This is a genomic window from Halonotius sp. F2-221B (genome assembly GCF_046719765.1).
Taxonomy (GTDB): Archaea; Halobacteriota; Halobacteria; order Halobacteriales; family Haloferacaceae; genus Halonotius.
The window spans coordinates 57,672-105,180 of the sequence record NZ_JABEBY010000013.1 but is presented as its reverse complement, the minus strand read 5'-3'; the positions used below and the strand labels follow the sequence as shown (position 1 = coordinate 105,180).

Below are 47,509 nucleotides of genomic sequence, written 5' to 3'. Positions count from 1 at the left end.
GACTACAAGGCCCGCGAACGCGGGATCGAAGTCGAACAGCGAGACGAGCGTGGTACGTCCTCGTCGTGTAGTGTGTGAGCATGAAGACGGTGACAGTCGCGTTGAGCGTGGCCTGTGGAAGTGCGACCGATGCGGCGTGGTCGCTCATGGCGATGTGAACGGAGCCGATAATATCAGACAACAATCGCTAACCGTAACTCCGCCACTCGGTCAGGCGGATAGCGGTACCGGCTGTTTGGCCCAGCCTCGCGTCATCCACTTCAGTCGGACTCGCGGATTCCAACCGCGAGCAACCGCCGGGTGACGTGCAAAGCTTAATATCCCAACGCTCGGGATTCCTGCGTCTTCAGGCGCAGGAGGAGGTCAACGGAATATGGCTTTTACCAACAGTTATTCCGCTCCCACTTGTCTTTCACTCGATGAATAACTATGGTGAACTACCCGTCTGTGTCTCCACGCTGGGGGTCGACTAAGAGATGGGACAGCCAGATACAGACGCACATATCGAGGAGGCAGTCGAGGTTCTTCAACAACTCGGGTTGAAAGAGTACGAGGCCAAATGCTTCGTCGGGTTGACGCGGCTCAACATGAGTACGGCAAAGAAACTCAGCAGCCTTACGGATGTCCCCCGTACCAGAGTGTACGACGCGATACGCATTCTTGAGGCACAGGGGTTAGTTGAGATCCAACACACGAGCCCACAACGCTTTCGCGCAGTTTCCTTAGAGGAGGCAACTGCCACACTTCGTGATCAGTATGAGGGTCGTGTTGATCGGCTTCACAACGCGCTCAACACAGTCGAGACCGTCGAGGATGATGACACTTCATTCGTCCAAGAAGTCTGGACGATGAGCGGGCGAGACCCAATCGAAAATCGGACAGAGCAACTGATCAAAACAGCGACTGAAGAGATTGTTCTAGTCATCGGGGATGAAACGCTGTTGACCGCAGACCTGGTCGAGACGCTAACTGAGGTTGAAAATGACATCGAATTGACTGTGGGCGCACTAACGCCGTCACTGCAAGCAGAGATCCAAACAGCCGTGCCGGCCGCCACGACATTTGTTTCGGAGCTCGGGTGGTTACACGGGGAGAATACAACGGCGGATGATACTGCGATTGGTCGCCTGCTGATGGTTGACCGTGCCTCGATTCTGGTAAGCTCGATCATCCCAGATTCAAAAGCCGAACAAGCCGTTTTCGGTGAGGGGTTCGGAAACGGGCTTGTAGTGGTTGCTCGCCGGCTGATGTCTCAGGGGCTTGTCACCGAGAACACGTCGGGAGCGTAGCTGTTGGGACGCCGACGGCACTGCTATTCGGTAAGTTCCTGTGGTGGCTCCACCTCAGGAGGCGTCGTTGCGGCTCCGATCAGCGTCCGTCGATCACGGAGATAATGCAGGCTGCTGGTGACAACGAAGACGCCACTGGCCAGCAGTGCGTACCCGAATCCGCCAACGGAGGAAAACGGTGTCACTCCTTGGACGGCGATGACTATCAACACAGAGATAACCGCACTCAGCAGCAAATAAAATTGGCTCCACGGGAGGTCGTCAGGTGGAACAATATCGAGGTAGAGATCAAACTCCTGAATATGATCGGTGATACTGATGGTTTTGCGATCTTTCGCATACACGATCACATCTAGTCGATCCATCGTCGGAAGATGCGTTTGGTGGAGAGCGGTATACACCCGCTTTCGTTGCTTCGGTGTCACTGCGTGTAGTTCAACACCATTTTCCCATGCGGCGATCTGCGTAGAGAGTTCTCGGATGGTGACCGACTCACCGACCTGTGACAGATAATAAAGTGTGAACCGACGCCGGCGACTGCTGAGTGTTTCGAAGACAGCCTCGGTTGACAGCTGTTGCTCGTCGGCTGGGAGTGGTTTGGTAACTGTCTGTTGTTTGGTCATATGTATCGCCAAGCACTCTCGAATACATTAACACCACACAATTTCCATTTTCGTTGGTTATTTATTAATCGGGTGACAGGCGGGGCGATTCCGCCCCCACTATCTTTTTGCCGGGGATCCCAGCGGCCGACCGAACCAACCCCGCAGCTACAGACGCCGACAGCCGCTTTTTGGGTCGAACGATCTTCTTCAAGCGGGTTAGGTCACCCATACCTAACTGGTCTCCCGACCATCGTTTAGCGGAACCATATGACACAACGATCGACTCCTAACCTTTTGCGGGCGATCCGCCGCCCTGAGTATACCGGTGAGAATCGGTGTCGCCCCTGTACCGTCATCAACCTCGTGTTTGCGGCGGCGATAACTGCCGGGGCCGCGGCTGTCTGGCAGCCAGCCGGCATTCCGGTCGCGCTGGGTTCGCTTGCGGGTATCTATCTTCGGGGGTATCTGGTACCCGGCACGCCCGCGTTGACCAAACGGTATCTCCCTGACCGGGTACTCGATCTGTTTGGAAAGTCAGCGGCCGACACCCCGATGCCACCGGCGGAACCGACGGATACGTTCGACATCGTCTCCTTTCTCACCCGAACATCGGTCGTGGTCGACGACGGTGACGATATTGGGCTCGCCCCGGAGTTTGAGGTGGGGCTCAAGGTGGCCGCACTTGAGCTTGATTCCGATGCGGCACTGCTCGCCGGCTCGGCTGATCTGCTAGCTGTTGCCCCCGAGCAGCTATCCTTTGCCGATGGCGGCCTGTCGTGGCGTGTCTCTGTTGACGACTCGATCCGTGGCCGCTGGGAGTCACGGGCGGCGTTTATCACCGATCTCGCGGCTCACCGGACACTTGCCGACTGGACCGATGACTGGGATGCGGTTCCGGGTGCGGCTCGGGGCCGAACCCTCTCAGCGATCCGCGCCTGCTGTGACACCTGCCCCGTCTGTTGGGGCGAGATCAGGCTTGGAACCGAATCAGTGAGCTCCTGCTGTCGGGAGTATGAGGTGGTCGCTGCCGTCTGCCACGACTGTGATGCTCGCCTCTTCGAGACCGATGCCGCTGCTGTTGGTGACGCTTGAACGACACCACATTGCGGGCTGTTATTTTATCCGCGATATCAAAAGAAGCGTGCGAGGAGCCGTGTCACCTGGCCGCCGGTACCCAGCCGCCCAGCGTATAGCTGGTAGATGGTGGAACCGGCAAACAACAAGAGAGAGGCTGTTGCGGGGATGAGCGGATCGACTGCAGCGAGTAGCGGAACTGCTGCTAACGAGCCGACTGTCACAACCAGTCCGACAACGCCGAGTGCGCGATAATACTCCCCCCATGTGACGCCGATACGTGTTGTCACATCCATATAGCGATTCAGCTGCCCCGCCTGCGAGCAGACACGCACCGTCTTCCGGTTTGGATCATACACCACCAGTCCGAGGCTGTCCAATTTCGGAAGGTGTGTCTGATGGAGCGCGTTGTAGACGCTTTCGCGGAGCGCGCGTGGCGCGGGGCGTTCTCCGGACTCTGTGGCTGCGATTCGTTCCGAAAGGTCGCGCAACGACATACTCTCCGGCTGTTTCCACAGCTCTGTGAGCACCTCGCGCCGGCGCGCGTTACTGAGCACGCTGTACACTTCTACCTCGGGCAGCATGGCCTGATTGAACATTGCTCGTCGTAACGCGCGTGAGTGATATAGATATGAATTCACTGCTGTTTGGGTACAGATAGCAGGGTGCGGGTACCAAACCGGTATGTCAACTGGATACTGCCGGTACGGGAGCTGTACAAATCGGTATGACCAGTCAACCCGGTCGGTATGGTGACTGGAGACGACCGGTATGTCCGCCCAACGAGGCGGTATGCGTTCCGTGCAAACTGGTACGGTCAGTCTGTCTGAACCCGAAATGGCGTAATCATCCGTTCAAAACGCCCGCGAGAGGGCCTCAAACCGTTGAATTGGCACATAGGTAATACCCCCCGTGATGTGGGGATAGTTGTCCCGAGCCGACCGAACGATCCTGTGATTGTTCAACGCGGTCTCCCCGGGAAACAGACCCATGACAGAAGACAACAACCCCCAACTGTACAGCCTCTCACGCCGCAAAATGGTAGCCGGTCTCGGTGTTGTCGGCCTCGCATCTGCGGGTGCCGGTGTCGGTACCTCGGCGTTTTTCAGCGATGAAGAGAGCTTCGAAGACAACACGCTCACCGCTGGGACGCTCGATATGAGCGTCACCGCCAACGTCGTCGCGGCCGACGACTACTGGACCGGGCAAGGTGCCCTTGCCCTGAGCGAAACAGCTGACGGCGACGTGGTTTCCGGCATTCAGGTCGACGATGTCAAGCCCGGCGACTGGGCGATTATCTGCTTCGATATCGAGGTCGGCGACAACCCCGGCTACGTGCAGGTGCGCACAGACGACTTCGTCGAGGACGGCGGCGTCGCTCCCACCGAGCCCGAGCAGGACGCCGAGGGTGACGACGACAACGATGCCGACCTCGGTGAATTCCTGCTGACGACCGTGTGGCAAGAGTACGACGAGGCCAGTGGCGACAAGACTGGACTCTCCACACTCGATCCCGTATTCAACAATGCCTCTGATGCGCCTGGTATCGATTACGAACCACCAGTAGATGTCGATGGTGTCGTCAACGATGACGCTCACTACACAACCGCCCGCGAGGCAAACGCGGTGCTTGAGAACGGCTACCTAATCAAAGACGACAACGGCGACCTGCTGCCGATCAACGACGGGGCCGAGGGCGAGTACTCGTTTTGTCTCCTCCTTGAGATCCCGTACCAGGTCGGCAACGTGATTCAGGGCGACTCGATCTCGTTTGATCTCGTCTTCGAGACCGAACAGGTTCGACACAACGGGGATCCGTTCAACAACACAGTCCCGGCGAACAACACAGTCCCGGTGAACAACTCAACCGGTAGCCAATAAGATCGCAGTACAATCACCGAATGGCGGAACTCCCCGGAGCCTTCCCCGCTGACGCTGACTGGCTCCCCCGCTGTTCAGGCTCTGTTGTCCGGTGGAAACTGTCCCGGACAGCCGATCGACTCCCATCCCGCGTTGGTATACCACGACGGTTCGATTCCGCCGGCGGGATTTCCCCCCACGGGGATGACATATAATGAATGAAAAACTCAGACTCTCCCGCCGCAAGGTGCTCGCGGGGATCGGTGTCGTTGGACTCGCGTCTGCGGGTGCTGGTGCCGGCACGAGCGCGTTCTTCAGCGATGAAGAGGAGTTCGTCGACAACTCTCTCGTCGCAGGTGAGCTCGACCTGCTGGTCGACTGGCAACAGACCTATGATTTCGGCGACGGCCAAACCTTCGTCAGTGCCCACCCCGATCACGACAACGACGGCGAACAGTCAATCATTGACCCAGAAACTCAGACCGTTCAAAACTACAGTGATTTCCCGGACGACGACGATGCTGACAGCAATGGTGCGAACATCCCCGGGTTGACCTGTGAGAACATTCCGCCGCTATCGGAGGCTGACTTCGGCGTTGACCCTGTTACCGATGAAAACATGGAGACGCTGGTGCAGTTCTCCGATGTAAAGCCCGGCGACAGCGGCGAAATTACGTTTTCGCTTCACCTGTGTGACAACCCCGGCTACCTTTGGATGCAGGCTGACAATGTCTCCGAAGACGGCGGTATCCTTACTGAGCCTGAGACGGCAGTTGATCCCGACAACCTCGGTACGCTTGGGGATGAGATACAAGCGACGCTGTGGTACGATGAGGACTGCGACAATGTCTACGATATCGACGAACCGGTCGATATTATGCTGACATTGGACTTCTCTGGCTCGATGCTGTACGATCAATACGGCGGGATGGTCAGTACTGACGACATTCAGCTCAATGGGACTACATTGTCAGAAACGACAAAGATTGATCTCGTTGAATTGGGGACTCGTCAGTTCGTTGACTACCTTCAATCCCAGAACGCGGATGTGCAAGTTGGGGTCGCCTACTTTGACGGCGAAGGAACCGACGATAATGTTCCTCGAACTGGGATCCTCCAGCCACTGACGACTGACCTCTCGGTTGTCGACGGGGCACTCTCAGGGCTTCGCCAGAAACTTGCAAATGTTGTGACCGGTAGTGCTCTATCAACGCCGTTCGATGGTGACGGTAATCCGAGTCCATTCTTTACGAATGGGATTGCGACGGGCACCTACATCGGCGAAGGCGTCGACGATGCGCAAGCTGAAATCGATGCTAATGGCCGCAACGGGGTGGATTACACGAACATCATTCTCTCGGATGGCGAATCGTTCAACGGAACCGGAAGCACGCAGTTTTCCGATCCAGTCACCGCAGCCGACAACGCCCGTGCTGGATCACTGTCGCCGCCTACAGACGTGTTCACCATTTCGGTTGGGAGCGCAAACGATAGTATCCTTCAGTCGATGGCTGGTTCGGCCGGTGGAACCGGCGGAGATCCATCCTTCTTCAGCGACGTTGACAACCCATTAAATATCCCGAGCGTGTTCGGAAATCTCGCGTCTCAAACGGTCGCTGAGAGAGTTATCATGCAAGATAGTCTTGCCACCGTACTCACCGAATTGGCCGATGGTAACGGGATCCCGCTTGACGGCAATCGAGCCACGATCTACGACGAGTTGACCGATCCTGCTGACGACCCTGATCGAGAGGCGTTCCGCGGCGATGGCGTGATGCACTGTGTTGCGCTCTCGTGGGAACTCCCGTTCACAGTTGGAAATCAGGTGCAAGGTGACACCCTCGGCTTCGACTTAGGGTTCTACACAGAACAGGAACGGCACAACGACGGTGCCGGGCCACAAGTCGCTTGATCGGTTCTTGCGACAGCCCACGACGGCGAACGGGGGTTCGACTCCTCCAGTGGGTTTTCTCCCGTCGTCGAGGCAGGGAGCACGAAACAGACACCGGCAACGGTCACACACGACCGCAGACAACGACCAAATACCGAAATAAACAACAAATGACAGAACATAACGACCCCAAACTGAACAGCCTCTCCCGACGCAGCATCCTCGGGGGTATCGGCGCAGTCGGTATCGCGTCCGCTGGTGCTGGGCTTGGCACAAGCGCGTTTTTCTCCGACGAGGAGAGCTTCGAGGACAACACACTGACCGCCGGGACGCTTGACCTCTCCGTGCAGGCGAACATCTACGAGTATCAGGGTGCCGCAAACGAGGGTGGACAAGCCTTCGGCGGCGTCCAGAACGGTCAGGCACCGACGGTCAGCCAGCAACTCGACGATGTCAAGCCCGGCGACTACAGCTGTGGGTCGTTTTGCTTCTCGATCATCGACAACCCCGGCTACATCTGGGCCGGCGGCGAACTGACCGACAACGACGAGAACGGACAGCTCGAGCCCGAGCAGGCGGTCGATTCGACTACCGGTGCCGGCAACGGCGAACTCGCGGACGCGATCGAGGTGACGCTGTTCTACGCCGACCCGAGCTTCGACCCGAGCGAGAAGGATCGTCCGAGCGAATCGCAGTTCGACAACGTCCTCTTCGAGGGGACGCTCCGGGAGACGCTCGCGTACCTCGGCACCGGTGTTCCGCTTGACGCCGACCCCGACGCGGCCGGTCGGCAGGCTTTCACCGGCACGCCGGCCGAGAGCTTCGACGAGGATGTCTGTCTCGCATTCGCGTGGGAGGTGCCCACCTCGGTCGGCAACGAGATCCAGAGCGACTCCGTCGCGTTCGATCTCACCTTCCTGGCACAACAGGAACGCCACAACGATGGCAGCCAGGTTCCGTTCGCTGACACGGTTCTCACCAGTGACCCGACCGGCGGCGTCCGCGAGACCGGCAGCTGGCTCACCGCGTACGTGAACGCCGGCCCGACGACCGCAGTCACCGTCAACCTCGACGGCGAGGTGTACGGCAACGGTGCCACGGAGTGGCCCAGCAACCCGAACTCCTACACGATGGAGGTCAACATCGATGTCGACAACGACGGCATCGACGAGGCTGCCAACGACGACGACTTCCGGCTCAACTTCGGGCCGGCCACGGCGGGATCCCGTAGCGGCGCGATCGCGAACAGCACCAGCGGCGCGAGCGGTCCCGGCGGCGCGATCCGCCGAAACGTCGGCGGGTCGACCGCCGGCGACGCGGCCAACCGCGTGGATGTCGCCGAGGAGGATGTTCCCGGCGTCTCCGTCTACGAGAGCCCAGACCAACTGACCTACGTGTTCATCATCGACTGGTCGCAGGTCGTCGCCGACAGCGACGCGCCGACGGCACAACTCGGAAGCGTCCCCGGCGCGATCCAGGTCAACGAGGTGTTCGGCGGCGACGGCGGCGAGGGCGTCGGCGCGAACCCGAACAGCTCCAACGACGGCCGCGGCGGCGTCGACACCACCACCGGCTCCTCGGGGACTCTCACGCTGTAGCACCGGCAATACGACCAACCCACCCACAACCCCAATCACAATAATATGACGTTCGTCGACAACGAGATTCAGGGCGACACCCTCGGCTTCGACCTGGGGTTCTCCACCGAACAGGAGCGGCACAACGACGGTGCCGGGCCGTCGGTGCCGGCCTGATCGGCCGGCGGCTGAGACACCGCGACCCGACCCACACTGGTCTCACGGGGGTTCGACTCCCCCGGTGGGTCTTTTCCCTCCACCGAGGCAGGGAGCACGAAACAGGCACCGGCAGCGGTCACACACGACCGCAGACAACGACGAAATACCGAAATAAACAGCAAATGACAGAACATAACGACCCCAAACTGAACAGCCTCTCCCGACGCAGCATCCTCGGGGGTATCGGCGCAGTCGGTATCGCTTCCGCTGGTGCCGGGCTTGGCACGAGCGCGTTTTTCTCCGATGAGGAGGAATTCATGAACAATAGTCTCCAAGCTGGCACCCTTGACCTGAAGCTTGACTACAAAGCAACGTACCTCGGCGGCCAAGGCCGACTTGCTTCTGTTGAGGCTATGGGCTACCCGAACGTCGAAGAGATCACCGACGACGGCGAGCCGACCGGCCGGTACCTCCTTGCACAAGCACCATCGCCAGCGGATATGCAGGAATGGGAAGATCTTGTCCAGGGCGAAGCATTCGATTTCTGCAGCCCTGCAGCCGACGAGTTCCTCGTCAACGGCGACGGGATCCCGATGTTCACACTTGATGACGTTAAGCCAGGTGACTCCGGCGAGGTGACTGTGAGCATCCATATCTGCGATAATCCTGGCTACCTTCGGATGATGGGCGACATCACCGGCAACGCCGAGAACGGCCAGACCGAACCCGAGATCAACGCCGAAGGTGAGGACACCGACGGCATCGGCGAACTCGCCGACGCGATCGAGGTCTGCGTCTGGTACGACGAGGACTGTGACAACGTCTTCGAGCCGACCGGCACCGGACAACAACAAGAACTAGAAGTCGCTCTCGTCTCCGACGTTTCCGGATCGATGAGTGGCTCTGCACTCACATCGCTACAATCCGCTGCGACCAGCTTTGTTGACAACCTCGCCTCGCCTGACGAGGCCGCGGCGATCTCGTTCAGTACGAGTGCCACCACCGATCAAGAGCTGACGACAGTCTACCAAGATGTCAAAGATGCGATCAACGGCTACACCGCGGGCGGCGGCACCTCGATCGCCTCCGGTATCGATGAAGGAGCTGACGAACTTCTTAATGGTACCAACGCCACAGTGGGCGCATCAAAAGTGATGCTTTTACTGAGTGATGGTAATTCCAGTGCCTCGGCGGCAACGACCGCTGCCAACGCCGCGAAGAACGCCGGCATTCGGCTGTTCACTATCGCCCTCGGTAGTGCCAACACAGCACTGCTGGAATCACTTGCGAGTTCACCAGACGACGCGTTCGTCGCCCCAGATCCAGCTGATCTTGACACCGTTTACGCGGAGATCGCTCAAATCGTTCTTGGTGGCGAACAGAAGATCGCGGAGGGGACGATGGCCGAAGTGTTTGCCCAACTCTCGGAGGGCGTGATCCTCGATGGGGATCGGCAGGAAGAAGGCCTTCAGCCATACCCTGGCGCAACTACCCAGTGTATCGGCCTCGAATGGACGTTACCGTTCGATGTTGGTAATGAAGTCCAGACTGATTCAGTCGGCTTCGACTTTGGGTTCGAGGTTGAGCAGTCACGGCACAACGAGACGCCGTTCGCCGCTAACAACACGGCCCCGAACGGCACAACGTCCGGAAACTAACAGCACAGCACATCGCCCCGATGAGGTAGCATGATTCGGTGAGCGTGGTAGTGGCCGCCTGCCGTCCGGTACGAACGCCGTACCTGGGTGACATCGGCTCATACCTATCTCCGCTATTGACCTACACTCATCCGACCAACGGATCGGTACGTCCGATCCACCAACGACCCGGCGTATCCGGGACAACTGACAATGACATTAACACGCCGGAAACTGTTGACGGGTATCGGTGGCGGGACGCTCACAGTCGGTGGGATCGTCGCCGTCGGGAAAACGCCCTGGAACCCGCCGCAGTTCTCACAGTACACGTACGCCGCACCCGATGATGACACCGACGACCAACGCCTCAGCATCGCGTGGTATGAGCGATACAACGGCACGTTTGTCGAAAACCATGCCGACACCGACGACGACCTCGAAACAACCTTAGATCCCGATGGGGGCCCTGGGTACACAGAAGAAGCGACGTTCGTGACCGACGCCTCCGGCCCGGTCATTGCCGTGCAAAACGTCCTTCCGGGTGACACCGGGGTTGTGGTTGTCGGTCTCGAAGTGGTTGCAGATCCTGCCGAGCCGCTTGACGTGTGGCTCCGTGCACAGGTGACAGACGATTCTGAGAATGGCATCAACGGCCCCGAACAGGTCGACGGTGATACGACACCGAACGACGGTGAACTTGACGAGCTTGCGACCGTTGAGATATGGCGCGACGGCTCCCCGTTTGGCAGCTGTAACGGTCAAAAGGAGTTCGATGAGAGTCTTGAATCACCGCTTGTCGCGCCCGCCCCCGTCGCTGACGCCTTCTCGCCGACGACTGACGTTGGTGCTGATGCAGGGCTTCTTGCATTCGATTGTCTTGATCCGGGAAGCTTGCGGTGTGTCGCGCTTCGCTGGGCGGTACCGGCCACCACCGGCAACGAAGCCCAAGGGGACTCACTGGGATTCGATTTCTCCTTCGGTGGCGGTCCGTGTGGGGAAGACAGCCCGTTCACCGCTGGAGGGTCACAATGACCGTGACTCGACGCCGGATCCTGGCGGCGGTAGCCGCCACGGGTGGGGCCGGCGCGCTGATGGGAACCGGTACCGCTGCAATGCTCCGCGATACAGAGCGGTATGACGCCTTGATCACGGCCGGCACAGTCGACCTGCGGGCGGAGTATGAACTGCTGACCGGCCCGGGTGCTGGCGAGCCTGACGGACAGGGGGTAATCGATGGCCCACGTGTGCGGCTGCCAATCGGGTCGCTCAGCCCAACTGCTGCCTCCGGGAGCATGCGTCTCACGTTCGCGTTGCCGCAACGCGGCGATGCGGTCAACAACCCGGCGGCGTTGTGGCTTGCGACAGACTGCCCGGTTCCAGCATCGACTGCAGTAGCGGAGTCGATTCACGTTGTGGTGTCGTACGCTGACTGTCACTCCGGAAGCCGCCTCCAGCGAGTCACTGCTGGATCACTGCGTGAGGTTGCTGAGGATCTCCGCGAGGGATTCCGGGTCGACGGTGATCCGTCGACGGCAGGCGACGACTGCTTGGTCGACACTGTCTGTCTCCTCATCGAGTACGAACTCGACGGCTATATCGGAACTGAGACGGTTGCGTTACCGCTGTGGTTTGCAGCCCTCCAGTGCCGAAACGCATCCCCGCAGAATCCCTTCGCTGAGGTGGACGCAGATCCATGTCCTGCCGCTGACCCATGTCCATGCTGCAACACGCTTGGGAAACTTGAGTTTGAAAACGATACGCAGTCGGGACTACGCGAGAGTTTCGCCACCCCCGGCGTATACGCTTTCAATAACGGCGATCCAGACTACGGGGTGGAGATCTACGACACCGTAGACAAGGATGGCGGTAGCGAAACGGTCGGGATTGCGTTCCGGCTTGTGAGCTTTACCGGTGGAAACCCCCCGCCGATTTGCACGGTCAAAGTCAAAGGTAGGCCCGGATACGCGCAGTACGACCGCACCGATGGGCTCTCGACGGACACACTGTCTCTCCCCGGCAGCGACACCAACGGTATCGTGTACGCACCAGAGGGAGCCGGGATTAGCCACGTCAGAGTCTGTGTCTGTACGGCCGATTCGAAGACAGACTGCGAGGGGTGTACTGATCCCTCAGATTCGACTACTGGCGACAGCGGTTGGAACGGGAACGGGAACGGTAATGGTGCGCCCGGAGTCGCCCGAGGTGACCGATGATCCCGCTCTCGCGGTCATCGCTGCCGAAAGCGCGGAGTCTTGTGGTGACGCTCGTGCTGATCGCGGCGATCTCGCCGTTTGTCGTGTTTGCCCTCCCCGAGGTGGTCGGGGCCGATGAGAGCTACGTCGTCCTGTCAGGGAGTATGGAGCCAACACTTTCGCCCGGTGATGTGGTGATCGTCGATGCAACTGCCACCGTGGGTGTCGGTGACATCATCACGTATGATACCGGCGACCAAGTGCCGACAACACACCGTGTGATCGACGAACGGGACGGTGGCTACCAGACCAAAGGTGATGCCAACGAGAACGTTGATTCGGGGCTCGTCGCCTTTGAATCCGTTATCGGACGCACCATCATCACGATCCCGTTTGTCGGATATGTGATCCTGTGGGCGAATTCGCCTGTCGGCTACGTCTTGCTTGTGGTGGTTCCGCTGGTGCTACTCGGCGTGAGTGAACTCCGCAAGTGGGCTCGCCAGGATCCCACCACCCAATCAGACGCAGCCAACCAGTCAGTATCGGCCGGCAATCCAACAGAGACCGCTGGCGACGAGAGCGATGGGGATCGTGAGTGGCAGACCACAGATGACGTGGAGAATGGGGTTGATACCGATCCTGAACCTCAGTCTACTCCGACCAGTAGCCAAGCCACCGCAGGCACGGCCTTCAGCAACCCGCCTTCGTCCAACACCGGGCAACTCGCAATCGTGGATCTGAAACTGACACTGCTTGCGATGGCCGTCCTGCTTGTATATGCGGGCTGGAACGTCTACCGTGAGTTCACTACCGCCGCCGCACCGACACCAGTTTCAGTCGGCGTTTTCACTGCGGGGCTTCTTGGGCTCCTGTTTACCGGCGCGATGACCATCTCGGCATGGCAAGCGAACAAATCCGACGAGCCACGTTTGCCACCGGCCCTCCCGCTGTCTGACGGCGGCGAGGCTGAGATGTCGGAGGGAAGCGATGAGTAAACTACCCGTCGTGCTCAGTGTCCTCTTTGTCTTCGTCGCGGCGACGACCGGCAGCGGATCAGCCGCATTCCTGTCGGATACAGAATCGGTTGCCATCGGGTTTACCGCCGACGTACCGGCCATTGAGAATGTCTCACAGGATCACACCCTGTCTCCCACAGTGACAACTGTTACCACCAACAAGACAGCGCAAAACGCGACCAGCAACGAGACAGCACAAAACGCGACCACCAACGAGACAGCACGAAACGCGACCACCAACGAGACAGCACAAAACGCTACCACCAACGAGACAGCACAAAACGCTACCAGCAACGAGACAGCACGTGGGAAGGTTCCACCGTCCAAAGAATCAGGGGGCTCGGCATCCGATCGGTCTGCAAACTCGGGTAGCGGGGAACGGCCGGTGTCGCAACCCGACAACGCCTCTCTGGAAGAGGATACGTCTAACCCATCTTCAAATGGGGAATCCAACACCGGATCCGACGACGAGACTTCACACTCCGACGCATCAGATCGCTCACCACCGGCCGAAGCAGAAGAGTCGTCGCCTGCTGACGACTCAAAATCGAACTCACCCTCTCCGGGAGACGACACGGCTGATCCGGCGTTAGATGAGCAACCTGCTTCCGATGGGAAGCCACCGGGGTCTGACGGATCAGCGGAGTCGCCGACAGCGGACGAGTCAGGATCGCAATCAGATCAGTCACCCGCCGAAGACGACACGTCTGGATCTGATTCGACTGCGGACTCACACTTGCCCTCGGAGAGTACGACTCCACAGTCCGAAGAGCCGAACGACTCGGACGCTGGTAGTCAAAAGGGATCGCCCACTGAGAGCGATTCAGACTCCCAACCAAACGAATCACCCGGGGAAGATGACACATCCGAGTCGCCCTCGGAGACGAATCCAACCTCCGACGGTGGCGCGCCACACGCTGGAACGCCGGCGGAATCAGCACCTTCCAAACCGGATGACACATCGACGGGCGGAGATTCCAAATCCGCCACAACAGAGACCACAGCGCAGGCGACGACACCAGGTACGTCCCCACCCGCCTCCGCCGGCTCTGATCCACAACAGCATGCGAGCTCACCAAGTGATACACCAGATTCACACACCCCAACCGCCGGACAGCCAACGGCTTCCGACGGTGGATCAAACGGCGACGCCACCGGACATAGTGGAAAATCCGCCGGCTCGTCTTCAGGGGCAGACTCTGGTGGCAGTAACCCTGATTCGACGCCGACCGCAGATACCCGATCACCTCGGGGCGGTGAAGCTGGCGACCCGTCTAAGGAATCCCCCGGGAAGAAATAATGGCTCCCCCAATATGGCCATCACATCTCTTACTTCCTGGCATGAGACCCCACGCGATTCGTCGGAACGTGCTTGTGATGCTCGTTTACGCCGTTTTGGTTCTATTTCTCAGTGGTTTGATCGTTCGGATCATCGAGATGGGTTGATACGGAGCACGAACATACTCGCCGTGCTCGCGTTGTTGTCACTATTATGAAAAAGCATTCAGTTATATCAATGGCACAACAATTATGACACAATGGGCCAAACGAACCACAATCACCTAGATCTACCAACTCCGATCATCGCTACAGGGGAGCGCACCGATGCGTAGCTCATCTACTGGAACTACCACCCTCACAGACAAGCAACAGCGTATTCTCTCGTACTTTCACCGGAAGGTGGATACGCAAATGTATTTCAAATCTCGCATCATCGGCCAGGATATCGGGCTGTCAGCGAACGAAGTTGGTACAAATATCGGAGCGATCCGTGACGGCGAGTTCGGACTGGCTGTCGAACGGTGGGGAAAATCTGGTGGCATTACGTGGAAAGTCACCGAGGAGCCCGTCTCCGTCGCTGATTGATTCCGCACGGCTTTCGACCAAGCCGTTGACGACCACGATTAGCTCCAGAAAGTGCTCGCGGGTGTGTTTCGCTTCTCACCACTCGCCAGCGGTCACGGTGAAGCCAACATCCCGCAGCCGATCACCGAGTGGATCACCGATCCCCGAGGCAGGCGTCAGAATCCCACCGTCCAACGGTGACGCTGTCTCACCCCATAGCAAGCACAGTCCAGCCGCTCCGAGCATCCGGGCGGTTGCCCCGTAGCCAGGATCCAGTTCGGCTCCGATCTCGCTTGTGACAGTGAACGGCCCGTCGGTCGCTGTCCCTCGGCCGATGACACGAACCGAAAACTGCCCCGATTCCATCTCCGCTTTCGAGGGCCCTGTGCCCGGCTCAGGAAAGACGAACCGACGCAATCCACGTCGAAGCAGCCGACTCTTCATCGCAGCGGTTCCAACGCCCAAGCCAAGTGCGATCCCACCAGCTGCTGTGGCACCGCCGATCCCAGAACCGGTTGGGATGACTTCCCTACACCGAAACTCTCGACCCCACGGATACGCCAGGAGGGCATTGCTCCGTCTGATCACCCGTTCGTTGACAGCCGCCATCGGCGAGGGGGCCGTCCATATCGAGCGGATGGAATCCCGCTGTGGGCGTCGTTGTTCGCCCGTGTCGACACCGTCGCGTTCGCCCGGTGGCGCCAACGAGTACGGATTCGACAGTGTTTCTCGGGCGATCGGATCAGTTGCGGCCGCTTCAAATAACTCGGCTGCACTGGCCAAGGTGCCGCCGCTCACCCCACCTTCCCCATCTTCGAGATAGATCCGGACGAACTCACAGGGCTTCCCAAACTCCTCGGTGGCGTACGACTGCAGCAGCTTCACCCCGAGGTCGGCTGGGATGGAATCGAACCCACAGCTGTGGACGATTTTCACGCCGGCGGCCACAGCCTCGTCGTGATAGCGGTCGATCATCTCCCGAACCCAGTTGATCTCGCCGGTGAGATCACAGTAGTCGGTGCCAGCCTCAATGCAGGCTTCGACGAGTGGGGTTCCGTATGTTGTGTAGGGCCCGACGGTCGTGCAGACGACCTCCGTTTGGGCAGCCATCTCACGAAGCGTCGTCGGGTCGGTGGCATCACCGACGACGATCGGGATCTCTGTGCGATCAGACTCGTCTGTAAGCTCTGCTGCGAGTCGCTGAAGCTTGGATTCATTTCGACCACCAAGCGCAATGGAGAGCTCAACAGCGGGGTAGTGGCTGGTGAGATGTTTGGCGACGAGTCGACCAGCGAAGCCGGTGGCTCCCCAGACCACGATATCGTAGTTGGGTGTTGATGACACGAGTTTCTACTAATAGGGCGCGCAGAACCTCAACTGTTCGGGCAAGGCTCTGACCGGCGATCGTGGAACCATCTTATCGGGTCTCTATCAGGAACTGCTGTGATAGACGTAGAGGGTGCGTTCAGTACGGGATGGGTCGGATTCTAAATGATACAGACGGTTATATAGCCAGGACGCGTATAATAGGCGTTATGCAACGAGTGGTTCGTCTCAATGGGGGTAATACGGTTCTCTCGGAGATTGGGTACCCTCTTTCGCCGGCCGAAGCCGCACGCGAATGCGAGGGCGTCGTGCTTGAACTGGCTGCGGGAACCGTCAATCTCACTGAAACGATACGAGAGTCTCACGAAGACCAGTTTCTATCGCCCGAAGATCGTGAACTGGAAGTCATGGGCCTTCTCCCGCGATCTGCGGTTGGTGAACCATTCCAGTCGGAGGGTGACGCATGACCGCACTCGAAGTCACCCATGGGAAGCAGAGACGGATTCGGGATGTTTCCGGAACAATGTATGGAATGTGGCGCTGCTCGTCATGTGGCGAGATGGGGCGACTCCAGCACCCGTTCCCGGCCATCTGTCCGGGCTGTGGGGCACTTAAAGAGGAGTTATTCTACTGGCCCGAAGATTAATTGAACGCGTTCTGTCCTGCTAGATACGCGTCTTCCATCTTGCACATTACCCGGCCCAAATATCAGCACAACACCGCTGTTTTGGCCGGATTAGGCGAGTGTCTCGGTAAATTGACGGCCAGGCTACGGGAGTCATATGCTGGTGGCACTTCTGGTAGTCACACTTGTTTCAACCCGACAGTACAGAACACCCTCCGGATTGATGCCTCTTCATCCCCATTTACGTCTGTGTCGCAGGAACCACTAACAGACCACCTCGACAGTCAAACCAGGGCTGCTGTCTCCGAATATGCGAAAGCTCACGGCCTCTCGGACAGCGATGCACTTGACGAGCTCGTTGATGCAGGCCTCACAGCGAGCATGCACGATTCCTCAGCAGCATCTACGGAGAACCTCACCCCGGCGCAACTTGAATCGCAGCAACAAACGATTGCGCACCAGCAACGACAGATCGTCCGGTTTCAGACGATCACCATCTTCGGCGGACTCGGCTGGGCAGTCCTGACCTTTGCTACCGGTGCGAACGGCCCAGTGTGGACGGCCATCGGGATGGCTATCATCGTCCTCATGGCGGCTTCAACGTATCTCTGGGCGTACCTCCCAGGATTCCAATGACGACAAAAGTCAAACTCACCGACTGGGAGACAGTAACGGCCGAACTCCAGCAGTTCGGAGCCACCGGTGAGGTCAGCACTAGCGACGACAGCGTTCACGTTCAGTTTGGGAGCGCGTATATCGAGGTGACAAAAGCAGGCACCATCAGGACGGGCATGCCCCTCCATGAGCTTGAGCACGAAGGCGACGTATCACTCGTCGTCGACCACGAAAACAACGCGATTTCGATCCAAACAGACGATTTGGACTATACGTTCCGCCGTCCGTGAATTCGGTTTCACCGCTGACTAAACCCTCGTAAATCAAATGCCACCGCCTAACGCAGTCACGATGAGCACGAGTACAACCAGTACGACTACCAGACTTCCACCAGCCAACACCTGATTCTCCATCGCCTTCTGGTGGAGTCCCATATCGGCATACTCCTCGCGGAAGGCTTCGAGATTCTCCTCGTCGTAGAAATACTTCGTCTTCCACGCGAATGTTTCAGTCACAGCACAGCCAGTACAGATCGGCTCACCGGTCAATCGCTCCGTCTTGATGTGATCGCCACAAGCAATCGCCCCACAGTTCTCACAGTACGTGTACGTCTCATCCGTACCGGCTGTTTCACAGTGGACACACTGGTGGAAGCCATCCTCGGTTGTCACTCGTGAGGGCCCAGCAGCGTAATATTCGTAGGGGTAGCTGTACTCACCGAGATCTGTCGTTTGCTGAACCTCGGGGAGATACACCGCCTCAATCGATTGGACTGAGATATCCGACCGGTTCGGCTCACAGGTCTTGTTATAAGTGACGTTGTTGTCGCCGGTGTAGGTCACTGTCGTCGTCTGAGCCCGCTGCAGTTGATCGACAGCCCAGTCTTTGTACTCGGTTTCGGTCTGTCCGAACCGCTGTTTGGTGACCTCGTCGAATGGCTCCCGGATCGATTCATTTTCAAGATTGACAGTCGCATGCAGATTCTCCGAGATCAGTGCTGCAACGTCGCTGTCGGCCACCCGAGGAGAACCACGATCAGCATGGATGACAAACTGGGTTCGCTCGTTGATCCGGTGGATCACGCCAACCGATGTCTCGAAGACCGCATCCGTCTCGGCTGTCACTTCGACAACCGGCTGAAACGTGACTGCCGCATGTGGTGTCGGTAGATCAGCCGCATCGATATTCTTGATCTCTTCGATTGCTTCTTCGAGGGGTGCAGTGATCGACGCTGCTGGATCATAGGGGCGGAGAGTTTCCTCACAGAGAATCTCGATCCGACCGTTGTAGAGATCCAACCCCACATCGTCGGCGATCTCTCTGAGGTCCTCGCCGTCGATCAACTCGATTGGATACGGATCGTCCTTCGCGTCAAGATCTTCAACATACCCTCTGGCTGGTTGCGTGAACCGCCCAGTCGTGACGACCATCCCCCGCTTTGGCCCATCAAAATCGAAGGTCGCAATCGCTGAGTGGAGTTTCTGGACGACGGGTCGACCAACCGTATCCGTATGTTTACATTCGACGACGACGGCCCGACGTGTGCCGTCGACGACTTCTTCCATTAGTACGTCACGGCCTTCGTCGGCGCGGCGGTCGGCCTGCCGGACGTTCTCGTATCCAAGGTTCCGGAAGACATCCTCGACGACATCCTCGAATTCGAAGCCTGAGAGATTGTCCAAGACCGCCATAGTCTCTTCATTGTTCGTATCGAAGTGGTCTGGCAAGGGTGTTTGGACTGTGATCAGCCTCAGGCAAATCAGTGTGTGCCGATCACGATCAATCGCAAGAGCCAATCACTGCATAAAACGGACTCTCAGTGTCATCTTGAGCGATCTGATTGGTTACTGTCATCCCACCAGCTTGCATGTAGGAACTCACTAATTCAGCCCGTTCGTCCATCGTTGCTGCACGCCACGCCCGGATTGCTTTCGTCGGAAACATCCGGTCGGTAAAACTGACAACGATGGTTCCATCGGCGGCGAGCACTCGGTTGCATTCAGAGAAGATCGCTGCTGGATATTGGAGATACTGGACGGAGAGAGCACAACAGACCACATCAAAGCTGTCGTCGGCCAACGGCAGTGACTGATCGTCGTTGAAGTTCTGGACGAACCACTCGTCGTAGCGGTCATTTGCTCTAAGCTCTTCTGCGTTGAGTCCATGCCCAACGACGTGAGCCAACTCGGTCTCTGGTAAATGCGAGACCCAACTGCCCATCGCATCAAACACCCTGTCGCCCGGGGTGAGAATGCGGTCGTACAGAGTGGTTAGTCGGTTGAGAAACGTTTCGCTGGCGTGGGTAACATACCGCGGAGAATCGTAGAACGACGTATCGTCGCCATCGTCGATCTTACGGCGGTCAACGTCGGCTAACACAGTCATTGCGTATTGGAGGGCATCCAAGCGTATCAATCACACGCGGGGGTCGAACCTCCATCTCGGTGGTTTCCTCAACCACCGTGTTTGCGTCGATACCCGTGGCATCCGCCTTGTAACTCTGTCAAGTGGGTTGCGTTATGTGAATATTCTATCAATCTGTCATCAGAGGTAGGCGTTGGACACGCCGAAGTGACGCCTGCGGAGACTGGACTCCTTACGTCCACGACTGGTGGGTTTCCCCCGTCGTGGATGCAAAGTGCGTCCTTGAGACAGGAACCCTCACGATCAAGGAGCGAACGGCGTCTGCGATGAACGAGTAGGGTTAGGTAGTTCACATTCCTGCTCTGTCTCAACAACTTCTCTCATAGCCGAACGCGTAGCTGTAGGAGCAGAACGGTTTGCTTGGTGTTCCCACTGGTGTCGAGGTTCCACAGCCGTGTGGCGTACGGCTGTGACATCCTCCGCGCCGTTCACTATCGGTGAGCCGGAACTCGGCGAAGCATATAGCTTCGGGAGTGGAACCGAGATAATCATCGACGGTAACGCAAGCTACACCCTGACATACGGATCATCGGAGTCCACCATTCGTTACACAGTCAGCAATCAAACCGAGTACGAGTTTGATGGTGAATCGATTGATCTGAACGGCAAAAAAGGGTTCAGCCACGAATACGGAGAGTCGGCGACCGTACTGTGGGAACAAGATACCCATCGATACACAATCGGTGGGAACGCTGACCGAGAGACAATTGGTAGTGTCGCAACCACGATCGCCACAAACAACTCTCAGCGAGAACCACTCTGCTGGGTGTTGGCGTGCTCTTATCTTCCTATTTGCTTCTCGATATGAACGATTAGGGCAACAGTGAGCGTTCGGTGATGGTCACCGAAACCGTCGGATTGCGCTCGCTCCAGCTATCGGTGTCGTCGGTGCGGTAGGAGAATAGGGGGCCATCAAAGTAGTCCCCGAGAGTATACGTCCCGCTCCCGGACAGACGGTTGCCCTGAACGAAATATCGCTTCGTGACTGCCTCACTGGCAGCCAGACTGCGAACCAGTCGGGTGTTGTCCGTCCTAGTGCTGTTTGCTGTCACATCGACATTGTCGGTTTCAGCGTACCCATCAGTAAGCAAGAGCGTCTTGAACTTGTTCTCCTCAGCTGGAATCAAAGCGAGTATGCCGAATGGCCAGACGCCAATGTTGCTGATTTCGACAGCTGTTTGACTACTGTTTCGAACCGTCATATCAAGCGATCCGGGGCTATCGACTGTCACGGCCGTGTCGACCGCCTCGATATCGTAATCGAGCGGCCCCGCCATATTGGAAACACCGATGTCGGTGATGGTGTATTCGGGGTCACCCATGCAGCCAGCGAGCCCGGCCATCGTCGCCGTTGCGACGCCAAGATACTGCCGGCGGTTCATTGCTCTCCCTCTCGGAGCCGAGCTGAATCAGTTGTCTGGTGCACTGACTCGTCGGTCAACTGGACGAAAACGTCCTCGACTGTCGCCTCAGCCGTGAGATCGAGTCGTTCACGGAACGCCGACAGCGTCCCCTCGTCGACGAGCCGTCCGCGGTGGAGGATGCCGATCCGGTCACAGACGAGTTCGACCTGACCGAGAACGTGGCTCGAAAAGAATACTGTCGTCCCGCGTTCGGACTCAGCGTCAACGACATCGCGCACCAATGCCACGCCATGGGGGTCGAGTCCGGTGAAGGGCTCATCGAGAATCAACAGCTCCGGGTCGCCGACGAGGCTCATCGCCAGGGCGAGCCGCTGTTCCATCCCTTGGGAAAACTCACCCGCCGGACGGTCGATGGCGTCACCGAGGCCAACCCGTTCGAGCAGCGCGGCGGGGTCGGTGTCGGCCCCTTTCGTGTCTGCGACCAACTGGAGGTGTCGCCGTGCCGAACGGTTGTCGTAGGTGTCGAATCGGTCGGGGAGGATTCCAATCTGTTGATGGCAGGCGACCACGTCCGTCCACGGATCGAAGCCGAGTACGCGTGCGGTTCCAGCTGTCGGTTTGCTGTAGTTCATCAGGAGGCCGATGGTCGTCGACTTCCCGGCCCCGTTGGGGCCAAGGAAGCCATACACTTCTCCCTGTTCAACGGTCAAATCAAGGCCGTCAAGAGCGGTCACCTCGTCGTACTGCTTTCTCAGACCCTCTGTTTTGATAGCCGGGACTGTCACACCAGATCACCCCGCTCGAACTGATAGCGAGCGATTCCCAGCGGGACGAGCAACCAACACAGGAGTATCACGGCCCCCGAGAGCTCGTGGAGGTAAGCCGGTGGTGTTTGTCCGTGGAACGCACTCTCGACGGTGTAGATGGTGATGCTCGTCGGGGTTTCGAGCTTCGTGATGACGGCGTCGAAACTCGCACCGGAGTTCCCGACACCGAGCAACCAGTTTGTCAGGACGCGATACGCTCTCCCAGGAGAGAGCCGGAGAAGCAGAAAAAACAGCCCGTCGGCCGGCGCGCTGAACGAGTTTACTGATGCTGTGCCAACAGTCGTCCCTGGGGACGCAGCACCGACAGTCGCGTATATCATCTCGGCGAACTTCGTCCAGAAGGCTGTGAAGACGAGATACACACCCCCAAGCGCGGCACCGGCGGCCCGGACAGTACTCGTTGTGACTGCAGAGAGAGCCGTCCCGACCGATACCAGCGACATGACATACACCAATGTCGCCAGTAGGACACCACAGAACAACAGCGGCGAGAAGGCTCCAAACCGAATGAGGCCGATCACACCAAGGGTGACAGCGGCGGCCGAGAGTGGGATTGCGAGGCCAGCACTGCGGCCCAGAATCTTTCCGACAAGAATATCACTCCGAGTCATCGGCAGGCCGAGGACGAACTTCAGGCTTCCCGAGGTTCGTTCGCCGACGACCGACCGATAGCTCAAGAGGAGGACACCAAGCGGGAAGAGAAACGAGCCGGCAGTCTGGAGAAAGCCGATGGTCATGTTTGATCCCAGTCCCTGCCACCCGACGTAGGTCGGCCGGTAGCCCCACAAGACGATGAGTACAGCGAGAATCCATGGCCCCTTGGCGGTCAGCAGTCCGCGAGCCTCCTCGCGAGCCAGCGGGAACCAGCGCGGCCGAGTACCGGCCACCGGAGTCACAGGCCACCTCTCTGGAGGGGGAACGCTCGTTGGCACTGCTGTAAACGCTGGTCGGGAAAACTCACCGTCAACAGGGCACCATGCCGAAGTGCTGTCGCGTGTTCACGTTGAGACATCTGCTAACCGATTCAGATACTGAACGCCTGTACCTTACGATAGGTTCAACGCGGATTGAACACATCTTACTAATCTGGCACCCCTGCTATATTCGCACTATCCATCTTGCACGCCAATCAGACGAACCCTCGTGGGGTTGAAACTGCCAGAGGGTCTCCCGCCCCGTCGACGTATGCGTGTTTTAACTGAACCCTTATACGGTTAACACTGTGGAGCGAGGAACCACCGCCGTCTTGCGGATGTTGATCGTTCCGAAAAGGAATGGGCGCTGCAGGCTCACGTTCCCCGGCGGAATAAAGTGTCATCTCGGCACCTGAAATTCCGCTCTCACGCGTGAGAGACGCTTCTATTGTGGTTCACGGAGAACCCAATGAGTCTCGAACCGATCACACCTACGCAAGCATTGGAGATGTACCTCGCTGACCGCGAAAGTGAGGTCACGAAATCAACGATCCGGTCTCATCGATCACGGCTAAAACCATTTCTACGATGGTGCAATGAGAAGGATATTGACAACCTGAACGAGCTCACCGGCCGTCTACTGCATGAGTACCGACTCTGGAGGCGTGAAGAAGGCGACATCAACGTCGTCACTGAGAAAACGCAGATGGATACGCTTCGTGTCTTCGTCCGCTGGCTCGGGACAGTTGATGCGGTTGAAACAGATTTGCACACGAAAGTTCTGTCACCTGATCTGAAATCAGGTGATAACGTCCGGACGGTAATGCTGGAGGATGAGGAAGCTGAAGAGCTTTTATCGTACCTTTCGAAGTACCAGTACGCCTCACGAGCTCACGTTGTTGTTGCCCTGATGTGGCACAGCATGATGCGTCTCGGTGCTATCCACTCACTGGACAAGCCGGACTACAATTCGGAAGAGCAGTATATCCGGGTGGTTCATCGACCCGATACCGACACGCCAATCAAGAACGGCAAAGACGGTGAGCGACATGTTGCTCTCACCGACTTCGTCTGTGACATCATTGATAGCTGGATTGCTGACAAGCGGCCTGATGTGACTGACGAGTATGGTCGTGAGCCATTGATCACAACTACTGATGGAAGAGCACATCTCACTACGCTTCGAGGCGATTGCTACCGGAGTACACGACCCTGCTTCTATACAGGAGAGTGTCCACATGACCGGACGGTAGACGAGTGTGTCGCTACCGACTACGGGTCAGAATCTGAATGCCCTTCCAGTGTGAGTCCGCATGCTTTCCGACGTGGGGGGATCACCCACCACCTCACGAATGACGTGCCAAAGAACGTCGTATCTGATCGGGCCAATGTCTCTACAGCAGTCTTGGACAGACACTACGATCAACGAGACGAGCAAGAGAAAATGGAAAACAGGAGAGAATATTTAGATAATATCTGATAGTCAGTCCGCTTCTCTCAATATTTCAATTGCTCTCGAAGAGGTAAGTGAGATCACCACCACCTCCTTACTTTGCAGGCCGATCTGCATGTGATATTATTCAGAATCGGCTCTTGCCTGATTTGGTGAAACAGCTGTCTGAAGTGTGATATAAGAATATGCGGAGTGATGAATATAGATGTTATCTATCACAGTTACATCATGTTATTGCTGGTCTGCAACAGAGAGTGTAGCTGCCGGAAGGAATATTAATTGTTCCAATTGAATGTGAGGCAATGAACCTGGATCAAGAAGAACTCCTTATTTATATGCGTAAGATGGACGAGTATGAGTTTGAGAAGTTAGTTGCTGATGCATGGGAACAACAGGGCTGGAAGACAAAAGTAACAACTGGCTCACTTGACCGTGGAATAGATGTTATCGCTGAAAAAGAAACTCCGTTCAGTCAAAAGCATCTCATACAGGCAAAGCGGTATTCGGCCAGCAACAAGATAGGAAGTCCGGATATTCAGCAGTACAGTAGTCTCAGGCATCAAGAAGACGATGTAGATGCCGTTGTAGTCGTGACAACAAGTTCATTTTCCACTCAAGCACGGCAGACAGCTGACAAACTAAATGTAAAACTAATCGACGGTAAAGCTTTGTGCAGGATAATATTTGATCTTAGCTCTCAACGATTCCTCTCGAACTATTTTACCACGTATACAATCGACAAAACAAACCTGGAAACCCGCGCGAGAGGAATTGAAAAGGCGTTTTCAGATTTAATAGGCGGTGAAATCCGACTTGTCGAAGATATGGCTATCTCTGAACACATTGACGAGTATAATAAAGACCAAGTCGTTGCTACGCTGGATATGTCTGATTGGGCGAAGGAAACCGTCCGAAATGGATTCGGATTTTTCGCTCTTGACCGGAACCTTCCCGGTCTCTTCGAAGATTCTGAAGAGTCGACAAATATTACTGAACAGGTTCTTGAAAATAATCTGACGGTTCGACAGGTAATCGCGATCCTAGGGCAAAACGGAGATATGCAAAAAGCGGTCAACGAGATCCACAACAACTGCGCAAAGGATGACCCTGACACGCTCACCATTCTCGGATTCACTTTCCTGATATATTCACTCAAATGGGCCGCAAAAAAAGAAGAGGTGTGATTCCTCGTTGGTTTGGTGTATATAAAATACCCTTCGGTGGCCACAAATTCGGGAACGCCAGACTCAGTGTGCCACTCTCACACTTTTTATTCTGTGCGATTGGTGACTTTCAGCTTTCGTTCTCGGATAAATCAATCCAATTGTGCTGACTACTCTCTACCTTTCACGGCGGTTCTGATAGACTTCTGAGAAGGAGTCGCTAGATGCGGTGAGTGAGCAACCTGTACTGACCGATTTGAGATATCGACTTCTGGCAAAGCTATGTTTCGAGATACGCGCTTCCCTCTTGCACTGCCATCAGCGTGTCATAGAATCTGTCCTACACCCGCCTTCTGGCGATGTGGAATCAGTAGATTCGGTCTCTAAGCCAGCGTTTAGAGTATAACTATCCTAATCTCACACAATGAACCAACCATGAGATCCTTTCTATGACACGCTCCTGCCATTCCTAGCAAGAATCCGATAGACCTGTTTCGCTATCCTCGGCAAGAACTTCAGCGGAATAGGATCAGTCGATACAGATAAACAGAGGATTCTTCGGTTGGTCACGTCATCGTGGATGCCCCCGTCTGACATCTATCTCAAACTCGCCATCTTCATCATCCCACATAACTCTGAACTGGCGTCCATCATCTAACATCCAGACCATATATTCGCACCTTTTCTCGTCCTCCCATTGCTCCGATCTTAATCGTGCGATACCTGTGAGATTATCCCAAAGCTCCAATAACTGGTAAGTCTCCTCGGCCGTTAGCGGTATCTCTGGAAGTCCCTCAGGAAAATCATCGGGCACCCGTCGAGCAGGAATTGGCGTCTCCGCAATTGGGTGTACAAGCATACAGGTTACAATTGAAGAAATCATCAAAAAAGCTATCCTGAGTCACGCACTGTGGGAATGGTTATATCCTATCTTTGGCAGCTGGGTTTGTGCCAGATGGACAGCGCATATCTCGCACCGAAACAGTGTCAGAAATATATCTCTTGAGTCGGTTAGTCCAAGGAGTCTAGTGGATATTCAATCCTGATCTGCTAGATTCGGGTCACAGGCCGTCTATCGATTATATCTATCAGTTCATGGCTGAAGACGCACTAGATCGTTTTATACTTCAGTTGAGGGTTCTGTTCAATGGTATATAGTGCGTAGTTGCCGCTCACTGGTCTATTCGGAGTTTCTTTGCTAACAGCGTTGAGTGAATAATGGGTGAGCCCTCGTCGGTCAATCGTTTCTGTTTGGTGAATGTGCCCACTCACTGTTGCTTTCGCTGTATCGGTGAGTATGTCTAATACCTCTTTTCGATCCCAGAGATATGCTCGTTCGGGGTATTCCTGAAACCATGCATTTGCTGTAATGTCAAACCTACCAAGTGGGTGATGAGACAGAACAACTGCATCTTCAGGTGTTGATTCCTGCAGCCAGTTTTGTTGTTCGACACCAAGGGTTCCCCGGGCCCCAACATCGACCTTCGTTGAGTCGAGATACACAAAGCGTTGGTTGCTGATCTCAATAGTTCCATAAAACGAATCTTGACCCAAGATTTCAGCAATCGTCGATTTTGAAAGTGTCTCGATATCGTGATTCCCCAAGAGATACGTGATCTCTGATGGCCATTTCTCAAAGAGATCCTTGAGGGTATGTAATTTTTCGCGGTCTTGTGTAGCACTCCTATCTTCTATCAAATCACCTATGATAAATGTGTGTGCTAATTCGGTTTGAGCAAGTACATCGTTCTTTATTTCTTTCAATGTTTCGATAGTTTCTGATCGGTGTTCTTCCCGAAGATGGATATCCGAAAGAAGAGCTACTGATTGCATGAGTTGCCTCTCATTACGACCTGGAGCCAATTGATTGGATTCTGATTCATAATAGAGACTTTCAGACCGTCGAAATAGAGGTTTGTATTGGGTGTTTGTACCCCTATATAGGAAAATGAAATTAAATATACCAATTAACCGCCAATACCCGACAATAGCAAGAGTTTGCTGTATTTGATATAAATACTACAATTATAAATCGGTTTTAGTAGCTTTTGTCCACACTTATTCGATGGTTTCCGACTCCAACCTGTGGACTAGTACCGCAACTCGACGAAAGGTTTTGACGGCTGTTGGGGGATCGAGCATTGCCGGGCTTGCAGGATGTAGTTCAGCACAAGGCAATGCTGATGCTGATGATGACTCATCTGACGGTGAACAGGATGTTGCAGATCAAGTAATCATCACCGGGCCACTTGACGGCTGGGCAAACTACGGTCAGCTCCGTGAGAGCTTCATGGAGAAACACCCTGGTATTGAGTGGCCGGAAGGAACAAAAAACAGTGGGCAGTCTCTCAATGCGTTGCGAAACGAGGCGAATAATCCTAACCACGATGTAGCCCACCTCGGAATTACGGACGGGCTCAAAGCAGCTGATGAAGAACTGCTCCAACCGTATGAACCGACCAATCTTGATGAAGTTCCTGACGGGTTAGTTGACGCCGATAACCGATGGACGACTGCCTATTTCGGCACGATTGCGATGGCTGTCAATACGGAGCTAGTTGACTCCGTCCCGTCTGGATTTGAGGATCTACTTGATGAAACATACAACGACACGATCTCCTTTTATGATCCCACTTCGGCGTTCAACGGGTTCGTTGCGTTTACGAATATGAATCTGGCAATGGGGGGCTCGCTTGACAACTACGATCCGGGGATTGAATACCTCAATGAGCTCAATGAGATGGGTAACATTGCTGGCGTACCAGCTCAAGGGCTCCAAACCAGCTTCCTCCAAGGACAGTTCCCAATCTACATTGCCTACGACTTCAACATGTATCAGGCTAAATATCAGTCTGATATGGATCCTGACCAAGTGGAGATTGTGATTCCGTCCGAACTCTCAATTCAGGTACCTTACGTCGTTGGATTAGTTGATGATGCACCTCGACCTGAAGCTGGCAAACGGCTGGTGGATCACCACCTCAGTGATGAAGGCCAACGGCTGTTTGCTGAAGCCTACGTGAACCCCTCGCGTCCGATTGAATATCCAGACACTATCGCTGAAAGACGTCTTCCGGAAGAAGCCTATTCGTCGTCTGACTCAATTGACTATCAGAAACTCGTTGAGGTACAGAATGCGGCACGCGAACGGTATGTCAATGAAGTAGCCTGATACGTAGAATGGCTGGAGATATTCAAAACCAATCTGGTATTCGCTCTATTCGGCTGCAAGGCCGATTAGATGCTGTTGAGTCATATTTACCCTTCGCGCTTTCTCTGCCCTTAGCGATTTTGTATCTGCTGTTTTTAGGGCTCCCACTGGCGACAATTGTACAACTCAGTCTCCAAGGTGAAACGCTTTGGAGCAACTATGTGGCGGTCTTCACTGAGGCTGCATATCGCCAATCGATTCTCGTTAGCCTACAAATAGCCGTCACAGTCACAGTAATCACCACTTTGGTGGGACTGACCATTGCCTATTTCCTCTCAAAAAATGAATTTCCTGGAAAACGGATCGTCATATCGATTATAAATTTCCCAACCAGTCTGCCTGGGATCCTCATCGCGTGGGGCATTATTGTCGTAGTTGGGCGACAGGGTATTTTTAGTCTCTTAGCTAGCGATATTACCGGTGCAAGACCGGGAACATATGCCTTCGCAATCGGGTACTGGGGGATCTTAGCAGGATATACGTATTTCACTCTTCCCCGAGTGACGATGACTTTGCTGTCGTCTCTGGAAAACTTGAATCAAGAACTCGAGGAAGTCGCATACAGTCTTGGTGCCTCTCGAATTCAGACGTTTCGTCATGTGGTTCTTCCCGAAATAATGCCTGGCGTCGCCAGTGCGGTTGTACTGGCATTCAGTATTAATATGGTTGCTTTCGGTACTGCGTTACTCCTTGCTGCTGGGGAGGTATCAGTTCTCCCGCTTCAAATCTATTCAGTAATCTTGGGATTTGGTGATTACAATCTCGCGTCTGCGCTGGCAGTGGTGTTGACCGTCATTACACTCGGTGTGATCATGAGCTATGGATACTTTTTCGGAGGGAGTATCTATGACTGAGTATGCCTCTTCTCGAAGATTACCGAACATACTCGGTAGTTTGTTCTTCTATTCAGTAATTGGTATTACTATCTTGTTTATCCTGCTCTGTTGAATAGCGATCTAATCGGTTGAATTCGCGGGTTAGAAGGGTGAAGTCGAGGAATCGACTCTGTCCATGGAAATCGATCTCCTCGACTTCGTTGAGCAGTGTCGGCACCTAGTCAAACAAGCATTGGGAAAGCACGCGGGCGAGCCCGCCAGCGGCGGGTTCGCCCGCTGGAAGCACGTCGTGCTGCACTGTCTTCGACTCGAAGATGGACACAGCTACCGAGAAACACCGAATCGGCTGAAGTACATGGCCGAGATTCGTGACGTACTAGGCTTAGATCGAGACAATATTCCAGACTACAGTACGATCTACAAATCGTTCGACCGGCTGAAAATGTGGGTCTGGCGGGCGTTGCTGCGCGTTTCAGCGCAGCAACACCCGCAGTCTGGCCACGCTGCACTCGACAGCACGTTCTTCGATCGCCGCTCGGCCTCGTCGTACTACCGGCAACGGTCAGGAAGCAACGTTCAAACGCTGAAAGTCACGACATTAACTGATAGAGAGTCTCTTGCTGTCCTTGATGTACATATCTCTGCTCGGTGGAAGCATGATACGAAGACTGGGCCGCAGGTCGTCCGCCGAAACGCGGACGACCTGCAGTCAGTGGCTGCTGACAAAGCCTTCCACAACTGGGTCACGAAATACGAGTGGTACGCTCTCGGCGTAGAGCCACTCATTCTACAGCGTGGATCGAGAGCTCTCACGATCGGACACAACGCAGTCATCCGATCAAAAGGCTACGCTCAGCGGTGGATGGCCGAAACATCGTACTCAACAACGAAACGCTCGCTCGGCGATGCCGTGCGAGCGTTGGGCTGGTATCGACAGTTCCGTGAAATCGTCTTGATGTTCGCTATCTCGAACATAGAACCCCTCTGTGAACCGCTCTAACTATGACTCAGCACCTATTCAACAGAGCAGTTTATCCTACTCCCGATATTAGTTATTCTTCTGTATTCATTTGTGGGGTCACTCTCCGGGAATTTGATTGAGTCATTTACTTTTGAATATTATCGAGAAGTGTTCGATGGTGGGTTTGACCCACTCATACTTAGTTTGCAACTCGCAATCGCCACGACGATTCTCGATGTGGTGATCGGAGTGCCGGCGGCTTATACGCTTGATCGATATGACATTCCGTTTGCTGACCGACTTCGGGATATTACCATTCTCCCGATGGCTATTCCTGGAATTGTTCTGGGGATTGCTATTGTCCGGACATGGGGTGTCCCGAAATTTGGCGTTGATCTCTCAGGGACAGTTCTCTTGCTGCTGATTGCACACGTGATCTTCACTGTTCCGTTTATGATCCAAACAACGACCTCGGCTCTGCAGTCTATTGATTATCAAGCCCTTGAGGAAACCGCTCAGAACCTTGGGGCCAGTTGGTCACAATGTTTTGTTCATGTGTTGCTTCCAAATATCTACAATGGGATTCTCAGTGGGGCAATTCTAACGTTTGCCCTTTCGATGGGTGAATTCAATATTACCCTCTTTGTCTATAATCCGACTGATAAGACTCTCCCAATCGAGATGTTTGGTGGATTTACTACTTCAGCTGTCGGTCAAGCGAGTGCGTTGTCTGTAGTGTTTGTTGCTATCATCATCGTCTCGCTTTGGTTGATCCAGTATCTTGGTGAGCAGGATCTTCCAAAGGTGGCCAATGTATAGCTTCCAAGCCATCGTCCTGCGTGGCTTCATCCCAGCCTTCGATAAGTTGTAACAACAAAACAATGTCAGAAATACACATACAGAATTTGACGAAACGGTACGGGACAACTGAGGCAGTCGATTCAGTATCACTTTCCATCCCTGATGGAGCAACGTTCGGTCTTGTAGGCCCCTCAGGATGTGGCAAATCAACGCTGTTGCGAATGATCGCCGGATTCGAACAGCCAACGGCCGGGGATGTCCGGCTTGATGGGGCTTCAATTCTTGATGTTTCACCCCAAGAGCGTGATATTGGCTTAGTCTTTCAGTCGATCGCTCTGTTTAATAATATGAGTGTCATCGATAACGTCTCATTTGGGCCTCGAATGCGAGGTGAATCTGAGGACGAATACCTAGACCGAGCCCGCGACATCCTTGCTATGCTTGGTATTGCGGATCTTGAAGACCGTGATCCTCGAAATCTCTCTGGAGGACAACAACAACGGGTTGCCCTTGGCCGTGCGTTGGCGATCGAACCTGAAATCCTCCTTTTGGATGAGCCAATGACAGGCTTGGATGCGAAACTCAAGCGACGACTACAAAAAGAAATGGTAGAGCTGTTTGCCGACCTCGATATCACAGCGATCCATGTGACACATGATCAAGAAGAAGCCATGATGATGTGTGATCAAATTGCAGTGTTGAATGACGGGAGTCTCGAACAGGTCGGTACTCCAGCAGAACTGTATGAATCACCTTCAAACCAATTTGTAGCAGATTTTATTGGCACCTCAAATCTGCTGTCTGCAACTGCGACAGGCGATTATCTAGATTTCGGCTATACACAGGTTCCCCACACTCATACTGAGGAAGGTGAGGTCACTGTTAGTATTCGGCCTGAACATATTGAATCTGGAACTGGCGCACTGCAGGCAGAGATTACAAATCAGTTCTACCTCGGTGAAAAGGTGCGCACCTATGGCCGGCTTCCAGACGATACAGAGATCGTCTTCGATGAAACTCAATCAAGTGTTCACCCCGGGGATGAGGTTGCTCTCTCCCTTGATACAGAGTTGGCCCAAATACATCCAGCTGAAAAATGATACGCATAATACTATCTGCTGAGCGGATTCAGGCTCATGTTACACTCTCTAACAGCTACGCCCAACCCCTAAATCTGAGATGTCGTTGTATACTGGACAGCAACCGATGTGATTGGTAATGAAGATTGCGTTGAGACTCATTATCTAATGGCCTGAATTGGGTCCCATGACAGTCACTACATCAATTTCCTCCATCGGAACAACGATTGAATCCGCAAAAGAAACGGTTCAGATTGAGCAGCGTCGAGTGACTGACGAGATCGAAGCCTATGAGCAGTTTGCGACAAAACTTACAACAATATCGACGACTTCTCTCTCACACCTTACTTCAGGTACGTTCGATACCACCGTCGAACAGGGTGTAACCTCCGAAACGAGATCGATTCAGAATCTCTTTGAGGAGACCGTTATGTCGGTACCACATTATGAGGAAGATTATGACGAGTCATTCATGAAACACATAGCCGCTGAATTCACTCCTGAAATCGCATTATTACTCAACGAAACCGAATGGTTGACTGAACAGCATACGTCTGTCCTCAACTCATATATCCGTACAGCCATTACTGAGCGGAAAGAATTGGCTCAGGCACTGGAAGTTGAATATGAATCCGTTGATCATATTGGAAACCAAGTCCACGAACGTGCCCAGGAGGTCTTAGAGATCTCCCACCGTGAATTTAATACGATGGATTTTGGGGCCTTAGAGGCTCATTGGCATCGATTAGAACAAATAAAAACAATATGTGATAGCATCGCTGCAGACAGACAGGAAACGATTGACTCACCCACTCGTGCAGTTGCGTGTAGTAACTCCGACATCTCTATGAGTCGGTATCTGTATCAAGATCTTGCGTATGACTATCCGATTCTGGCTACAATTGGAATACTTGGGAGCAGTATTTATGCTCTACAAACTCAAATTGAACGTCTTATCGCCTCTGTGAACTGATTTACTTGGTCGATTTCGCTGCTGTTTGCGCTTGTTCATGTAGATCCCCGATGGGTGTCCCAACTGGCACCAGGATACAAAACAAGGAGATGAAAGTTCACGAAAAATTAAGACCCCAAGATAGCCGACACTGAGCAGTAACTCAGTTGGTTTTCATAAAAATATCGAACTACTGAAGCTCTGTATCTTGCACACTGCTAAATGATCATACTCAACTCAACATTTATCAAAGTGTCTGATAAAAGTTGCAAGAAGAGTCTTTATGTTAAATTCGGATCAAGCAGGAGACAGGGCTGCTGTCGAAGACCATACCGAAGAGCTTGTACAGGAAGCGTTTGAGGCCTCTAAACCTACATTGATCGAGGCTCCTCCCAGTAGTGGAAAAACCACTAAGGCGCAAAAGAGAGCCGCCGAAGCAGAGAACCCGGTAACATATCTTTGTGGGCGCACCGACCTATACGATGAGGCACAAGAGTTCTTCGAATCTGAGGATGGCGTAACGGCAGAGGTAATCCCAAGTCCACATCGTGATTGTCCATCATTTAAAGAAAACAAGCCGGGAAACGAAGAGAGGCTTGAGAAACTGTATAACAAAGGGTACTCTGGACAGAAAATCCATTATTCAGACCCTGAAACTGCTAAAACGCCGTGTAGGGACGATGGAGAAACGTGTAACTATATATCCAAACTTTCTAGTATTGAAGAAGAAAACGAGACAATTGATATTTTAATAGGTCATCACAGTCATGCACATCGTGAATTGTACGTCAAAGATCGTATCGTCATTTTCGATGAATTCAATGCTGGCGCATTTCTTAGCCAGTATCCTGATCCAGAATCAGATATTTCAGATTCTCCAAGAAAGATCATTCCTGAGCTATTAGACAATCTTGATGACTCAGAAACTGATTTTCCTTCTGAAGACTTTCAGGACATCACTGATATTCTCATCAATCGGAGCGATCCGGCCAAACGTGATAAAGCAATAAATTGGTTCATTTCGGAGGGAGCTTCAAGATCTGCCGCTGAGGATTCAGAGTACGTTGAGCCGAACATCGACCTCAAATATGATGACTCCCACCTGATGGCTCCATTTCTTACGTTTAGTTTGCTCTGTATGAGGCGAGTAGGAGAAGGGATTGAGATGGCACCACATCCGGATGATGACTACTATGATACGTGGGAGAAAGCAGATTTGATTCCAAGTATTAGGGTAGTCCGCGATCGAAATAGCGGCAAAATGTATGTCTGGAGGCCTCCAGATCTTAATTCAGCTGAACAGGTTATTGGGCTCGATGGAACTCCAACATTGAAACTTTGGAACCTACTTCTTCGACCCGAATCTGAAAGCGGTTTTGATCATCGGAAAGTTGTCGACAGGCAAGATTTCATCAAGTACGTACGTTCGGGCATGAATATGTCATTGGTTCAAGCTGGTAACGGTGCCCATCCGTATGCTAGCGGTCGAACATATAACCCAGATAAAGATCGTTTTGCCGCTATTCATGCCTTGGAAAACCAATTATTTCCGCTCATTTCCCCTAAGCAAGCGATTGAGCAGTATAAATACGAAGGTTTGCTCTCTGACCATGTGGAACCTCTATGTAAAAACCCGAATGATGGTGAAGATATTTTTGAGTATTCCAGATGGAGAGCATGCAACTTTGCGAGTTTGAGGAGTTCAAATGTGTTCGATAAAGATGATTTAGGCGTCGTATCAGGAGCTCCCCATCCCGGTGATGACATTGTCAAAATATGGGCTGGACTATGCGGAGAGGAAGCATCTGCAGAAGGAAAAGGTATGAAAAAAACATTTGAGCCTGATGGAGACAAAATCTACGAGCATTTCGCACATCATCAGGTGGTGCAGGCTATTCTACGATTTGGACGTCGTGATTCAGTTATCTCTGAAGGGGGTGCAACAGTATATGTCATTACGCAGTTGCTGCCAGACTGGTTCACCATTGATACCGAGTTAGAATTTCATGCACAGGACAATGAATCAAATATCGTGAAACAATTGAAAGACAGATTTGAATCTGCACAACGTGAAATTAATGATTTTAGAGTCAAAGATATGAAGTATGAAATAAAGAAGGAAAAGAGACAAAAACAGGAATTGGATGGACATACTTTGGACGAGGAAACAGTGAGGTATATTTTAAATTATCTTGAGGAGCAGGGAGTAGCCATCGTCAGAGAAAACCATGGTAAAGGTGGTGCTGACCTCTACAGGTGGAATAAAGAAACTGTCGTAAGGAAAATCAATGGAAGAAAAGCTGCAATAGCGGACAATCATGTTTACCTTTTTTAATAAGTATAAGGTTCTTTCCTAACTGAGTGAAACAAGGATCAGATTAGAGATATTGTTACTGATTGGCGTGCAAGATGGATCGCGCGTATCTTGCACTGAATACTTACCATCTCAGTCATACAAAGTCTTTCAAAAAAGTAATACACTCGGCATTCAGTGGTCAAATAAACATTAACCAACAGTTCTAAGTCAAATTGTTGTTTTACTTCATGTCAAACATTGTGTATAGTTCCAAAGAGTCCTGAGATGATATCTGATATAATCTCTCCTACCCCACGGTCTTGAGTTGATTGATCGTTTTGCTCGGTGTCTGAATCTGTTGTTGATGTGGGTTTATCCTGTTCACTGGCTCCATTAGCTGGCTCGGTATCACTACCATCAGTTGAAGTCTCAGTAGATTCTCCAGTGGCCTCATCGATATTCTCTTCTCCATCTCCATTTTCAGTTTGTTCAGTTGAACTTGTCTCTGTTTCCCCATCAGTCGTTGCTGAGTTTGCCGCATCTACTTCGGGATTAGCTTGTTGTTCAAGCGTGTCCGAAACCGTTGAACTCTGCTGTTCAATCAGATCACCTGCAGACGCAGTCTCAACTGAACCCAGTCGTTTGAGATCGTGGGCGATCAGAACCGACTCTCGTGGTAAATCCCCCTCAATTCTATCTGTAGAGACAACTTCACCCACGACTCTGTATTTACCCCTTCGTATTTCGCTCAACTGCTGTTGTTCGATAGAAGAAGCCGCCATGATTCCCATCAGATCATCACGATTTTCTGGTAATTGCTCCCACCCGACGCCACCGTGTAAAATAACATCCACTGGTGGCAATTGACTACCGGTTGCAGATTCGACCACTCGCTTGGTGCTGATAGTGTTCATATATAAATTCGTCTCGAAGCTAATTGTCTCACCATCGTACGCCGAAGGGTTCGCTGACACTTTGGAGATATCAGATATCGACTGTGCGTCGTACCTTTTGTCAATTGTATATAATATTGGTGTGCTGGAATCAGTCGGCAGAATATCGTCTTTCTGTTGTGCTTGGATGAACTTACCAGCGGGTGAACTTGGATCAGCGATAATTCCGGTCATTGTTACTGGTGTGTTGTCCCAGTATTCAGTTTCATATGACGCCGTGACAACGTGGGGCTGCGAAATATCTCCCAATACGCTTCTAATATTGTCACCATCTAATTCATTCAGCACGGTGCTGGATTGCTCACCGACTGTTCCGAACAACTCTTTCGGGGGTAATTGCTCATCAACAAGCACCCCTGCCGTCGCTGCAAAGGTGCTTTCCTCGTAATCTATGGAAATACTACGATGGTTCGCATCAATCTCAACATACTGCCGATCATACTCCCCGGTGTTCTCGTAGACTTCTCCAATACTCACCTCAGATGGATTTCTAAACTCGACACTATCCGCAATGATTGGTTCAATATCCAACCTGTTCTGATGCCCCGTGAGAGTAATATCACCGAGGTTAAACGATGTGCCATCTACTGACGCATAGCCTTCTTGTGGCTCATCGGCAGTAAATACAAGATAGAGTTTATTTGAGGTGGCAAGCACAAACGCTTGTGATGCAGCATTTTCTGCAACTACATCAGGAACATCTTCCCGGACTTCGTCAACTTCAGATTGGATAGAATCAGGGGCAACAAATGCTGCTCCATCAACGGATACTGTAGTTCCTAGATCTTGAGTATCATTTTGTACATCACCGTCACCTACATTGTCACCAACATCACCATCACCTACATTGTCACCAACATCACCATCACCTACATTGTCACCAACATCACCATCACCTACATTGTCACCAATACTCTGCGCTACTACTGGAGTGGCTGTTCCAACCGACGCTGCTATCAGCAACAACAGGATGATCACTGATTGTTTGATTCTGTCGTTCATAGGGTAAAATCGGATCCTCTAATCCGTATAGATGGGGAAATTACTCTGATGTGATAATATTTTTGCTCATTATTCAGAGTAATAATTATTTTAGAACGACTAAATAGACTGAATAGTGGGATTTTAAATCTGTATAATGTCTAATTTGAATCTAAGGAAGGGGTTATTCGATATTCAATTTGGGGTCGTCCTGGAGAATCAGTTTCTCTTTTTCTCCGCTCAGCAACTCCGACCTCGTATAAATTGCGGAGGAGACGGTCAGCCTGTGAACGGCTCATATCAAGATCGTTAGCTGTTTCTTCAGCTGTAGACCACTCTGCACCGATAAGATAATAAAATACTTTAGCTCTTCCTTCGATTTCATCGAAGGTTCTAGTAATATCTATCATGTTTTCGATTTATTTTGATCTTGATTATAGATTCTGTTATGGGAAGCGGTGCTGTGTGTGATTGTTCGATATATGTATGATCGACTCTATATACTCAACCATTGTGCGATTGGATGTGCTCAATTATCGCAGTGACCTCTGTTCTACATCCACTGTAATAGTTGAACTATCTCTATTACCATCATCATCAACGGTAATCAAAGTTATATCGTATTGTCCTTGCGTTCTAAAAGTACGCTCAAGAGTTTCTCCTCCTCCGGGTAGATTCCCGCCATCAACTCGCCAGATGTAGCGTTCAATCGTACCGTCTGGATCAGAGGAACCACTTGCATCAAATTTCACATCAAGTGGTGCCTCGCCAGACTGAGGATCGGCTTCAATGACCGCTGTCGGAGCTTTATTTGTATCTTCTGAGTTTTCGTCAGATTTTGATCCATCTGTTGAGGTTCCATCAGTTAAATCATCACCCACATCTACATTCTCCCCTACATCTACGTTGCTTCCCACTCCACTGTCATCATTGGACTCTGAAGATGAGAAGTCAACAGACCTGTCGGGAGTATCACAGCCATTACGTTCAAGTCCGGCTGTATTATCAACGAGGAACGCAGTTTTCATTTCACCTGAACAGACGGCAATTGGAATACTAGTATCCGCTGCTTCAACATCAAGTGAAATATGATGTTCATAATTTGAAATTTCTTCTTGTTGAATGTGAGAAGCAAGCCAATCATCTATTTTTTCGTTGTCAACAGTTGCAACAACATCAATATCGGTTGTCTCTCCACGTCGGAGCGTTCTGTCGTTTCTTTGTGTCTCCCACTCAAGTAATTGAATCTCATTAAACTGACTCCTGCCTGAGAATTCTGTGATTACGATAGGTACATTTGCATCGTTAGTGATAGTAAACTTCATTTCGACTTCTGATTCTTCTTCATCAACCTCACCCCATTCTGCCCCAGTATCTTCAAGTATAATTCTCCCATTTGCTTTCTCACCTTCAGCATTACTCAGTGACCCTCTCAGAGATTCTATTATATCTGTGGAGAATTCTTCATCCTTTGTGGCTGAAGGGTTTCCACTGAGTCCTGCTTTCGAAAATTCGCCTGACATCTGAATATTCACATCTGATGTTTCGTCATTATTCACATGTGATTCCCACCAAGTAGGGACATTATTACGAGAAACTGATGACGTGACACTTACTGTTGACGTACCTTCTTCGATGGTTGTTTGCGGTGTTGTGACAGTTGCCATTTCATAGCCATTCATACTAACTGTTCCAGATAACTCTGACTGAAAACTGGTTATTGGATTGGTAACTGAAACGTCTGATACAACCGAGAGATCCTGTTCAGTCACGTCTCCCCACCTATTATCTTCTATTTCCATGTCTGCTGATTCGCTGGCTCCAGCGTCATTTCCAATTATACCTGAGACAATACCCGGATTCAACGCAACAAATCCGGCACCGATAACAGCAGCTGTAACAGTGATAGCACCAATGATTTTGAGTATTTTGCTCATTTTGTATCAGATATTGTGAAACTGTATTATAATATTTTTGCTCATGCTTGACAGTAATATACAGTATAAAAACCCTCTCACCCGCAATAGATTGGTTTTTCTAAAAATCCAATGTCTAATCACCTTTTGCCAGGGATGAAAATAGTCTGATTTCTTAGATATTAATATGGCTTACGCAAGACAGAATCTCTATATGTTGCACAGCCCAATTACCCAATTTTGAGACAGATGCCGCTGTTTCGAGGCGTGAAACACGTCGGTGGCAGTTATCCGATACGGCCACAGTTGCAACGTAGTGAAATCTCAGATGTCATCGACTGTTGCTGACTCACCGGACGGTGACCACTCCCGCCCCGAGTCACGAGTTAGTCGCTTGCGGGGATGGCTGACCGAACACCCGTTCCATCTCGAAACTATGTTTGCGACGGCGGCAACCGCGCTCGCTATTATCGCAACCCCGTTTCTGTCGTTTGGCATTTTCGTGGCGTTAGAGGGAGACACAACGATACTTGGCATTGGGGCTGTCTTCATGGCTGGAAGTCTGCTTTCCGCCATCGTCTTGGCAGCAACGCTGGTGAGCCACGCCAACAGTGAAATCCGACACTCGGAGTTTCCGGCCAGGACGGAGTGGAACCTCCGGTCGATAGTCTACGGGGGTACCCGAGCCGTCGAAACACTAACAGCCGTCGGCTTTCTTCTTGGGGTCGTATCGTTCATCCTCGCTGGTATAGTGGCTGGATCAGTTCCGGATCTGATTTGGCTGATACTGGTAGTCAGTGTGGTGCCGTTGCACATTACTATTCTTGCCCACGCCGCAGTAGCAATTGGTGGAACCATCATATGGACGTTGTTCCATGGAAACTAACGTAATGTATACTGCCTCGCCTCACTTGATATCGTGAGCGTGGCGGATCGCCGTCAGGCATGCCGGTGAACACGACTTCGACTACCCGAACCGATCTAATGACTCAACTGTCGCGACGGTGAGAGTGGCGATCACGCCGCCGCCGACACCCCGCGTACCGAGTGTAATCTGCTTACAATGCCGGGGAATCGGCAACAATCATATAAGCTATATTGTGACTAATTAGCGTGCAAGAACAGCGCATATACAGCATTCATAGCTCTCGCTCAGAGATGTCGTCGGTACCGAGTGGTTGGTATGCAGGTCGTCACTAACTGAAGTCGTCGATAGAGCTTTGCCCGCTACCCGTATCGGGCGAAACGTTATTCGTGTTATTGATGGCCGTGGAGGACTTTTCACAATCTTGGTTTGCCAGTACCTCTTCATATCTGCGAATCGGGATCGCTTCTTCTGCGGCTATCTGCTTGATGCCGGCAACAGGTTCGAGTTCAAGTTCCGGGTCTGGACAAAAGATTAGTCGTTCTTGGGACTTGGCATCGCTGTATGTTGACATAGTTCCGCCGCTCCCGTCTGTAGCGACGACTATTACTGCATGGCTTAGTCCGGTAAGGGTCGCATTTCGGTTGAGAAATCCTGATCGGGACGGGCCAGCGTCTATCCGCCGCTGTGCAAGTAGCAAGCCGTTGTTGTCGACGATACGCTCAAAGAGTTGTTCGTTTTCTTCTGGAAATGGGACATTGATGCCGGTGCCGAGGATGGATATTGTCTCGCCTGCTGCGTCTAATGCCCCACTGTGTGCAGCGGTGTCGATGCCGGTCGCCCCACCACTAATAATGACACGGTCTTCGGCGGCTAATTCGGCTGCTACGGTCTGCGTCCAGTCAATTGCTTCTTCACTAGCTTCTCGTGTTCCTGTGAACCCGACACTATTATCTCTTGAAAGGAGTGCTGTATTTCCTTGAGCATACAATAGTAATGGTCCAGAAACGGCTTTGAGCCGGTCGGGATATTGCTCGTCAAAAATTGGTATAAGATCAATGCCGTTCTGACGGCAGCGGTTAAGTTCTGAGAGGATCTGATTGATGGTCGCTTCGTGTGATTGGAGCGCGTCGTAAGTTGACTCGTCAATGTAGTGATACTCAGAAAATTCCGCCAGCGATGCGTCGTAGACGGCCTCTGGACTCCCGAAATCTTGGATGAGTTTCTTTGCCCTGCTGTCCGCGATCCCGGAGATTTCGGTGAGTGCGACCGCCTTAGCAATGGTTTTATTCGACGTTGTCATCGCAACTTGTCCTCATCTAGTTGTTTGATATGGGTGATTGTTGCGCCTGGTCCCTTAATCTCGGTTATATCCCCCCATCCCGTGTTTAGACCATAGACCATTCCAACCACTTCTTCAGCACCGGCCTGCCGGAGTTCGTGCGCGGCAGTAGTTAGTGACGCCCCACTCGTACAGATGTCATCAAGGAGAATTATGGATGCGTTATTTATGTCGATATTTACGCTGATCGAGTCTGATGCGTTGGTCCAGCGCGCGGGTTTTGACTCAAGTTCTTTTTGTTGAGTAATATTTTCTTCACGGGTAAGGAGTCGCCTGTACGAGAGCGGCGTGGATTTTTCGATTACCGCCCCTGTGAGTTCAATTGGTTTGGAATATCCACCGTCGTGGCTAGGGAATGGAACCACGATGTCGTAATCATCTGCTGCCCGGAGGAACCGCCGGCAAATCATATCAGTGACTGCCTTTGGAATTCCTTTGTCGTCTTCATTACACTTGGCAAACCGATAGAGGCGCAGCGACCGCTGGTCTGGATTTTTTGTCACTGGTTGGTATAGATAGAGCGCAATAACATAGAGTGACTCATAGTTCTCGTACTTGCTTATAGGCTCAACAGTTCGAAAATAATGAGTGCCAGTTAGCCATGATGGAATAGAACCTGACTGGTTAAGAACACTGTATGTGAAATCTGCCGCGGTACACTCAAGTTCCTCAAGATCTGCCTCTAATTTGTGTCGGCGGTGGTCACGAATCTGTATTGAGCGTGCCAGTGATTCGGCATTTTGCCGGATTGTTTCCTCTGAGATAGACGTGTTATGTCCATCTATAATGAGGCATAGAGTGTCTGAATCCACCGTAAGATCAGCTAAACGAGAGCGAAATGAGTCTTTACTGATATTTGAATCGAGATATACATACTGACACTCTGCATCATTAGGGAGTCGTTCGGGAGACAGCCGACGGGCACCGTCAAGTATCTTAGATGCTGAATTTTCATCAAGATATTTCATTTGCTTTAATTCGTGTTCTGATAATGCGGCGATTTTCTCAACCGTATTATATCCGTTTCGCAACAGAAAATGACCACGAACAAGATCAACGCCTGGAATCTCAAAAACCTCGCAGTGTACCGAATCGTCGTAGCGTGCCCGTAGTGTATATGCGATAGCGTCAGCATCGCCATCGAATCTATTTAGCTTCGATATTTCTTGACTTGGAACTTCCTCCCTGATTCCGGCATAGTAGAGTCGTGAAGCAATTTTTTCCATTATTTGTTACAGAAGTTAACAGGCAACCCACTTATAATGTAATTAAACGACTAATTCATTTAATCATTCATGGAACATGGTCACCGTGCTGAACTGATGCTCTGTATCGGTCACTTGGTTACCTATCAACCACTGAATGGAATGATCCGCCGAGCGATGAATACAGCCCGCGTATGCAGCAATTCTCACTTCAGTTGCTTACACAACGGCGTGTTTCTACCTATTTCTATCTGTGAAACACTGCTTACAGGGCTTTATGTTTGAGAGCGCTTTGTAGCTGTATGACAAAAAAATCGGCTGATGAACGACCCTCCAATAGTACTATTGGCGAATCCTATTACTAAAGATGACCCTGTCCAGTCTGCGCTTATCAACGAAAACAAAGCTGCGAGTCATTTTTTCGGTTGGCGTAATCACAATCATTCTGTTGATAAGTATCCAATCAGCTGCCGCCTCGGCACCACCCGTTCAAATTGAGACATCGGCAGATGTTGAAGAACCGATGCCCGGTGAACGTGTTACTATCAACACAGAAATATCTAATCTTGAAAATAATAATGACAAAAATGTGGTAGTACGGTACGTATATGTGCGTAAGGGTGGCAGTGCATTAGACACATATCGACAATCGGAAGACGTAGGTGCTATTGCCCCTGGTGGCTCGTTAACAATTCCGTTCTCATTGAAATTTGATAGTTCTGGTCAGAAGCACTTCTATGTTGAAATAACTGTCTCACAAGAAGGTGAAGATTCAATTCATACTTATAAAAAACCAATTTACATCGACGTGACAGACTCCGATCTCCGTGGTGATGTAAGATTGACAAGTAACTCTGTATCTGGTAGCAATACCGTTACCATAGAAGGTGACGCCGCAAATATTGGTGGAACAGACGTAGACTCAGTACTACTGAGCATTCCGAACACAGATTTGGTTTCGCCGAGACCGCCAAACGGCGAGTACTATGTTGGCGGGATCGAGACCAGTGAATTTGGCACCTTCGAACTTACCGCTGATATCGCCAATGGGACAGACTCAGTGCCGGTCGAAATCACCTACATCACCACCAGTGAGAACCGAGACGACGAACGGGTAACCAAAACCCAGCGGATACCCGTGACAGATACCTCATCCGGCCTCCAACAAGCACAGCAAGCCCAAGCAACAGCGACTAACGGGCCACCATCTGGTGGCGGGCCACCAATGTTGCTCATAGGTGGTGTAGCCCTCCTCGTAGTCATCAGCATCCTCGGGGTGGTGCTGTGGCGTAGACAATGAGTGTAATCGAACTTGTGGATGTGGTCAAGCAATACGAGAGCGGCGAGGAGCTGATCACCGCTCTTGATGAGGTGACGTTTCAGGCCAGCCACGGCGAGATGGTCACGATCATCGGCCCGTCTGGGTCGGGAAAGAGTACCTTGCTCAATATGATCGGCTTGCTTGACACACCGACTGAGGGATCTGTGCAACTCAATGGTCGTGATGTCACGGATTGCTCCCCAGATGAGTTAACGGAAGAACGGCGGTCAGAGATCGGGTTCGTCTTCCAGGATTACCACCTTCTTCCGATGCTCACAGCGACCGAAAACGTCGAACTCCCGACAATGTGGGAGCCACAACTGGATAAACATGACCGAGCCGTTGATCTCCTGAGCCGTGTTGGACTGAGCGACCGATTATCTCATCAACCGACCCAGCTATCTGGTGGTCAGCGGCAGCGGGTTGCCATCGCTCGTGCCCTTATCAACGAACCCGATGTGTTACTGGCCGATGAACCAACTGGTAATTTAGATCAAGACACTGGAGCCACGATCTTGGATGAGTTGACCAGACTGAAAGAGACCGAGGATATCGCTATCGTTGCGGTCACCCATGATGAACAGTTGGTAGGGTATGCCGATCGCGTCGTTAAACTGGTGGATGGGACGATCAACACATGAAGAGTAAGCACCTCTTGCGTCGATTCCCGAGTGTGTTGATGGCCTGGCGAAATCTGGGTCGTAATCGGGTTCGAACCGCCTTGGCGACACTCGGCATCCTCATTGGGGTGGTCGCAATCGCCTCGTTAGGGATGGCGACGGCCGCCCTCCAACAGCAGGCCACCGCAGATCTGCAAGGGTTATCGAATGAGGTCACCGTCTCTGCAGGGCCAGATAATTCTCATGATGGGATAACTTCCGATCAAGTTGATGATATTGAAACAGTCGCGGGCGATGCGACGGTTGTCCCAGAAAAATCAAATTTCACAACTTTATCAGCCCGGAACGGGGCTGAAACACGACTTCGAGTGACCGCACTGACAAAGGCGGATGCGATGTACAACGTAACCCGCGGACAGGTCTCAAATCGTCTCCGATCAGGAGCGTTGCTCACCGATTCCGAGGCTAGGCGACTCGGCTTAGAAATCGGCGATCCGGTATCGTACAATGACAAGCTATACCGTATTCAAGGGATTTTGTCGTCGTCGCAGGGGTTCGGTGGGGCGCGACGTGAACTCGTCGTCCCGATGTCAGCGATGGCTGAGCAAGATCACTATGATTCGGTGACTGTCTTGACCACCTCTGAGCAGTCGGTAAATAGCTTGACGACTGATATTGAGTCGTGGTTCAATGACGAAGATGAGCAGATCGTCAACGTCAGAAACTTTGCTTCCGTCCAGCAGAGTGTCGACTCCTTTCTTGGTACCTTACAGCTCGGGCTGTTAGGGATCGGCTCAATCTCATTGGTGGTTGCCAGCGTAGCCATTCTCAACGTGATGTTGATGAGCACCGTTGAACGGCGCGGCGAAATCGGCGTTCTACGGGCTGTCGGCATCAGCCGTGGTGAAGTGCTTCGGATGATTCTCACAGAAGCTGCCTTCCTCGGGGTGATCGGTGGTATTCTCGGTGTGATGGTGTCTGCGACCATTGGGGTCGTGATCTTTGAGATCCTGATTGGGAGTCCACTCGATGCGTTCAGGTGGCAAAGCGCGAGATATCTATTGTACGGGATGGGGTTCGCTGTGTTTGCGAGTGTACTCAGCGGGCTCTATCCAGCCTGGAAAGCCGCAAATGAACGCCCTGTTGAGGCACTTCGTGACTGAGACTGGGGGACACTCGGGTTCGGAATCGACATGCAAGCAAGTTCTAACAGTTGGGTTGAAATCAAAGAAAAAAATATCGCAGCCTCTGCGTTGACTGTATCCTCTGCATCGGTCATTTAGCTATCCATCAACAGCTGGATAAAATGATTCGCCAACTGCTGAATGCAGAGCGCGTATCTTTCAAAATACTACTTTGAATATTGAGTTGCTTGCCAAGGACTAACCTAGTTTTTAGGCAGAATAAATTATTTATGACTGAGAGAAATTGATAATTTTATGACTGGGATGGCGGTAACGTGGAATAAAGACGAAATCCAAGTGATCGATGAAGGAGATTTTGAAAAAAAGGTTGTAGATATCATCGACGGATTCTTTCAAGATATAGATGAATATTCTGCAGTTACAGTTGAATGGAAAACTGAAAAAAGAGATCACGATTGCGTGTATAAAGTTTCACAAGAACCGTTGGTTCATCTTGATCGAAGTCGGTGCTTTATCGATATAATTGGACAACAGAAAGGTGGTGAATACAAGGTAGATCTCAAACCATCAGGTTTTGAAATAGAGACTCGTTCCACCGGTCATAAAGAAGAACTAACATTCCTACAGTTACGGCCCGAAGGAATAGCAATGGATCCAGAGGAAGAGGAAATATTTCTCAGTGGAATACCTGAAGATATAAAAGACGAGATTGTCAAAAGGTTCCCTACTGGATGAATTAATCTTACAAATATGTTTGTTTGCAGGATAAAGTTATAGAATGTCTAGGATCTCTCCAGAATCACTGATAGAATGGATAATTTATATTACGGTTTCAATTGTTCTATCACCAATTCTAATAATAGGAATGGGACAAATCTGGGAGATGGGAGTTTCCATTTCTCAAACGGGAACTTCGTATATATACGGGATCGGAGCTACAATTATAGCATTATTTTTGATTTATTCCCTCTTTTGTTTGTATATATCCCGTATTTTAACGAACAAATTACCATTTTAACCACCCGGAAATAAGAATAATCTCATAGTCTTTAATCTTCAAAAGAGATAGCTCAGACAATGCTCATTGATGAATTGAGTCTCTGTATCGGTCATTGCTCGACGTCCCCATCTTGAGACAGATACCGCTGTTTCACTGTCTTCGGTAAGAG

The 47,509-nt window shown here is 52.3% G+C and carries 41 protein-coding genes and 1 pseudogene; 27 read left to right on the top strand and 15 right to left on the bottom strand.

From position 1 onward, the window contains the following. Positions 1 to 304, top strand: a pseudogene (locus HKK80_RS10910) (zinc ribbon domain-containing protein); the annotation flags it as partial. 172 nt (positions 305 to 476) lie between these two features. After that, the gene (locus HKK80_RS10905; protein WP_411799628.1) at positions 477 to 1,289 is read left to right on the top strand and encodes a TrmB family transcriptional regulator; all 813 of its coding nucleotides are present in this window, start codon (positions 477 to 479) and stop codon (positions 1,287 to 1,289) included. Positions 1,290 to 1,312: 23 nt separating this feature from the next. On the opposite strand, the gene HKK80_RS10900 is transcribed toward HKK80_RS10905, so the two are convergent. Beyond that, entirely contained in the window at positions 1,313 to 1,912 is a 600-nt protein-coding gene (locus HKK80_RS10900) for a hypothetical protein (protein ID WP_411799627.1), read from the bottom strand. Positions 1,913 to 2,161: 249 nt separating this feature from the next. Between HKK80_RS10900 and HKK80_RS10895 the strand changes: the two genes are divergently transcribed. Further along, the gene (locus HKK80_RS10895) at positions 2,162 to 2,986 is read left to right on the top strand and encodes a hypothetical protein (protein ID WP_411799626.1); all 825 of its coding nucleotides are present in this window, start codon (positions 2,162 to 2,164) and stop codon (positions 2,984 to 2,986) included. A 38-nt stretch (positions 2,987 to 3,024) separates the two neighbouring features. On the opposite strand, the gene HKK80_RS10890 is transcribed toward HKK80_RS10895, so the two are convergent. After that, complete coding sequence (locus tag HKK80_RS10890) at positions 3,025 to 3,567, bottom strand: hypothetical protein (protein WP_411799625.1); 543 nt, start codon at positions 3,565 to 3,567, stop codon at positions 3,025 to 3,027. 391 nt (positions 3,568 to 3,958) lie between these two features. On the opposite strand from HKK80_RS10890, the gene HKK80_RS10885 reads away from it, so the two are divergent. The 8 genes from HKK80_RS10885 to HKK80_RS10850 all read left to right on the top strand — a co-directional run bounded on the left by HKK80_RS10885 (position 3,959) and on the right by HKK80_RS10850 (position 15,166). Further along, the gene (locus HKK80_RS10885) at positions 3,959 to 4,849 is read left to right on the top strand and encodes a SipW-dependent-type signal peptide-containing protein (RefSeq protein ID WP_411799624.1); all 891 of its coding nucleotides are present in this window, start codon (positions 3,959 to 3,961) and stop codon (positions 4,847 to 4,849) included. 193 nt (positions 4,850 to 5,042) lie between these two features. Beyond that, positions 5,043 to 6,740 carry a SipW-dependent-type signal peptide-containing protein gene (locus HKK80_RS10880; protein ID WP_411799623.1) on the top strand — a complete coding sequence of 566 codons (1,698 nt, stop codon included), beginning with the start codon at positions 5,043 to 5,045 and terminating at the stop codon, positions 6,738 to 6,740. A gap of 149 nt (positions 6,741 to 6,889) precedes the next feature. After that, entirely contained in the window at positions 6,890 to 8,317 is a 1,428-nt protein-coding gene (locus tag HKK80_RS10875) for a SipW-dependent-type signal peptide-containing protein (protein ID WP_411799622.1), read from the top strand. 320 nt (positions 8,318 to 8,637) lie between these two features. After that, positions 8,638 to 10,113 (top strand): VWA domain-containing protein, encoded by a 1,476-nt coding sequence (locus tag HKK80_RS10870; protein ID WP_411799621.1) that lies wholly within the window; start codon positions 8,638 to 8,640, stop codon positions 10,111 to 10,113. Between the two features lie 192 nt (positions 10,114 to 10,305). Further along, positions 10,306 to 11,124, top strand: coding sequence for a hypothetical protein (locus tag HKK80_RS10865; RefSeq protein ID WP_411799620.1), 819 nt, complete (start codon positions 10,306 to 10,308; stop codon positions 11,122 to 11,124). Continuing rightward, positions 11,121 to 12,305 (top strand): hypothetical protein, encoded by a 1,185-nt coding sequence (locus tag HKK80_RS10860; RefSeq protein WP_411799619.1) that lies wholly within the window; start codon positions 11,121 to 11,123, stop codon positions 12,303 to 12,305. The genes HKK80_RS10865 and HKK80_RS10860 overlap by 4 nt, the downstream gene beginning before the upstream one ends. Continuing rightward, a complete protein-coding gene (locus tag HKK80_RS10855; protein ID WP_411799618.1) occupies positions 12,302 to 13,279 on the top strand; it encodes a signal peptidase I in 978 nt (325 codons plus the stop codon). Before HKK80_RS10860 ends, HKK80_RS10855 begins: the two co-directional genes overlap by 4 nt. 1,713 nt (positions 13,280 to 14,992) lie before the next feature. Next, on the top strand, positions 14,993 to 15,166 hold the full coding sequence (locus HKK80_RS10850; protein ID WP_411799617.1) for a hypothetical protein: 174 nt from the start codon (positions 14,993 to 14,995) through the stop codon (positions 15,164 to 15,166). Between the two features lie 75 nt (positions 15,167 to 15,241). On the opposite strand, the gene HKK80_RS10845 is transcribed toward HKK80_RS10850, so the two are convergent. Next, on the bottom strand, positions 15,242 to 16,489 hold the full coding sequence (locus HKK80_RS10845; protein WP_411799616.1) for a saccharopine dehydrogenase family protein: 1,248 nt from the start codon (positions 16,487 to 16,489) through the stop codon (positions 15,242 to 15,244). A gap of 856 nt (positions 16,490 to 17,345) precedes the next feature. Between HKK80_RS10845 and HKK80_RS10840 the strand changes: the two genes are divergently transcribed. Both HKK80_RS10840 and HKK80_RS10835 read left to right on the top strand, forming a co-directional pair. Continuing rightward, complete coding sequence (locus HKK80_RS10840; RefSeq protein ID WP_411799615.1) at positions 17,346 to 17,732, top strand: hypothetical protein; 387 nt, start codon at positions 17,346 to 17,348, stop codon at positions 17,730 to 17,732. After that, on the top strand, positions 17,729 to 18,001 hold the full coding sequence (locus HKK80_RS10835) for a hypothetical protein (RefSeq protein ID WP_411799614.1): 273 nt from the start codon (positions 17,729 to 17,731) through the stop codon (positions 17,999 to 18,001). The genes HKK80_RS10840 and HKK80_RS10835 overlap by 4 nt, the downstream gene beginning before the upstream one ends. Before the next feature lie 33 nt (positions 18,002 to 18,034). Here HKK80_RS10835 and HKK80_RS10830 read toward each other — a convergent pair whose 3' ends face one another. The 5 genes from HKK80_RS10830 to HKK80_RS10810 all read right to left on the bottom strand — a co-directional run bounded on the left by HKK80_RS10830 (position 18,035) and on the right by HKK80_RS10810 (position 23,213). After that, positions 18,035 to 19,402 carry a restriction endonuclease gene (locus HKK80_RS10830; protein ID WP_411799613.1) on the bottom strand — a complete coding sequence of 456 codons (1,368 nt, stop codon included), beginning with the start codon at positions 19,400 to 19,402 and terminating at the stop codon, positions 18,035 to 18,037. 88 nt (positions 19,403 to 19,490) lie between these two features. Continuing rightward, positions 19,491 to 20,096, bottom strand: a complete 606-nt coding sequence (locus tag HKK80_RS10825) for a class I SAM-dependent methyltransferase (RefSeq protein ID WP_411799612.1) — start codon at positions 20,094 to 20,096, stop codon at positions 19,491 to 19,493. An 851-nt stretch (positions 20,097 to 20,947) separates the two neighbouring features. After that, a complete protein-coding gene (locus HKK80_RS10820) occupies positions 20,948 to 21,517 on the bottom strand; it encodes a hypothetical protein (RefSeq protein ID WP_411799611.1) in 570 nt (189 codons plus the stop codon). Then, positions 21,514 to 22,284, bottom strand: coding sequence for an ABC transporter ATP-binding protein (locus tag HKK80_RS10815; protein ID WP_411799610.1), 771 nt, complete (start codon positions 22,282 to 22,284; stop codon positions 21,514 to 21,516). The genes HKK80_RS10820 and HKK80_RS10815 overlap by 4 nt, the downstream gene beginning before the upstream one ends. Continuing rightward, a complete protein-coding gene (locus HKK80_RS10810; protein ID WP_411799609.1) occupies positions 22,281 to 23,213 on the bottom strand; it encodes an ABC transporter permease in 933 nt (310 codons plus the stop codon). Before HKK80_RS10810 ends, HKK80_RS10815 begins: the two co-directional genes overlap by 4 nt. 496 nt (positions 23,214 to 23,709) lie before the next feature. On the opposite strand from HKK80_RS10810, the gene HKK80_RS10805 reads away from it, so the two are divergent. After that, the gene (locus tag HKK80_RS10805) at positions 23,710 to 24,720 is read left to right on the top strand and encodes a tyrosine-type recombinase/integrase (protein ID WP_411799608.1); all 1,011 of its coding nucleotides are present in this window, start codon (positions 23,710 to 23,712) and stop codon (positions 24,718 to 24,720) included. A 275-nt stretch (positions 24,721 to 24,995) separates the two neighbouring features. Next, positions 24,996 to 25,877 carry a restriction endonuclease gene (locus HKK80_RS10800; protein ID WP_411799607.1) on the top strand — a complete coding sequence of 294 codons (882 nt, stop codon included), beginning with the start codon at positions 24,996 to 24,998 and terminating at the stop codon, positions 25,875 to 25,877. Between the two features lie 550 nt (positions 25,878 to 26,427). Here the strand turns inward: HKK80_RS10800 and HKK80_RS10795 are convergent. After that, on the bottom strand, positions 26,428 to 26,715 hold the full coding sequence (locus HKK80_RS10795) for a hypothetical protein (protein WP_411799606.1): 288 nt from the start codon (positions 26,713 to 26,715) through the stop codon (positions 26,428 to 26,430). Positions 26,716 to 26,966: 251 nt separating this feature from the next. Next, the gene (locus HKK80_RS10790) at positions 26,967 to 27,689 is read right to left on the bottom strand and encodes a metallophosphoesterase family protein (protein WP_411799605.1); all 723 of its coding nucleotides are present in this window, start codon (positions 27,687 to 27,689) and stop codon (positions 26,967 to 26,969) included. A gap of 232 nt (positions 27,690 to 27,921) precedes the next feature. Between HKK80_RS10790 and HKK80_RS10785 the strand changes: the two genes are divergently transcribed. From HKK80_RS10785 to HKK80_RS10755, 7 genes are all read left to right on the top strand, one after another. After that, the gene (locus HKK80_RS10785) at positions 27,922 to 29,028 is read left to right on the top strand and encodes an extracellular solute-binding protein (RefSeq protein WP_411799604.1); all 1,107 of its coding nucleotides are present in this window, start codon (positions 27,922 to 27,924) and stop codon (positions 29,026 to 29,028) included. 8 nt (positions 29,029 to 29,036) lie between these two features. Beyond that, on the top strand, positions 29,037 to 29,921 hold the full coding sequence (locus tag HKK80_RS10780) for an ABC transporter permease (RefSeq protein ID WP_411799603.1): 885 nt from the start codon (positions 29,037 to 29,039) through the stop codon (positions 29,919 to 29,921). 157 nt (positions 29,922 to 30,078) lie between these two features. Beyond that, entirely contained in the window at positions 30,079 to 30,903 is an 825-nt protein-coding gene (locus HKK80_RS10775; RefSeq protein WP_411799602.1) for an IS5 family transposase, read from the top strand. A gap of 72 nt (positions 30,904 to 30,975) precedes the next feature. Further along, complete coding sequence (locus HKK80_RS10770; RefSeq protein ID WP_411799601.1) at positions 30,976 to 31,683, top strand: ABC transporter permease; 708 nt, start codon at positions 30,976 to 30,978, stop codon at positions 31,681 to 31,683. A 62-nt stretch (positions 31,684 to 31,745) separates the two neighbouring features. Next, positions 31,746 to 32,765, top strand: coding sequence for an ABC transporter ATP-binding protein (locus HKK80_RS10765; protein ID WP_411799629.1), 1,020 nt, complete (start codon positions 31,746 to 31,748; stop codon positions 32,763 to 32,765). Between the two features lie 166 nt (positions 32,766 to 32,931). After that, positions 32,932 to 33,717: a hypothetical protein gene (locus HKK80_RS10760; RefSeq protein WP_411799600.1), complete on the top strand. Its 786-nt coding sequence runs from the start codon at positions 32,932 to 32,934 to the stop codon at positions 33,715 to 33,717. A 262-nt stretch (positions 33,718 to 33,979) separates the two neighbouring features. After that, a complete protein-coding gene (locus HKK80_RS10755) occupies positions 33,980 to 36,031 on the top strand; it encodes a hypothetical protein (protein ID WP_411799599.1) in 2,052 nt (683 codons plus the stop codon). Between the two features lie 212 nt (positions 36,032 to 36,243). Here HKK80_RS10755 and HKK80_RS10750 read toward each other — a convergent pair whose 3' ends face one another. The 3 genes from HKK80_RS10750 to HKK80_RS10740 form a co-directional block, all read right to left on the bottom strand. Further along, entirely contained in the window at positions 36,244 to 37,947 is a 1,704-nt protein-coding gene (locus tag HKK80_RS10750; protein WP_411799598.1) for a hypothetical protein, read from the bottom strand. A gap of 140 nt (positions 37,948 to 38,087) precedes the next feature. Continuing rightward, positions 38,088 to 38,336 carry a helix-turn-helix domain-containing protein gene (locus HKK80_RS10745; RefSeq protein ID WP_411799597.1) on the bottom strand — a complete coding sequence of 83 codons (249 nt, stop codon included), beginning with the start codon at positions 38,334 to 38,336 and terminating at the stop codon, positions 38,088 to 38,090. 123 nt (positions 38,337 to 38,459) lie between these two features. Next, positions 38,460 to 39,863 (bottom strand): PKD domain-containing protein, encoded by a 1,404-nt coding sequence (locus HKK80_RS10740; protein WP_411799596.1) that lies wholly within the window; start codon positions 39,861 to 39,863, stop codon positions 38,460 to 38,462. A 415-nt stretch (positions 39,864 to 40,278) separates the two neighbouring features. Between HKK80_RS10740 and HKK80_RS10735 the strand changes: the two genes are divergently transcribed. Next, complete coding sequence (locus tag HKK80_RS10735; RefSeq protein WP_411799595.1) at positions 40,279 to 40,728, top strand: hypothetical protein; 450 nt, start codon at positions 40,279 to 40,281, stop codon at positions 40,726 to 40,728. A 310-nt stretch (positions 40,729 to 41,038) separates the two neighbouring features. Here HKK80_RS10735 and HKK80_RS10730 read toward each other — a convergent pair whose 3' ends face one another. Both HKK80_RS10730 and HKK80_RS10725 read right to left on the bottom strand, forming a co-directional pair. Then, positions 41,039 to 42,010, bottom strand: coding sequence for a DNA-processing protein DprA (locus HKK80_RS10730; RefSeq protein WP_411799594.1), 972 nt, complete (start codon positions 42,008 to 42,010; stop codon positions 41,039 to 41,041). Next, positions 42,007 to 43,275, bottom strand: a complete 1,269-nt coding sequence (locus HKK80_RS10725; protein ID WP_411799593.1) for a helix-hairpin-helix domain-containing protein — start codon at positions 43,273 to 43,275, stop codon at positions 42,007 to 42,009. Before HKK80_RS10725 ends, HKK80_RS10730 begins: the two co-directional genes overlap by 4 nt. Positions 43,276 to 43,621: 346 nt before the next feature. Here HKK80_RS10725 and HKK80_RS10720 point away from each other — a divergent pair, with 346 nt between their 5' ends. From HKK80_RS10720 to HKK80_RS10705, 4 genes are all read left to right on the top strand, one after another. Continuing rightward, positions 43,622 to 44,554, top strand: coding sequence for a hypothetical protein (locus HKK80_RS10720; protein ID WP_411799592.1), 933 nt, complete (start codon positions 43,622 to 43,624; stop codon positions 44,552 to 44,554). After that, positions 44,551 to 45,216 carry an ABC transporter ATP-binding protein gene (locus HKK80_RS10715; RefSeq protein ID WP_411799591.1) on the top strand — a complete coding sequence of 222 codons (666 nt, stop codon included), beginning with the start codon at positions 44,551 to 44,553 and terminating at the stop codon, positions 45,214 to 45,216. The genes HKK80_RS10720 and HKK80_RS10715 overlap by 4 nt, the downstream gene beginning before the upstream one ends. Beyond that, positions 45,213 to 46,358, top strand: coding sequence for an ABC transporter permease (locus HKK80_RS10710; RefSeq protein WP_411799590.1), 1,146 nt, complete (start codon positions 45,213 to 45,215; stop codon positions 46,356 to 46,358). Before HKK80_RS10715 ends, HKK80_RS10710 begins: the two co-directional genes overlap by 4 nt. Positions 46,359 to 46,634: 276 nt before the next feature. After that, positions 46,635 to 47,075 carry a hypothetical protein gene (locus tag HKK80_RS10705; protein WP_411799589.1) on the top strand — a complete coding sequence of 147 codons (441 nt, stop codon included), beginning with the start codon at positions 46,635 to 46,637 and terminating at the stop codon, positions 47,073 to 47,075. Positions 47,076 to 47,509 lie beyond the last annotated feature (434 nt).

Bases quoted from the DNA above. Each gene is read 5' to 3' on its own strand.
- HKK80_RS10905 (WP_411799628.1), top strand. From the start codon at position 477: ATGGGACAGCCAGATACAGACGCACATATCGAGGAGGCAGTCGAGGTT.
- HKK80_RS10900 (WP_411799627.1), bottom strand. From the start codon at position 1,912: ATGACCAAACAACAGACAGTTACCAAACCACTCCCAGCCGACGAGCAA.
- HKK80_RS10895 (WP_411799626.1), top strand. From the start codon at position 2,162: ATGACACAACGATCGACTCCTAACCTTTTGCGGGCGATCCGCCGCCCT.
- HKK80_RS10890 (WP_411799625.1), bottom strand. From the start codon at position 3,567: ATGTTCAATCAGGCCATGCTGCCCGAGGTAGAAGTGTACAGCGTGCTC.
- HKK80_RS10885 (WP_411799624.1), top strand. From the start codon at position 3,959: ATGACAGAAGACAACAACCCCCAACTGTACAGCCTCTCACGCCGCAAA.
- HKK80_RS10880 (WP_411799623.1), top strand. From the start codon at position 5,043: ATGAATGAAAAACTCAGACTCTCCCGCCGCAAGGTGCTCGCGGGGATC.
- HKK80_RS10875 (WP_411799622.1), top strand. From the start codon at position 6,890: ATGACAGAACATAACGACCCCAAACTGAACAGCCTCTCCCGACGCAGC.
- HKK80_RS10870 (WP_411799621.1), top strand. From the start codon at position 8,638: ATGACAGAACATAACGACCCCAAACTGAACAGCCTCTCCCGACGCAGC.
- HKK80_RS10865 (WP_411799620.1), top strand. From the start codon at position 10,306: ATGACATTAACACGCCGGAAACTGTTGACGGGTATCGGTGGCGGGACG.
- HKK80_RS10860 (WP_411799619.1), top strand. From the start codon at position 11,121: ATGACCGTGACTCGACGCCGGATCCTGGCGGCGGTAGCCGCCACGGGT.
- HKK80_RS10855 (WP_411799618.1), top strand. From the start codon at position 12,302: ATGATCCCGCTCTCGCGGTCATCGCTGCCGAAAGCGCGGAGTCTTGTG.
- HKK80_RS10850 (WP_411799617.1), top strand. From the start codon at position 14,993: ATGTATTTCAAATCTCGCATCATCGGCCAGGATATCGGGCTGTCAGCG.
- HKK80_RS10835 (WP_411799614.1), top strand. From the start codon at position 17,729: ATGACGACAAAAGTCAAACTCACCGACTGGGAGACAGTAACGGCCGAA.
- HKK80_RS10830 (WP_411799613.1), bottom strand. From the start codon at position 19,402: ATGGCGGTCTTGGACAATCTCTCAGGCTTCGAATTCGAGGATGTCGTC.
- HKK80_RS10825 (WP_411799612.1), bottom strand. From the start codon at position 20,096: ATGACTGTGTTAGCCGACGTTGACCGCCGTAAGATCGACGATGGCGAC.
- HKK80_RS10820 (WP_411799611.1), bottom strand. From the start codon at position 21,517: ATGAACCGCCGGCAGTATCTTGGCGTCGCAACGGCGACGATGGCCGGG.
- HKK80_RS10805 (WP_411799608.1), top strand. From the start codon at position 23,710: ATGAGTCTCGAACCGATCACACCTACGCAAGCATTGGAGATGTACCTC.
- HKK80_RS10800 (WP_411799607.1), top strand. From the start codon at position 24,996: ATGAACCTGGATCAAGAAGAACTCCTTATTTATATGCGTAAGATGGAC.
- HKK80_RS10795 (WP_411799606.1), bottom strand. From the start codon at position 26,715: ATGCTTGTACACCCAATTGCGGAGACGCCAATTCCTGCTCGACGGGTG.
- HKK80_RS10790 (WP_411799605.1), bottom strand. From the start codon at position 27,689: ATGCAATCAGTAGCTCTTCTTTCGGATATCCATCTTCGGGAAGAACAC.
- HKK80_RS10785 (WP_411799604.1), top strand. From the start codon at position 27,922: ATGGTTTCCGACTCCAACCTGTGGACTAGTACCGCAACTCGACGAAAG.
- HKK80_RS10780 (WP_411799603.1), top strand. From the start codon at position 29,037: ATGGCTGGAGATATTCAAAACCAATCTGGTATTCGCTCTATTCGGCTG.
- HKK80_RS10775 (WP_411799602.1), top strand. From the start codon at position 30,079: ATGGAAATCGATCTCCTCGACTTCGTTGAGCAGTGTCGGCACCTAGTC.
- HKK80_RS10765 (WP_411799629.1), top strand. From the start codon at position 31,746: ATGTCAGAAATACACATACAGAATTTGACGAAACGGTACGGGACAACT.
- HKK80_RS10760 (WP_411799600.1), top strand. From the start codon at position 32,932: ATGACAGTCACTACATCAATTTCCTCCATCGGAACAACGATTGAATCC.
- HKK80_RS10755 (WP_411799599.1), top strand. From the start codon at position 33,980: ATGTTAAATTCGGATCAAGCAGGAGACAGGGCTGCTGTCGAAGACCAT.
- HKK80_RS10750 (WP_411799598.1), bottom strand. From the start codon at position 37,947: ATGAACGACAGAATCAAACAATCAGTGATCATCCTGTTGTTGCTGATA.
- HKK80_RS10745 (WP_411799597.1), bottom strand. From the start codon at position 38,336: ATGATAGATATTACTAGAACCTTCGATGAAATCGAAGGAAGAGCTAAA.
- HKK80_RS10740 (WP_411799596.1), bottom strand. From the start codon at position 39,863: ATGAGCAAAATACTCAAAATCATTGGTGCTATCACTGTTACAGCTGCT.
- HKK80_RS10735 (WP_411799595.1), top strand. From the start codon at position 40,279: ATGTTTGCGACGGCGGCAACCGCGCTCGCTATTATCGCAACCCCGTTT.
- HKK80_RS10730 (WP_411799594.1), bottom strand. From the start codon at position 42,010: ATGACAACGTCGAATAAAACCATTGCTAAGGCGGTCGCACTCACCGAA.
- HKK80_RS10725 (WP_411799593.1), bottom strand. From the start codon at position 43,275: ATGGAAAAAATTGCTTCACGACTCTACTATGCCGGAATCAGGGAGGAA.
- HKK80_RS10720 (WP_411799592.1), top strand. From the start codon at position 43,622: ATGACCCTGTCCAGTCTGCGCTTATCAACGAAAACAAAGCTGCGAGTC.
- HKK80_RS10715 (WP_411799591.1), top strand. From the start codon at position 44,551: ATGAGTGTAATCGAACTTGTGGATGTGGTCAAGCAATACGAGAGCGGC.
- HKK80_RS10710 (WP_411799590.1), top strand. From the start codon at position 45,213: ATGAAGAGTAAGCACCTCTTGCGTCGATTCCCGAGTGTGTTGATGGCC.
- HKK80_RS10705 (WP_411799589.1), top strand. From the start codon at position 46,635: ATGACTGGGATGGCGGTAACGTGGAATAAAGACGAAATCCAAGTGATC.